This is a genomic window from Enterobacter sp. ENT02, from assembly GCF_019219165.1.
Classification (GTDB): Bacteria; Pseudomonadota; Gammaproteobacteria; order Enterobacterales; family Enterobacteriaceae; genus Enterobacter; species Enterobacter mori.
The window spans coordinates 400,359-457,686 of sequence record NZ_JAHUWD010000003.1 but is presented as its reverse complement, the minus strand read 5'-3'; the positions used below and the strand labels follow the sequence as shown (position 1 = coordinate 457,686).

Below are 57,328 nucleotides of genomic sequence, written 5' to 3'. Positions count from 1 at the left end.
TCGCGCCGTGGCGATTGCCTATGCCCGCGAAGGTGCCGACGTCGCCATTAACTATCTGCCCGAAGAGGAGCAGGACGCCGCTGAGGTGATTGCGCTGATCGAAGCCGAGGGACGGAAAGCCGTCGCGCTTCCCGGCGACGTGCGTGACGAGACCTTTTGCCAGAACCTGGTGGAAGAGGCGGTAGCAAAACTTGGCGGGCTGGATATTCTCGTCAATAACGCCGGTCGCCAGCAGTATCGCGAGAAGCTGGAAGAACTCACTACCGAAGATTTTGACGCCACCTTCAAAACCAACGTTTACGCGCCCTTCTGGATCACCAAAGCGGCGCTGCGTCACCTGAAAGCGCCAGCGTCGATTATCAATACCTCCTCCGTGCAAGCGGTACAGCCGAGCGCCGTGCTGCTCGATTACGCGCAGACGAAAGCCTGTCTGGCGGTATTTACCAAGGCCTTAGCGAAACAGCTGGGACCTAAAGGGATTCGCGTCAACGCCGTTGCGCCGGGGCCTTACTGGACGGTTCTTCAGTCGAGCGGCGGGCAGCCGATGGAGAAAGTGAAACACTTTGGCGAGAGTTCCCCGCTGGGACGTCCGGGTCAGCCCGTTGAAATCGCGCCGCTGTACGTGACGTTAGCCTCTGACGAATGTTCGTTTACCTCCGGGCAAGTGTGGTGCTCGGACGGGGGCGACGGGACTATCTAAAAATAAAAAGGCTGCGTGAGCAGCCTTTTCTTCGTCTACGGGGTGACGATGTTGAACCAGAAATCAAAGCTATCCATATAGCTCAGCAGCTCATCAAGCTTCGCCTGATTGCCCGTCACAGTTACATCCCCTTTCTCCTGCGCCTGTTTCAGCGTAGTCTCCTTGAGGATGATTTTGTTCAGCGTATCGCGGCTGAGTGTTATTGAGGCATCCGCCTCTTTTGCAACCGTATTCGCGCTGTGATTCAGCACGCCGTTCTCAAGCTCCAGCTTGTACTGACCGCCATCTTTACCCAGGTCAACGTTGAACACCGCTTTTGCATTCGCCGCTCTCATACCATTGATGTGCACCCCGAGGAAGTCAAAGAACATCTCAGGGGACATGGCGCGAACCGTATCCGGGCTGGCGGTGTTCGGCGTCGGCAATTTCTGTACGCCGTTACGAAGTTCCTGCGCGCCGGTCAGATAGAAGTTACGCCACGGGCCCGACTCCGCCTGATACCCCAGCTGTTCGAGCGCGTCCGCTTCCAGATTACGCGCCGCTTTGTTTGATGGATCGGCAAACACAACCTTGCTTACCACCTGCGCGACCCAGCGGTAGTTACCCTGCGCATAATCGGCTTTGGCTTTTTCAAGGATGGCGCTGGCACCGCCCATATAGTGAACATATTTTTTCGCGGCATCGACGGGCGGGAGTTCGTCGAGCGTTGCCGGATTACCGTTGAACCAGCCGAGGTAAAACACATAGGTCGCTTTCACGTCATGGCTTACCGAGCCGTAATAGCCGCGGCCCGACCAGGATTTGGCTAACCCGTCCGGCAGCGCAAAATTGGCCGCGATTTCATCACGCGTCAGCCCTTTGTTCGCCAGTCTCAGCGTCTGGTCATTGATATACCGGTACATATCGCGCTGGCTTTTCATCAGCTTCACCACGTTGTCGTTGCCCCACGTCGGCCAGTGGTGCTGCGCCATGATGATTTCAGCCTTATCACCCCAACGCTCAATGGCGCTGTTGATGTATTTCGACCAGGCCAGCGGGTCGCGGATCTTCGCCCCGCGTAATGAGTAGGTGTTATGCAGCGTGTGGGTCACATCTTCCGCCGCCTCAATCATCTTCTTCTCTTCAACGTACCACAGCATTTCAGACGGCGCTTCTGACCCCGGCGCCATCATAAAGTCATACGTCAGACCATCGATAACCTCTTTCTGACCATCTTCGGTGATGTAATGAGTCGGCTCGATCAGCGTCACCGTCCCGGCAGACGTGGTCGTCCCGAGACCCGCGCCAACCTGGCCTTTTGCGTCCGGCTTCAGCAGGTTGCCGTACATGTAGCTGGCGCGGCGGCTCATCGCATTCCCGGCCATGATATTTTCAGAGACCGCTTCTTTCATAAAGCCCGCCGGGGCATAGACTTTCACTTTGCCCGATTTCACATCGGCTTCGTCAACCACGCCGCGCACGCCGCCATAGTGGTCAACGTGGCTATGGGTATAAATCACCGCCACCACCGGACGTTTACCGCGGTTTTTATAATAGAGATCCATCCCCACTTTGGCGGTTTCGGCAGAGACCAGCGGATCGATAACCGTGATCCCCTCTTTGCCTTCCATGATGGTCATGTTTGACAGGTCGAGGTTACGGATCTGGTAAACGCCGTCCGTCACTTCGAACAGGCCGCTGATGTTAATCAGCTGCGCCTGACGCCACAGGCTTGGGTTTACCGTATCCGGTGCTTTTTGCCCTTCTTTGATAAAAGCGTATTGCTGCGGGTTCCAGATAACATTGCCCTTTTCACCCTTAATAACATCCTGTGGCAGCGGAGCAATAAAGCCTTTATGGGCGTTGCTGAAATCGATTTTATCAAAAAATGGCAGCTGGCCATACAGCGCATCATTATTTGCTTTGGTATGGGTGGTAGCTTCTTTTGCCGTTGACTGCGCCATGGCAGGAGTGGCCACCAGCGAGGTGGATAACAGACCGGCAACGGTCATTGCGTTAACAAGAATTTTCAGTTTCATAAATCCCCTACACGTCATCATTACGTTCGGATATGTGTTTAGGAAATAAGGTTACCAGCCAATTATTTCTTTCCCCATTCAAATAACGTTTAAAAATAAACAAACTTAATCTGTTGTCGTCATTGCCTGGCAGGATAATGTTCACTCCATTTATTCACTCCAGGATAACCAATGAAGATAACGCCATTTTTTATCGTTATATTTAGCCTGAGCACCTTAACCGCCTGTCGCTCTGCTCCACCCGATAAAGTCGAACAGATTAACCACATGCAGGTTCCTTTAATTTTACCTGGCGAGAAACTACCCGCAGTACAAACGTCACATATTGCGTCGCTCTACCAGGAGAATAAAAAGCAAATTGATTCATTAACACGCAGCCTCAAATCACAGTATCTTCAGAATGCCTCGGCAAAAGATATCTTTAAAGAAGACAGTCCCGTCCAATCCGTCTACGCCTCCCTCACCAGGCTGGAACAGTTAGATATGGTGAACCAGCAATACCTGAAAGATAAAAATGAAGCTGGCCTGAGAAATATCAATCTCGTCCTGAAACCCTTAATAACGGGTTAAACGATAAAAAGCCCGGCTACAGGGTAGCCGGGCTTTTTTATCATCGAAAAGAACACAGGGACTAATCGTGTTGACCAAAGCGGTAGGTCAACCCCGCCGTAACGGAGCTAATATCGCTGCTGACGCCAATCTGGTTGGCATTACCCACGTTGCTGACCCACTGGTACTCCACGCGGCCAGCCCAGTTTTTATTGAATGCGTATTCCGTACCGACTGCCGCAAGCGGGCGAACACCGGTCTCAAAACGATTGTGACCACTTACATCAGATTCAGCACGGTAGCCCATCGCACCCGCACGGCCATAGATATCCCAATTGTTCGTCACGGCATAGCTGGCTTTTAAAGACATCTGCAGGCCCTGGGCTTTCATTTGTCCACCCGCGCTATGCTGGCCTTTTATCTGCATATTGCCCAGATAATCATAACCGCCTTCAACCGCAAGCCATGGCGTAATTTGGTAACCCGTATAGACACCGCCGCCGACATTATCGTGGTCGATATCAAAATGGTTAGCGCTGTTATTACTCTCGAGTGCTTTAGAGCCTGTATTGGTATCAAAATAATGTGACCAGCCAAATTTCGCCCCACTATACCAGGTGCCTGCATCTGCGGCGGCAAAAGCGGTCGTGGCGGTACATGCATTTACCAGAATTAAAGCTACCAATGTCTTTTTCATACGTATCCTGTTTGCTTCGTCAAAATTCATTTCGGTGAGCAAACAGTAAACAAAAACGAGAATGTCGTTAATTCGTTTTTAGTTTAATTTTAAACTGATATTAAAACGACTCCGGTAAATTTCTGATTTCAAGGAGATACCCACCTCTTTTGAACGAGATATATTCACCTTGCTTAAGGGCCGACAATACGTTGAGAATACTGCTGCGCGACAACAGCGTGCGGTCCTGGATATATTCGAGGATCGTCGTGCGCATTCGTGCTTCCTCAGGTAATAAGATCATCTCCTGAAGATGGTTGCGAATAACGGAATAAGTCCGTTGCTGCAGGACCTGGGCATCCCGATAAATTAAATAGGCTGTATGATAGGAGAGAAGTGCGGCCACCTCTTCCCACACGCCCTGCTCGCGGAAACGTTCCGCCGCACGTTCGGCATCCACCCGTAAAAGCGTCGACTCGGTTTCCACTCGCAGAATATGCCCCTGCGTCGGCTGGATCATTTCTGCAATACCGAAGAGATGGGATTCGTAAACCGTGACCAGCAGCAGGCCGTCGGACGCGCGCAGCAGGGACAATCCGCCCTCTAAAAAGAGATACATTTGCTGCCGACCTTTATGTTTCCACGTCACGCGCTTGCGCGGCACAACTTTCATTTTCTCCGCTATCGGCTCAAGGATCGCGGTCAGTCGTTCAATCGATTGTACAGGACGAACGGGCGGTAAAATATGCATGGCACAACCTTATAACATCGGGTAACTGCCAGTATAGACCCTATAATTTAAACAGTTACCGAATTAAAACTGATAGCTATAGTTTACGCTGGCAAACCAAAGATGGGGGTTATCATAGCTTCCCGCAAAGACAGCGGGTGATTTCACATGCGATGACTGCATGTGAAGATACTCGACGGCAACACCAATATTGCTGGCTGGCGTGATCTGATACTGCGCGCCTGTACCGAACCGCCATTCGTCGCCGGTCGGTAACGTCATCGCCACATCACTCTGGCTGTGGTACGGCGAGCTATCAAAGGCGACACCGGCATTCAACCGCCACTGTTCTGTTGGGCGATACTGCACGCCGAGCGCACCATGCCAGGTATCTTTCATGCGGCTGACGTTGTTAAGCGTCTGCCCGCTCACCGTGATTTGTGGCGCACCGAACTGGCTCCAGTCCTGCCAACCGAGATCGCCCATCACCGACCATTGCTGGTTAACATCGCGCACAACGCTGAGCATAATTTGCTGCGGCGCACTGACCTGTGCCGTCACCGGGAGCTCGTATGTGCCACTCGCTAAGCGTGCTTTGCCGTCGATACTGTAGTGATAGTCCGTCTTGCTGTTCCAGGTGATACCGGCTCGCGTCTGTTCGGTCAGCTGCATCAACAGCCCCAGGCGATAGCTCATCGCCCAGTCATGGTCATGCTGCTGGCGGTCGTCGTCATTCACATTGCGGGTCAATGAAAAATAGCCGTAGTTAACGTTGGCGGAAGCCCCTATTGAGAGGCGATCGTTAAGTTTGTACGCCACGGACGGACTGAGCGTCATGGCTACCATGGTGCTCTTTTTGATCAGCCGGTCGCCCGCCCAGTTACCGTAATCGATCCCCAGGCCATAATTGCCGTAAAGCCCAATACCGGCATAAAGATCGTCGGTCATTTTCTGGCTATAGAAGGCACTGGCATTGGGAACGGTTTTCATCACATCGCCGGGGCTTCTCTGCGCATCGTTATTCAGCTGGTAGTCGATGGAGCCGTCCATCACCTGTAACCCACCGGTGATAATACGATCGGGTAATCGCGTCATGCCTGCCGGGTTGGTCATTATTGTTGAAGCATCCTGCGCGCGCGCTGCCTGCCCTGCGCCAGCAAGTGCGGTATCTTCGGTGCCTGCTTCATAAAAATAGAGGGCACTAGCATGGGCGCAGGATGTTGCCAATAAGCCCGAGCACAGAAGGAGTCGTGTTTTCATCTGTCAGCCTGGTGAATAACGAATTTGCCGACAGGTATATCAACAGAAACAACAAGGGTAAAAAGAAAGGGTGTTTAATTTTAAATATTCCCGCACGCCTGTAGCAGAAAGTGAGCATGTGAATTTGGATGCCATGTCCGCAATTCGCGTTTTTTTCTACCCACTTTACCCACGCGCGCACGGCAATGAATGTATATCCAATGTTAAAAATATTAATATTAAGCACTAAATTATTTAACGGCATGTTCAATTATCCCTCCATCGCACGCGTAAATTCCGTCAAATGACGATTTTGACGATAATTTTAAATAGCCATTCCTCTCTCCCTGCCACTGCGCCAACACAACCAAGCAGCATATAAATCTATACATAAACTTAAATCTGGATATTTAAGTTTAAAAAAATCATTTAAACGATATTTACGTTTACCAAAACAACCAAGAATGGTCTTATATTCCAACCAAAGGCAAGGGGTGCGGTACGTTGTTCTGCAACACAGCGCTCAACCGCCTGGGAGACAAAAATGATGATGAAAACGGGAAATAAAAGCATGTTCAATAAAACAGTTATCGCAGTCGCTATGATGTTTTCGGGCGCGGCAATGGCAGCGGAAAGCACCGGCGTTGCGGGTGGCACAATCACCTTCAATGGTTCTGTATCCGATACAACCTGTGACGTGACCACCAACAATGGTTCCGATTTTACGGTGAACCTGGCGCCTATTTCACTGACCGATATGGGTACCAGTACCGGCGTTGTCAGCGCCAATAATAAAGACTTCACCATGAGTCTGAAAAATTGCACTGCCGCCGACACCGCAACCAAAACGCTGAAAATCACTTTCTCAAGCAGCAACCTGTCTGATGACGGTAAATACCTGAAGAACTACAGCGAAAGCGGCGCTGAAGGGGTCGGTATTACCCTGACCAAGGATGGCACCACCGCCGTTCCGTTCGACACCGCGTTCAACACCGGTCTGACTTCTGATGATGTTTCCGGTACCGACGGCGTTACGCTGACCATGCACGCGAATTACTACAACTTCGGCGGTTCTGCCGTGACGACCGGTAAAGTCGTTACCGACGCAACTTACTCCTTTAGCTACGATTAATAGCCCAACCGGGGAGCAATCCCCGGTTTTTAATGACCATGAAAAAACATATTTTCTTTCTCTTCGTTGCGTTCGCTTCACACGCGGCTCAGGCCAGCGTGGTAATAAACCAGACGCGCGTGATTTATTCCAGCGAAGCAAAATTCGTTACCGTGCAATTAGTGAATGAGAGCGATAAAACTCACCTGGTACAGTCCTGGCTTGATCAAGGTGACGCTTCAGCTGCCCCGGAAAAGATTAAAGTTCCCTTTTCCGTCATGCCGCCGGTTGTCAAAATGGATGGCCACAGTGGTCAAACGCTGAAAATCGCCGCGACTAACACCTCCTCTCTGCCCTCAGACAGAGAAAGCGTATTTTGGTTAAACGTGCTGGATGTTCCGCCAACGCCGGAAGGCAGCAACGATAATTATCTCCAGGTGGCGATTCGCAATCGCATTAAGCTGTTTTATCGCCCCGCTTCGTTGCAGGAACTGGACAATAAAATTGTCGAAAAGGTCACTATTTCCACCTCAGGAAGTCAAACCTGTCTCAAAAACGGTTCCCCTTACTATTTAACCATTCCACAGGTTGTGACCTGGCAGGGCGGAAAATTGAAGCAGAATCGAGACGATAATTTGCTGAGCGATACCGCTTTTATTCCGCCTTACGGTTGCGCACTGGTTTCCAACAAAATCCAGGCCGGTTCTCAGTATCGTATTACATGGCTTGATGATTACGGCGCCAAAAGATTCAGCACCCTTCACTGATTATTTTTATGGCTATGCCTGGTTCAATTCTGATGAAGAACAGATCCCTGTTTCGTAAAAGCCTGTTGGTTCACTCCGTCAGCCTCGCCTTATGTTCCTTTGGGGCGAGCGGTGAGACATTTAATAGCAGCCTGCTGGTCGGTAATTCAGCCGATATGGACTGGAGCAATTCAAAACTGGTCATGACACCGGGCGCGTACGATCTCGACGTATATGTGAATAACGCCTGGCGCGGGAAATTCGACATGACGATTGCCAATGACGGTAAAGGGACGGTGCTTGTTCCGAAAGATGATGTGCCACTACTGGGTATTCGCGATCTCGACGATCTCGTCGCGAATAAATCAAACGGGCAAATCGACATCAGTACCCTGCTACACGGCGGAAAAAGCACGCTGACGCCAGGAGAATTGCGTCTGGATTTAGAAGTCCCCCAGGCCTTTGTGGTGACCGAAAAGCAGAACTGGGTGGCCCCACAAAAATGGGACCAGGGGATTAATGGGGTATTTACCAACTACAACCTCAACTATTACAACTTTTATGGCCTGCGTGAAGGGTATACCAACAGCGATAATATCTATTTATCGCTAAACAGCGGTTTGAATATGTCTGGCTGGCATCTCCTCGATAACTCGACGTGGATGCGCTACAGCAATATGGGTAAAGGGTATTGGATTAACACCACACGCTATCTTGAAAAACCGATTGTCGGTATTGAGGCATTAATGCGCGTGGGGCGTACCTACACCACGTCCGATTATTTTGACACGATTCGTTTTCGCGGCCTGACGCTGAATAAAAGCCGTCAGATGCTGCCGGACAGCGAACGGGTGTATATGCCGGTCATCAGCGGAATTGCCACCAGTTCGGCCGTGGTCAGCGTTTACCAGGATGGACATATCATTCATCAGATTACCGTCCCTGCCGGGCCCTTTGCGATCCGCGATTTAATGCCCACCGGCTCGCGTGGGGATCTCTCTGTTGAGGTAAAGAACAGCGGCGGAACGATAGAGCGCTTTGCGGTTCCCTTTTCGTCTATCCCGGACATGCTGCGTCCCGGTACCAGCGACTACCAGTTTAACGTCGGTGAGGTGGACATGCGCGGCATCAATGACCACAGCCAGTTTGCGCAGTTCAGCTACTCTCGCGGTATTAATAACTATGTGACGGCCACCGCCGGGAGCATCTGGAGCGCGGACTATTTCTCCTTTCTGCTCGGCGGTGCTCTTTCTGTTCCCTATGCGGGATCGCTATCAGCGTCGCTTGAACAAGCGCAGTATCGCTTGCCGGGCGATAATCGACGCCGGGGAGAAAAATACGCGCTCTCATGGAGTAAATCCTTCCCGACGCAAACTAACCTGACGCTGGCATCGTATTACTATCGCACGCAGGATTACGCATCGTTCAACGATTATGTGTTGGCGAAGTCTAATATTCAGGATTATGGCGGCACCGGCACGTCAACCATCAACAGCAAGCAGGCGTTTAGCGCCAACCTCAACCAGCCGCTGGGCGATGGGTTTGGTCGACTTTCCCTGACGGCGTACTGGCGCGATTACTGGCGCGGCCAAAAGACCAGCCGCCAGTATAATCTGACCTGGAGCAACGCGTATAACAGCGTGAATTATGCGGTATCACTGCGCCGCTCTGAAGTCACTCAGTCGTACTACAACTATGAAACAGATTACGAAGGTGATGTTGTTACGTCGCTGCGCACCCGTGGGAAGACGGAAAATAATCTTTATTTCTCCGTCAATGTTCCGATGTCACTCTTCGGCAGTCCGGGAAGTGTTGCTTCGCATGCGACGGTTCAGCAGGGGAAATACGCTTCATCAGATATAAGCATGAGCGGCAGCGCCCAGGATGTCGATTACAGCCTTATGCTGGCGCATGACAGTGAGGGTAATTCCCGCTCCGCCGATCTCTATACCAACTGGAAAAACAGCGTCACCAGCCTGAACAGCGGGCTGACGCTTTCGCGCGAGTATCGTCAGGCCAGCCTCGGCGCAAGCGGCAATATTCTCGCGTGGCGCGGTGGGGTCATCACCTCACCAAACAATGGCCGAAACTTTGTCATTCTTGAGGCCCCTGGCGTCGAAAACGCCGTGGTCAATGGGGATACCTCTACGCGCACGAATCGCAACGGTATTGCCCTTATCGCCAGCGCAACGCCTTACCGGCTGAATAACTTCCATCTGGAACAGGATGGTTCAAAAAGCAGCGACGTCGATTTACAGGGGAATTTACTCAATATTGCCCCTTACGAAGGCAGCATAACGTATCTGAAGTACAAGACCGATACGCGCAAGGTTTATACCTTCGACGTGCTGGACAGCGAGGGCAATCAACTCCCCTTCGGCGCATTGGTTTCAGATAGCCATCATCAGGAACTGGGTTACGTCGCCCAGGGGAGCCAAATCTTTGTGAAGTCTGACGCACAGCCAGAGGCAATTCGCATTAATACCAGTAAAGGCAAAATCAAAAAATCCTGTGTTATTACGCAGCCGACAGAGCATGCCGTCAATATCTGCCGGTAATCGACCACGAGTATGAAATCGATCATGAGAAAATCTTTATTTTTCATCTTTGCCGTATTCAGCCTGATAACGATCCCTGGCTTTTCAGCCCAGGCGGCACCACAGGCCCGAGGCGTGACGGGGGATACCTGCCGTAATAGCGGCATTATATTTAAAAGCGTGGCGGAAGCGGATAAATCGCTTAATTTATCGTCTGCATTTATCACCTCGACGGTGGTTGAAAAGACATATACCACCAGCTGGTCGGGGAGTATGACCTGTACCTATGGCAACGTGGGTATTGGGGGAGTATTTCAGGATCACCTCTACTATTTCACTGGGTTTAATAACAACCCGGTGTATTTGAATTTTAACAGTGCTGATGGTGAAAACAGTTACTGGATTAAGGTGACCTCTGAAATAACCGGCAGCAGTAAAGTCACGGTGAGCGGTATTGTGGGGATACACTCGCTCTCCTACCAGACGCAATATACCTTGCGAGCAGAGTTACTTTCCTCGGCGCCTGTTGGGGTGTCGACCTATACCAAAACCACCACCAGCGGTGCGCTGAGCGTCATTCCTGCCGTGATGAGTGGTACCGGCTCGGGATCCGACTCGCCCCTGCTCTCCTCTAAAACGTATGCGACAAGGGCATGGAATAACATGATGTCAGATACCGCGCGCAAGAGCTGGGATACCGATTATTTCCTCGCGTACGAGAAAATGACCATTCAATTCGAGCCGAAAGAAACCACCTGCAATATGACGCGTGACATGACGGTAAAACTTCCGCCTGCGCCGCTGAAAGAACTTAAAACGTACGGCAGAACGAATGGGGCGGATTTCACCATTCCCATCAAATGCGGAAACCTTGCCGGCATAAAAACATCTACGCGGAATATTAAGGCCTGGCTTTCCAGTAATGATGTGATCACTACGGACGGCAGTTCGCAAACGATGGTAAATGATGAAACAACCGCGGGCGGGGTCGGTATTGCTATTCGTAGTCGATCTTTTATGGGGGATTTCGAAGAGGTCAAACTCTCCAGCAGCACAAGCATGGGAAATGCCACTCAGATCCTTGATATTGTTAAGGACGATGACATTCAGGATACGCAATACATTCTTCTGCATGCTTACTACAGAGTGTATGACACCTCGGCCTTATCGACCGGCACGGTGGTCGCAACCGCACAAATCATGTTCGGCTATGACTAATTCACTTACGTAGATAATGACTTTCTTTTTTAAGACCTCTGCCAATTAAACGCCATGAAAATATCTGTTCAAACCGTGCTTAACTTATTACATAACATTATTCATCCGGTCTCTGCCGATCTGGTTAATCATTTACAACGCACGGCCATCATCACCTGGTATTTAAGCCAGCGCATTGGGCTGGATAAAACCGGGATCGGCAACGCTTTTCTGGCTGGCATGCTGCACGACATTGGTACGCTGAGTAAAGACCGTGAACACCTTTCTCCCGGCAGCGAAGGGTTTCTTGATGGGCACGAACAGCTGGCGGGTTCAATGACGGCGGGGATCCGTTTCCTGCAACCCGTCACGCCGATCCTTGAGAACCATCATACCGCATGGTCTTCCTCGGGATCGGACGATCTTCCTGTGGTACATCATTTGGTTAATATGGCGGATACCTTTGAGCTCTATTTACGCGGGATTGACGGGGATTTTATTACCCAACGCGAAAGGGTCATTTCGGATTTCTTTGCCCACCCCATTCAGTGGCCCGCCCCTCTGGAGCAGGCGCTGCGAGAATCTACCCGTCAGGATGGCTTTTGGTTTCGCCTCGGCAATCCTTCGCTTTCCCAGGTGTTGAACGCCATCAGCCCGCTGCACGACCACATGCTCGACCATCATGATTTTCTCGAAGTGTGCCAGCTCATCTCAAAAATCGTCGATAAGTACAGCAGCTTCACCCGCACCCATAGCGCCAGCGTAGCGCATGTTGCGGCCCGCCTGGCTGAACTCTACGGTTATGATGTCGATATGCAAGAAAAGATCTGTATTGCAGGCTATCTGCATGATATCGGCAAGCTCTTTACGCCGCTCCATATCCTGGAAAAGCATGGCAAACTCGAATCCTTTGAGTACGCCACGATGAAGCAGCACAGCTACAAAACGCTGGTGATGCTGCATCCTATCTCTGAACTGGGGGATATTATCCGTTGGGCCGCCAACCATCACGAGCGGCTGGATGGCAGTGGATATCCGTTCAGGTTAGGCGCCGCCTCACTTGATATTCCGTCTCGCATCCTTGCGGTGGCGGATGTGTTTACTGCCATGACGGAAAACCGTCCCTACAGACAAGGGATGGAGAGCGCTAAGGCGATGGCTATACTCCACGAAGAAGCAAGAAATTACAGACTGGACAGGGACATCGTAACATTGCTGGACCATAATATTGGCAGTGTAAAAGCGCTTGTCGCGATGTGTTAACGCCAAAGAACAGCTAATGAAATATTTGATTGCCAGCAAAGTTATTTACGATACAGAGAGCGGGGAATTCACTCTTCCCGGGGCAGAGCGCCTTGAGGCTCAAAAACTGACGAATACGGCCAACCGTATTCTGTCGCTGCTTATTGCTTCGCCGGGCACAGTGCTTGAGCGTCAATATCTGCTGGAACACGTTTGGGAATCCGCAGGGCATACCGGGTCTAGCTCTTCGCTCAACCAATATATTAGTATTTTACGCAAGACGTTAACCTCACTGACCGATATTGAAGAGTCGATCATCGTTGTCCCAAAAGTCGGGTTTTACTTTTCCGCCGATATTGACGTACAGCTTCTGGATGAGCCCTGTGCACCAGCGCCCGGGAATGATAACGTTGCGGCAAAGAAGAAAATACCGTCGTTGCCGCTTAAATACAGCATCCCGGCGCTTCTTATTTTGGCGCTGATTGCGGCCAATTTATGGGTCTGGAGTCAGCCAAAAGCCAATGAACGCTATTCCAGAGTCAATGAGATAGGCAAGCTCGAAAAATGTACCCTCACCACCTATGAACATCTTTCTGCCGATGAACGGCATCGGTTACATGAGGTATTGCTGTCGGCACAGCCACAGCTTGCAGAAAAATGTGCAAACCATTTAGCACTGTTAACGGTAAACGTTCAGCCCAGCGTGTTTTATGGCAGCAGCGGACGCATTTTTTACTCTTTTTGTCCTTTAGATCCTGAAAACGAAACGCTAGCGTACTGTGAAAATCACTACGCCTTTAACTGGAAAATGAAATGAAGATTGCGCTAACGCTTTCTGCGACTGTCCTGATCCTGACAGGTGCGCTTATCTGGGGAATGGTTAACCGCACCTCGGCGTATATCGACGATAGGTGCTTTGCCAATTTTACCTATACCGATAACACAAATGAAAAGGCTTTCAATTTCAAAGGAAACATATTCTTTGAATTTTCAAAGAACAAAACCGGACAATTTAATTTATCCGGTGACGTTTCCTATCAGGGACAAAACTACACGTTCTCGCGCTATGTAAAGTTTAACTATGTCAATATTAAAAATAACGCCTACAGAATAAAAATAATTTCGCACGAACCCATGGCGCATGACAATGTCCCGGCAGCCATCTCGCCTCTTGCCATTAAGATATTATTTCTTACCGGCGAATATTCTATGTATCTGCACAAGCATGATAATAACTTTATTACGATTGGAAATTCACTTTCACCGTTGATGAATTGCGTTATACAGTCCTGACGTTTTGGTAAGAACCCGATGTTATGAAGAAGAATAATTGTGTCAGCTGTGCAAAATGTGGGTTTGCTGAGGTATGCCAGTCGTATCTTTTCGACCATCAGGAACCCATGTTTATTAAAGATTTCGCGCGTAAAAAACATATTGCTAAAAATGAATTTATCTACCAGCACGGAACGACAGTAAAAGCATTGTATGCGCTCAGGCGTGGGGTGGCGAAGATTTATGATGCTCAGCAAACGCTTCAGGGAATTGTCTTCCCCGGTCAGGTTATCGGGGCAGAGGAGCTCTTTAGCGAGCATTATCAGTACAGCGTGCAGGCGGCCACCGAGGTAGAAATTTGTGAGTTACAAAATACCCATTTCTATCACCTGAGCCAGATAACCAGCAGCTTCACCCATTTTATCATTGCTATCCTCTCCCGCTCCGCGAGGGAAAAACAGCAGTTTATCAGCGTCCTGGTGAATCATGACGGCGTGCAAAAAGTGCGTGGATTTATTCAACTTATGGTGGATATCAACAGGGAGTATGGCTTCGAGCATAACGTTCTTGAACTGCCGCTCAGCAAAAAAGAGCTGGCGCAGCTGCTCGGCATTTCTCAATCAACCCTGTCTCGCGCATTCGATACGCTGGCGGCGCAGCGTAAACTGTCGATCAATAAAAAAGAGATTGTCGTGCTTGATGGACCGGATGATGAAGCAGGGACTGGAGCGGGCGAAGGGAATCGAACCCTCGTATAGAGCTTGGGAAGCTCTCGTTCTACCATTGAACTACGCCCGCTTTGAGGTGCGTAAGGCATTATAGACCTTACGCTTTTTCATACAAGTGTCAGCATCACCAAGTGGCGATTAAATGACCACTTAGCACTTCGGTTTGCTGCCCTGCGCCGGGAGATAACGCTGCGGATCGATAGCCGTCGCCTTATAGCGGATCTGGAAATGCAGCTTCACCGAGTCCGTCCCGGTATTGCCCATGGTGGCTATCTTCTGCCCCGCCTTCACGTTTTGTCCGTTATTGACCAGCATCGTGTCGTTATGCGCATAAGCGGTGATGTAATCTTCGCCGTGCTTAATCATGATCAAATTCCCGTATCCACGCAGCTGGTTGCCGACGTAGACCACCTTCCCGGCGCCGGAGGCGTAGACCGGCGTGCCGCGCGCAGCAGCAATATCAATGCCTTTGTTACCGCCCTCAGAAAGTGAATAAGGTACCACAACTTTACCGCTGGCGGGCCAAATCCAGCAGCGCTGCCCGACCGGCGGCCAGGAAGACTTCGGCACCTGGTACGACGGCGTCACTTTGGCCGTTTTGCCTTTTGATGAGGATTTTTTGGCTGAAGAGGAGCCGCCATTGACCTTCAGTTTCTGCCCCACCTCAATGGTATAGGGGGGAGAGATGTTATTCAGACGCGCGAGATCCTTGACGCTGGTTCCCGTTGCACGTGAAATGCGATACAGGGTATCCCCGCGCTTAACGGTATAGACTGCACCGGAATAGCTGCCCATATCCGACGATTTGCTTCCCGAGCATCCCGCCAGAAGTAGCGTCAGCGTCAGGCAAAAAATGGCAGTAATGGGGTTTCTCATCAGGCTTCCTGCAAACAAAACAGATCCTCGGTCAGCGTAAATGGCGCACTATGATAGCAGCCAAAACGAACAGGGGTCATGCCCTTTTCCGCTCCGGGTGCCAAACCGTTCGTATAAGAATGCCGTATAATGATCCGGCTGATGGTGCTGAACCACTCGGCATTCTGGCACTGGAGCATCAATGAGTATTCAAGAACACGTTATTTTGGTAAATGACCAGGGAAAGGTGATTGGCACTCAGGAAAAATATGCCGCGCACACCTCGCATACCCCGCTGCATCTGGCCTTCTCCTCCTGGCTTTTTAATGCCCGCGGCGAATGTCTGGTTACCCGACGCGCCTTAAGCAAAAAAGCCTGGCCCGGCGTCTGGACCAACTCGGTCTGCGGCCACCCTCAGTCAGGCGAAGAGATGGAACAGGCAATAATCCGCCGCTGCCGCTTTGAAGTGGGCGCAGAACTGGCCGATATCACCGCCGTCGCCCCTGATTTTCGCTATCGGGAAGCCGACCCGTCCGGGATCGTGGAAAATGAAATTTGCCCGGTATTCGCTGCCCGCATCACCAATGACGTGACGATAAACGAAGATGAAGTGATGGACTATCAGTGGGTTGAGCTGGACACATTATTCCGCGCGCTGGACGCGACGCCCTGGGCCTTTAGCCCGTGGATGATCATGGAAGCGACAACCGCCCGCGAAAAACTCAAAGCCTTCGCGGCGCAATAAAAAAGCCCCTTTCGGGGCTTTTTTTACATCTTAACGTCTTATTTCACCGGGCGCATCGCCGGGAACAGGATCACGTCACGGATGGTATGGCTGTTGGTGAACAGCATCACCATACGGTCGATACCAATCCCCAGACCCGCCGTTGGTGGCAGGCCGTGCTCCAGCGCGGTCACGTAGTCTTCGTCGAAGAACATCGCTTCGTCGTCGCCTGCCGCTTTCGCATCGACCTGGTCCTGGAAACGCTGCGCCTGATCTTCTGCATCGTTCAGCTCGCTAAAGCCGTTGCCGATTTCGCGGCCACCGATGAAGAATTCGAAGCGATCGGTGATTTCCGGGTTCACGTCATTACGACGCGCCAGCGGAGAGACTTCTGCCGGGTATTCGGTGATGAAGGTCGGCTGAATAAGGTGCGCTTCGGCCACTTCTTCGAAGATCTCGGTCACGATACGGCCCAGACCCCAGCTCTTCTCAACCTTGATACCGATGCTTTCCGCGATGGCTTTCGCTGAGTCGAAGTTATCCAGATCGGCCATCTCGGTTTCCGGACGGTATTTCTTGATCGCTTCGCGCATGGTCAGCTTGACGAACGGTTTGCCGAAGTCGAAGACTTCTTCACCGTAAGGCACTTCGGTGGTGCCCAGAATGTCCTGCGCCAGAGTACGGAACAGGGATTCGGTCAGCTCAATCAGATCTTTGTAATCCGCATACGCCATATAGAGTTCCATCATGGTGAACTCTGGGTTATGACGCACGGAGATGCCTTCGTTACGGAAGTTACGGTTGATTTCGAACACGCGGTCGAAGCCACCGACCACCAGACGCTTCAGGTACAGTTCCGGCGCGATACGCAGGTACATGTCCAGGTCCAGGGCGTTGTGATGGGTGATGAACGGACGCGCAGACGCACCGCCAGGGATCACCTGCATCATCGGGGTTTCTACTTCCATAAAATCGCGGTTGACCATGAACTGGCGGATACCGGCCATGATCTGAGAGCGAATTTTGAAGGTCTTGCGGGATTCATCGTTAGAGATGAGGTCCAGATAACGCTGACGGTAGCGCGCTTCCTGATCCTGAAGGCCGTGGAATTTGTCCGGCAGCGGGCGCAGGGCTTTGGTCAGCAGACGCAGCTCGGTGCAGTGGATAGAGAGTTCACCGGTCTTGGTTTTGAACAGCTTACCTTTCGCGCCCAGGATATCTCCCAGGTCCCACTTCTTGAACTGCTCGTTGTAGATGCCTTCCGGCAGGTCGTCACGGGAAACGTACAGCTGAATACGGCCGCCAACGTCCTGCAGCGTCACGAAGGACGCTTTACCCATAATACGACGGGTCATCATACGGCCAGCCACAGACACTTCGATGTTCAGCGCTTCCAGCTCTTCGTTCTCTTTACCGTCGAAGTCTGCGTGCAGTTGGTCTGAGGTGTGGTCACGACGAAAATCGTTCGGGAACGGCACGCCCTGCTCGCGCAGCGCTGCCAGCTTCTCGCGGCGGGTTTTCAGTTCGTTGTTAAGATCGACTACCGCGTCAGCGCCCTGTGCTTGTTGTTCAGACATGTTGGTTCCTCATAACCCTGCTTTCAAACTTGCTTCGATAAATTGATCCAGGCTGCCGTCCAGCACCGCCTGCGTGTTACGGGTTTCAACCCCGGTACGCAGGTCTTTGATGCGGGAGTCATCAAGGACGTAAGAACGGATCTGGCTGCCCCAGCCGATGTCGGACTTGTTGTCTTCCATCGCCTGTTTCTCAGCATTTTTCTTCTGCATTTCCAGCTCATAAAGCTTCGCTTTCATCTGCTTCATGGCCTGGTCTTTGTTCTTATGCTGGGAACGGTCATTCTGGCACTGCGTTACCGTGTTGGTTGGAATGTGGGTAATACGCACCGCCGATTCCGTACGGTTAACGTGCTGACCACCCGCACCGGATGCGCGGTAAACGTCAATACGCAGATCGGCCGGGTTGATTTCGATATCGATATCGTCTTTCACTTCCGGGTAAACAAACGCGGAGCTGAAGGAGGTATGACGGCGTCCGCCAGAGTCGAACGGGCTCTTACGTACCAGGCGATGAACGCCGGTTTCAGTACGCAGCCAGCCGTAGGCGTAATCACCAATAATCTTAATGGTGATGGATTTCAGACCCGCGACTTCACCTTCAGATTCTTCGATAATTTCGGTTTTGAAACCGCGCGCTTCTGCCCAACGCAAATACATACGCGCCAGCATGCTCGCCCAATCCTGCGCTTCTGTACCGCCAGAACCGGCCTGAATATCGAGATAGCAGTCGGCGCTGTCGTATTCGCCGGAGAACATACGACGGAATTCGAGCTGTGCCAGCTTCTCTTCCAGAACGTCAAGTTCTGCCACGGCTTCGTTAAAGGTTTCTTCGTCGTCGGCTTCTACAGCCAGTTCCAACAGACCAGAGACATCTTCCAGCCCCTGAGACATTTGGTCCAGGGTATCGACAATCGCTTCGAGAGAGGAACGCTCTTTACCCAGCGCCTGCGCGCGTTCAGGTTCGTTCCAGACGTCCGGCTGTTCCAGCTCGGCGTTTACTTCTTCAAGACGCTCTTTCTTGGCATCGTAGTCAAAGATACCCCCTAAGAACGTCAGAGCGCTCCGTGAGGTCCTGAATGCGGTTTTTTACCGGATTAATTTCAAACATGGTCTGTTTTCTTTTATGGGCTTGTCAAAATGCGGTGATAAGAGCGGGATTGTACCGAATCCACGCCCTTTTTTGTAGCTTTACTGACGCTAAATTGGCCAGATATTGTCGATGATGATCTGAAGGGAGCGGTTACCACGAAACTCGTTGATATCAAGCTTATAGGCCAGCTCAACCTCCCGCACGCCGTTGTCCGGCCAAATGGAGGTGTCAACGTTGAAGGCGATGCCGTCCAGCAGCGGTCCACCAGCGGCTGGCTCGACCATCACTTTGAGGTGGCGTTCGCCAACAATTCGCTGTTGCAGCAGGCGGAAACGGCCATCGAACAGCGGTTCCGGGAACATCTGCCCCCACGGCCCCGCGTCACGCAGCATCTGGGCCACCTCCATGGTCATTTCAGCCGGTGAAAGCTCGCCGTCGGAGACCACTTCGCCCTGTAACAGTGCAGGGTCAATCCAGTCTGTCACCAGCTCGCCAAACAGCCGCTGAAACTCGTCGAACTTCGCCTCTTCCAGCGACAGGCCTGCCGCCATCGCGTGACCGCCAAACTTGATCATCAGACCCGGGTAAAGCGTATCCAGACGCTCCAGCGCATCGCGCATGTGCAGCCCCTGAATTGAACGACCGGAGCCTTTCAGCGTGCCGTCGCCCGCAGGGGCAAACGCAATCACCGGACGGTGGAAGCGCTCTTTGATGCGCGACGCCAGGATGCCGACCACGCCCTGATGCCACTCGGGATGGTACATCGCCAGGCCGCCCGGCAGCGTATCGCCGCTGCGTTCCAGCTTTTCACACAGGGTCAGCGCTTCGGCCTGCATCCCCTGCTCGATCTCTTTACGGGTCTGGTTCAGGGCGTCGAGCTCGTTCGCCAGCACGCGCGCCTCGCCGATGTTGTCGCACAGCAGCAGCGCGACGCCGACGGACATATCGTCCAGCCTTCCGGCGGCGTTAAGACGCGGCCCGAGGGCAAAGCCGAGATCGCTTGCCGCCAGCTTCAGCGGATCGCGGTTTGAAATTTCCAGCAGCGCCTTAATCCCCGGACGACACTTGCCCGCCCGGATGCGGCTTAAGCCCTGCCAGGTCAAAATACGGTTGTTGGTATCGAGAGGCACCACGTCCGCCACGGTACCCAGCGCCACCAGGTCGAGATATTCGGCCAGGTTAGGCACGGCAATCCCGCGCGACTCAAACCAGCCCTTATCGCGCAGCAGCGTTCGCAGCGCCAGCATCAGATAAAACGCCACGCCGACACCGGCCAGGGATTTCGACGGGAAATCGCAGTCGCGCAGATTGGGGTTAATGATGGCTTCGGCGGCAGGCAGGGTTTCCCCCGGCAGGTGGTGATCGGTAACCAGCACCGGGATCCCCAGCGCATGCGCATGATCGACACCCGCATGGGAGGAGATCCCGTTATCCACGGTCAGGATCATCTGCGCACCGCGCGCGTGAGCCTGATCGACCACTTCCGGGCTAAGACCGTAACCGTCTTCAAAGCGGTTTGGCACCAGATAGGTGACGTTATCGCAGCCCAGCGCGCGCAGGCTGAGCACGCTCAGTGCGGTACTGGTTGCACCGTCGGCATCGAAATCGCCCACCACCACAATCCGCGTCCCTTCCCGGAACGCGTTGTAGAGCATTTCAGTGGCCTTTTCGACGCCACTTAGCTGCTGCCAGGGCAGCATACCTTTGACGCTACGCTCAAGATCGTCCGCCGTTCGCACACCGCGGCTGGCATAGAGCCGCTTCAGCAGCGGCGAAAGATCGTCAGGTAAATCAGCCGTGTCAGCCGCTTCGCGGCGGCGCAGTTTTATCGGAGCTTTCACGCGGATTATTTACCCGCAGTCTGTTTCTGGTGCGCGTCGAGGAACTCTTTCATCTCTTTTGGTCCCTGATAGCCCGGCACCACGTAGCCGTTGCTCAGCACGATGGCTGGGGTACCGGTCACGCCAAACTGCACGCCCAGCGCATAATGATTTGCGATATCAATGTCGCAGGAAGCAGGCTTAACGCCTTTGCCGTTCATGGCATCATCAAAGGCCTTGTTGCGGTCTTTCGCACACCAGATAGCCTTCATGTCCTGCTCTGGCTGGCTCTGCACGCCTGCACGCGGGAAGGCCAGGTAACGCACGGTAATACCCAGCGCGTTGTAGTCTTTCATCTCTTCATGCAGCTTGTGGCAGTAGCCGCAGGTGATATCGGTGAAGACGGTAATCACGTGTTTTTCCTGCGCCGCTTTATAAACGATCATCTCTTTTTCAAGCGCATTCAGGTTTTTCATCAGCAGCTGGTTGGTCACGTTGACCGGCTGTGCGCCGCTCACGTCATACATCGGCCCCTGAATGATGTGCTTTCCGTCTTCGGTCACGTACAGCACACCGCTGTTGGTTAAGACGGTTTTCATTCCCGCAACGGGCGCGGGCTGAATGTCGCTGCTGATGACACCCAGTTTCGTCAGAGACTGTTTGATGGCGGCGTCGTCAGCATGAGCAAAACCGGTAAATGAGGCTGCCAGCAGGGTGAACAGCGCAAAAGACTTTTTCATATTTAATCCTGTAACAATTCGTCGGCACTCACGCGCGTGGGTGGTGCTGTTGGTGTAGCTGCCGCAGGCGTTCCGTCGCGACATGGGTATAAATCTGCGTCGTTGAGAGATCGCTGTGTCCCAACAGCATCTGCACCACGCGCAAATCAGCGCCGTGGTTTAGCAGATGCGTCGCAAAGGCATGACGCAAAACGTGCGGCGACAGCTTTTCGCTGTCAATGCCTGCCAGTGTGGCGTAATGCTTGATGCGATGCCAGAAGGTTTGTCGCGTCATCTGCTGCGCGCGCTGGCTGGGGAACAGCACATCGATAGAAACGCCATTCAGAAGCCACGGTCTGCCGTGCTCCAGATACGTCTCCAGCCAGTACACCGCCTCTTCACCCAGCGGGACGAGTCGTTCTTTGTTCCCTTTACCTATCACGCGAACCACGCCCTGACGCAGGCTGATATCGCTCATCGTCAGGCCAACCAGTTCCGAAACGCGCAAGCCGGTAGCATACAATAGTTCAAGCATCGCTTTATCGCGTAACTCCAGCGGCAGGTCAACAGCGGGTGATTGTAATAATCTCTCAACTTGCGCTTCGCTGAGATCTTTCGGCAGCCGCTGCGGAAGTTTAGGCGATGCCAGCAGCGCACTGGGATCGTCCGCCCGGATCTTCTCTCGGTAGAGATGCTGGAACAGACGACGCATTGAGCTAAGCAGGCGTGCGGAGCTGGTGGCCTTGTAGCCACCGTCCATCCGCTCACCCAGCAGCGCCTGCAGGTCATCGCGTTGGACACTCTCAAGCGTCAGTTCCCGGTGTGCCAGCCATTCCACCAGCATGGTGAGATCGCGCCGATAGGCACTGAGCGTGTTTTCGGCCAGGTTTTTCTCCAGCCACAGCGCATCGAGAAACTGTTCGATGAGTGCGAGATCCTTTTCCACATCAACCTCTTTGATTCTGCAATCCGGGCATTATGCCTGATTGCCATCGGTTTCTGGTACACTACGCGCAAAGTCAGAGTAAGAATTGAGAACGTTACGCGATGAATATTGGTCTTTTCTATGGTTCCAGCACCTGCTATACCGAAATGGCAGCGGAAAAAATTCGCGACATCATCGGCCCGGAACTGGTGACGTTGCATAACCTGAAAGATGACGCCGTCGCGCTGATGGAACAGTACGACGTGCTGATCCTCGGCATCCCGACCTGGGACTTTGGCGAGATACAGGAAGACTGGGAAGCCATCTGGGATCAGCTCGATTCGCTCAACCTCGACGGCAAAATCATTGCGATGTACGGCATGGGCGACCAGCTAGGCTATGGCGAGTGGTTCCTGGATGCGCTCGGCATGCTGCACGATAAACTGGCACCGAAAGGCGCGACGTTTATCGGCTACTGGCCAACAGAAGGCTATGAGTTCACCAGCAAAAAACCGATTATCGCGGATGGCCAGCTGTTTGTCGGGCTTGCCCTGGATGAAACCAACCAGTACGACCTCAGCGACGAACGCCTGGAAAACTGGTGCGAACAGATTCTGGGTGAAATGGCCGAGAAGTTCAGCTAACGCGAACTTAGTCCTGCGTCGGTTGTTGCAACATCATCCGGCGCAGATCTCGCCACTCCGCAGCATCCATACTGTCGGCAGCCAGCCACAGGTGCTGGCGACGACCACCTTCAGGCTGACGCAGTCTCAGCATCATGCCAACGCTGAGCACCCACGGTGTACCGACGATCTCCCACTCTTTCCCCTGCCAGCGCAGACGGGAATCCATCAGCAGTTTGATTTCACCCTGACGGGCGTTGATCCGGCGCTGGCTGCGCACGCTATCAAAAACCACAAACGACAGCAGCAATAACCACAGAGGCGTATAGCTTAGCGGCCACGGCATCAGTAGAACAAAGGCCGCAACCAGGCCGTGGAGCAGTAATGACATCCACTGCGAGCGCCATGAGACGCGAAGATCAGATTGCCACAGGACCACGTTCCCGATTCCGTGTTTGAATTAATTGCACCATCCGTTGCAACTCGGTGTCGGCGGGTTTGCCGTGATTCATCAGCCAGTTGAATAAATCCGGATCGTCAGACTCAAGAAGGCGAACAAACAGGCGCTTATCGTCATCGCTTAAGCTGTCATACTCATATTCAAAGAACGGCATGATGGAGATATCAAGTTCGCGCATGCCGCGACGGCACGCCCAGTGAATACGGGCCTTGTTGTTAATATCCATGTTCTGTTTCCTGCATTACGTTTGGCACAGTCGGTATCCCGTTAGGTATTCATTATTTCTTTCCGGGAACAGTTGCTAGTGTAACGTGTTTTTGGCCGTTTCTTTACTGGAATATTGCAATCGCCGAGCCGGATTCCAGAATAACCACTCTAAAGACAGTGAATTACATTATTTTGCGTGACGCTACGCATAACCGCACGATGGCACGAATGGCGTGCTGAAAGCGCTTGCAATGGCTGTAGTCTCTTTTACCATTAGGCATTATCAAAGCGTTAAGCAATTCAGGATATCACTATGGCATTTACTCCATTTACTCCTCGCCAGCCCGCCGCCTCTGCGCGTCTGCCGCTGACGCTGATGACTCTTGATGACTGGGCGCTGGCGACGCTTACCGGTGCCGACGCCGAAAAATACCTGCAGGGGCAGGTGACGGCAGACGTTGCGCAGCTGACTGAACACCAGCACCTGCTGGCAGCGCACTGCGATCCAAAAGGAAAAATGTGGAGCAATCTGCGCCTGTTCCGTCGCCAGGATGGGTTTGCCTTAATTGAACGCCGCAGCCTGCGTGATGCCCAGCTGACCGAACTGAAAAAATATGCGGTGTTTTCCAAAGTCACCATCGCGCCGGACGACGAGCATGTTTTGCTGGGTGTGGCAGGTTTCCAGGCGCGTGCAGCGCTCAACAATCTTTTCAGCGAACTGCCGGATGCGGAAAAACAGGTGGTCAGCGAAGGTGAAACCTCTATTTTGTGGTTTGAGCATCCTGCCGAGCGTTTCCTGCTGGTGACGGATGCTGCTACCGCTGAACGCGTGACCGAGGCCCTGCGCGGTGAAGCGCAGTTGAATAACAGCCAACAGTGGCTGGCGCTGAACATTGAAGCGGGTTTGCCCGTCATTGACGCGGTGAACAGCGCACAGTTTATTCCGCAGGCGACAAACATCCAGGCGTTGGGTGGCATCAGCTTTAAGAAAGGCTGTTACACCGGTCAGGAGATGGTGGCACGTGCAAAATTCCGCGGTGCCAACAAACGCGCCCTGTGGACACTGGCGGGCCGCGCCAGCCGCGTTCCGGAAGCAGGTGAAGATCTCGAGTTGAAAATGGGTGAAAACTGGCGCCGTACCGGCACGGTACTCGCCGCCGTTCAGCTGGATGATGGTCGTCTGCTGGTGCAGGTCGTCATGAATAACGATATGGAAGCCGACAGCGTATTCCGCGTGCGCGATGATGCCAATACGTTGAGCATTGAACCGCTGCCGTATTCACTGGATGAGTAAGCCTTTATACGGTTTTGATGTTCCCCCTCTCCCTGTGGGAGAGGGTCGGGGTGAGGGCATCAGGCCGCACGGAGCAAAAACTACACCTGCCCCACATACAAATAAATCGCCAGGAAATGGCACACGCTGCCGCCCAGCACAAAGCCGTGCCAGATAGCGTGGTTATACGGAATGCGCTTGCAGACGTAGAAAATCACGCCCAGCGAGTAGACCACACCGCCCACCGCCAGAAGCGTTACGCCCCCAACCGCCAGCTTAATCGCCAGTTGATATACCACAATCAGCGACAGCCAGCCCATCGTCAGATAGGTCACCAGCGACAGCACCTTAAAACGGTGTGCGATGGTCAGCTTAAACAGGATCCCCAGCAGCGCCAGGCTCCAGATAACAATCATCAGGCCACGCGACAGCGGCGAGTTCAATCCCACCAGCAAGAACGGCGTGTAGGTGCCTGCGATAAGAAGATAGATAGCGCAGTGGTCAAATTTTTTGAGCCAGATCTTAGCCCGGTGATGGGGAATAGCGTGATACAGCGTCGAGGCCAGGAAGAGCAGGATCATACTCCCGCCATACAAGCTGTAGCTGGTAATGGCCATCGCGCTGGCGTTGGTGTCCACCGCCTGCACCAGCAGTAATACTAAACCGACAATCCCAAAAACCAGGCCTATGCCGTGGCTTATGCTGTTGGCTACTTCCTCAGCCAGCGAATATCCCTGTGCGATTAATGGTCTGCTTACCATACTTAACTCCGGGAAAACAAAAGATGATTATTCATCGCCTGACTATGCTAACTGAGAATGATTCCAGTGAACACCTGTTAGCTAAAATAATTTCAACTATAAAAAATAACAATATAAATCATACATATACAACAATAACTCACCTAACATTTGTTCACATTTAAAATTAATTATTAAGAATCAAGGGTATAAAATTGAGTTATGCCGTCTGCCGGCATGTTATGATGAGAAAATGCTGTCTGAATGAGAGTTTTGCTGCCGTGAGTATGTTCACCCATTCCGCCATTGCCGGTCTCAACAATCTTGAGATGATGGTCTACAACTACGTCATTAAGAACCGTGACAAAGTGATGTACATGACCATCCGCGAACTGGCGGACGCGGCTGGCGTCTCCACCACTACTATCCTGCGCTTTTGCCGCAAGCTGAACTGCGACGGCTACTCTGAATTCCGCGTGCGCTTTAAGCTCTATTTAGAGCAAAATGAACCGCAGCAGGCCAATTTTGGTGCCAGTGAAATTATCAGCTTCTTTAAAAGCGTCAACAATGAAGAGTTTGATGCGTTATTAGATGACGCTGTAGATATTATTTTATCTTCAGAACGCATTATATTTGTCGGAGCGGGCACGTCCGGTTCACTGGCAAAATATGGCGCACGTTTTTTTTCAAATATCGGAAAATTCAGCAACCATATCGACGATCCTTATTTTCCCGTCACCAATGATATGGCAAAAAATGCGCTGGCTATCGTGCTCTCCGTCTCGGGTGAAACCGAGGAGATCCTGCGCTTTGCCAGCCAGTTCAGTCTGCACCATTGCAAGGTGCTCTCTATCACCAGTCACGAACACTCACGCCTGGCAAAGCTGGCGGACTTTAACCTCTCCTGGCATGTGCCTCAAACGCGTATTGCAGGCGTGTACGATATTACCACCCAAATTCCCGTCATCTATATTCTGGAATCGCTTGGGCGTAAGCTGGCGAAGAAATTAGCAGAATAAAACACCCTGTTTTTTTGATGTAACAAATCACATCGCGCTCAAATTGTTATATCGTGACATTTAATTTCGCTTTGCTAGACTCGATTTCAATGAGTCCTGAATTGAGAAATAGCAAAGATGAAAAAACTGACCTTACCGAAAGATTTTTTATGGGGCGGCGCGGTTGCGGCTCACCAGGTTGAAGGCGGCTGGAATAAAGGCGGCAAAGGGCCAAGCATTTGCGACGTCCTGACCGGCGGTGCACACGGCGTACCGCGTGAAATCACTCAGGAGGTGGTGCCTGGTAAATACTACCCAAACCACGACGCGGTAGATTTCCACGGCCACTACAAAGAAGACATCAAGCTGTTTGCCGAGATGGGCTTCAAGTGCTTCCGCACCTCCATCGCCTGGACACGTATTTTCCCGAAGGGTGATGAAACGCAGCCAAACGAAGAGGGACTGAAGTTCTACGACGACATGTTCGACGAGCTGCTGAAGTACAACATCGAGCCGGTCATCACCCTCTCCCACTTCGAAATGCCGCTGCACCTGGTGCAGGCGTACGGCGGCTGGACCAACCGCAAAGTGGTCGATTTCTTTGTGCGCTTCTCCGAGGTCGTGTTTGAGCGCTACAAAAATAAGGTCAAATACTGGATGACCTTCAACGAAATTAACAACCAGCGTAACTGGCGCGCGCCGCTGTTCGGCTACTGCTGCTCCGGCGTGGTCTATACCGAACACGACAATCCGGAAGAGACCATGTACCAGGTGCTGCACCACCAGTTCGTGGCCAGCGCGCTGGCGGTGAAAGCTGCCCGTCGCATCAACCCGGAGATGAAAGTCGGCTGCATGCTGGCGATGGTGGCCCTCTATCCGTTCTCCTGTAAACCAGAAGACGTGATGTTCGCCCAGGAATCCATGCGCGAGCGCTACGTCTTTACCGACGTCCAGTTGCGCGGCTATTACCCGTCCTACGTGCTGAACGAGTGGGAGCGCCGCGGTTTCTCCATCAAAATGGAAGCGGGAGACGAGCAGATCCTGCGTGATGGGACGTGCGACTACCTGGGATTCAGCTATTACATGACCAACGCGGTCAAAGCGGAAGGCGGCACCGGCGATGCGATTTCCGGTTTCGAAGGCAGCGTGCCGAATCCGCACGTCAAAGCTTCCGACTGGGGCTGGCAGATTGACCCGGTGGGTCTGCGCTATGCGCTGTGCGAACTGTACGAGCGCTATCAGAAGCCGCTGTTTATCGTGGAGAACGGTTTCGGCGCCTACGACAAAGTGGAAGAAGACGGCAGCATCAACGATGACTACCGCATCGACTACCTGCGCGCCCACGTGGAAGAGATGATGAAGGCCGTGACGTACGACGGCGTGGATCTGATGGGCTACACCCCGTGGGGCTGCATCGACTGCGTCTCCTTTACCACCGGTCAGTACAGCAAGCGCTATGGCTTTATCTACGTGAACAAGCACGACGACGGTACAGGTGACATGTCTCGCTCCCGTAAGAAGAGCTTCGACTGGTATAAAACCGTGATTGCCAGCAACGGCGAAACGCTGTAATTCATCGCCCTCTCCTCGCACAGGAGAGGGCAAACCTCTTATCTCCCAGACACTTCTTTACAGCTTAAGCGTTGCCAAAAAACCTGCGCCCTATAAGATAAGCCTCGTGAATATTTGAGGCAAAGATGATCAAACGACAACGCAACGCTATCCTGCTTGTTGCCCTGGCCTGTCTGGTGGTGCTGATATGCACCGCCCAGCGGATGGCCGGGATGCACGCGCTTGTCATGAACGTCACCGCCGTAAGCCAGCCTGTCCAGCAGGGGCAGGAGAGCATCGACGCACCGGTGACGCCCTGTGAACTCAGCGCTAAATCGCTGATGGCCGTTCCGCCAATACTGTTTGAAGGTGCTCTCTTTGCCGTCACCCTGCTTCTTGCGCTACTGGCCGCGAATCCGCCACGCCGCGAGCGGCTGTGGCCTCCCCGCGTTATCTCCCCGCCCCGATTACGGGTACATCTAAGACTCTGCGTCTTCCGTGAATGAGCATTCGCCTGACACATCAGGTTAATTCATCATTTACGGAGAAAATTTATGTTTACTGTATTCAGGCGACTGCTGGTCTGCCTGCTTTGGCTATGGCTGCCCCTCAGCCAGGCCGCCGACAGCGGCTGGCTGCGTGCCGCCGATAATCAACACGCCAGCGTCAGGCTGCGCGCGCAGCCTGACAATAATGGCGATATCCGCCTGCTGCTGGATGTCGCCCTTGAAAAAGGGTGGAAAACCTACTGGCGCTCGCCGGGAGAAGGGGGCGTTGCCCCTGCCATTCTATGGCATCAACCGGTTGATGCCACCTGGCGCTGGCCTACGCCCGAGCGTTTCGACGTTGCTGGCATCACCACGCAGGGTTATCACGGCGACGTGAGTTTTCCCATTACGGTGCGTGGCGAGTCGCCAAAAACCCTGAGCGGCGTGCTGACGCTGTCTACCTGCAGCAACGTCTGTATTCTCACCGACTACCCGTTCTCTCTGGATCTGACGACCAGCGCGGGCGGCGACTTTGATTACGATTACCGTCGGGCGATGGGCACGCTACCGCTCAGTAGCGGATTGACGTCAGCGATTAGCGCCAGCTACACCTCCGGCAAGCTGACCGTAACGGCACAACGTGACGCAGGCTGGCAGCTGCCCTCGCTGTTTATCGACAGCATGGACGATGTTGATTTCGGCAAGCCAACCTTTTCCGTGCGCAGCGGGTCTCTTGTCGCCACCATCCCGGTGACGGACAGCTGGGGCGACGCTGCACCTGACATCAGCGGCAAAACGCTGTCAGTCGTTCTCGCGGATAGCGGCCAGGCGCAGGCGTCCAGTCTGGATATCGGGAAAGGTACCCTCACGCCAGCGTTCTCGTTAGGCTGGGTGCTGCTGATGGCGCTGGCTGGCGGCCTGATCCTGAACGTCATGCCCTGCGTGCTGCCCGTTCTGGCCATGAAGCTCGGCACGCTGATGCAAACAGAACGTCAGGCGCGCGGCCAGATACGCAGGCAGTTTCTTGCCTCGGTAGGCGGGATCGTCATTTCGTTCCTTGCGCTGGCGCTAATGATGACGGTGCTGCGTTTAGGTAATCAGGCGCTCGGCTGGGGGATCCAGTTCCAGAACCCGTGGTTTATCGCTGCGATGGCGCTGGTGATGGTGCTGTTCAGTGCCAGCCTGCTGGGATTGTTTGAGATCCGCCTCCCCTCCTCTGCCAGCACCTTCCTTGCCACGCGCGGCGGCAACGGGCTCGCGGGCCATTTCTGGCAAGGCGCGTTTGCCACCCTGCTGGCAACGCCCTGCACCGCGCCGTTCCTGGGTACTGCCGTGTCGGTTGCGCTGGCGGCACCGCTCCCGCTGCTGTGGGGCATCTTCTTTGCGATGGGTGTCGGCATGAGCCTTCCCTGGCTGCTGGTGGCGGCCTGGCCGGGGCTGGCACAGAGGCTGCCGCGTCCAGGGCGCTGGATGAACGTGGTGCGAGTGATATTGGGATTGATGATGCTCGGCTCATCCCTGTGGCTGCTGAGCCTGCTGGTGGTGCATATCGGCACGCTGCCCGTCATCACGCTGGGTGTGACGCTGATCCTTATCCTGCTGCTGGTTACTGCCTGGCGCTACCGCTGGCAAACCGCGCTGCGTGCCGGTGCCTTTGCCCTGGTCGTTGCCGCCGCAGCGGCGTTTATAACCGCCCCCGGCGGGGAGCACGGCCGTCGCGATCGGGTGAACTGGCAGCCGCTGAGTGAAGAGGCGATTGCCCGCGCGCTGGCTGACAACAAGCGGGTGTTTGTTGACGTGACCGCCGACTGGTGCGTGACCTGTAAAGCCAATAAGTACAACGTTCTGCTGCGCGACGACGTGCAGGATGCGCTTTCCGCACCGGATATTGTCGCCCTGCGCGGAGACTGGAGCCGTCCTTCCGACAGCATTAGTCAGTTCTTAACCACGCGCGGCAGCGCCGCCGTGCCGTTTAACCAGATTTACGGGCCGGGATTACCGCAGGGCCACGTGCTGCCTGCGTTATTAAGCCGCGACGCGGTGCTTACCACCCTGTCCGATGCGAAAGGAAAATAACATGAGAACCTTTATTGCCTTGCTTATGCTGTCTTTATCCACGTTCAGCGTCGCCGCGCCGTCGGATGACGCGTCCAGTGACCAGTTGGCTAAACTGCTGTTCAACGACCCCAATAGCCCGCGTACCGGCGCGAAAGCGCCAAAGCTGATTATTGTCTCTTTCACTGACTACAACTGCCCTTACTGCAAGCAGTTCGACCCTAAGCTTGAGAAAATCGTGCATGACAACCCGAACGTGCAGCTCATCGTTAAGCTGTTACCGTTCAAGGGCCAAAGCTCGGTGAATGCGGCAAAAGCGGCGCTTTCGGTTTGGCAGCAACAGCCTGATAAATTCTGGGCGCTGCACCAGCGGTTGATGATGAAAAAAGGGTATCACGACGATGCCAGCATCGCGGCGGCTCAGACAAAGACCGGGACGGACAGCATTAAGACGGAGGATAAAACCATGGACTCTCTGAAAATGAACCTGATCCTGTCGCAGGTGTTGAATATTCAGGGCACCCCGGCGACCATCATTGGCGACCAGATGGTCGCGGGAGCCATTCCTTATGAGGATCTGGAGGCGCTGGTGAAAGAACAGCTGACGCAAGCTCGTGGCCAGTAAGCTCCCGCGCCTGGTGCGCGAACTCGCAATGTGGCTGCTGATCGGCGTTGCCGTGAGCCTGGCGGTAGATTATTTCCGCCAGCCCGAGCTGCCGCAGAATTTCGCCTCAGCCGCGCTGCAAACGCTCGACGGTAAGCCCGTCGACCTTATCGCCATGAGTGAGGAACGTCCGCTGCTGGTGTACGTCTGGGCTACCTGGTGTGGCGTATGCCGCTACACCACGCCATCCGTATCGTCACTTGCCGCAGAGGGCGGCAACGTGATGTCGGTTGCGCTGCGCTCCGGTGATAACGCCACGCTGGAGAGATGGCTGGCGAAGAAGAAGATGACGCTGCCGACGGTCAACGACGCCAGCGGAAGCCTGTCTCGCCAGTGGGACGTGCAGGTCACGCCCACGCTGGTGGTGATCTCTCACGGAGAGGTGAAGTCGATCACCACCGGCTGGACCAGCAGCTGGGGCATGCGGCTGCGGCTGTGGCTTGCGTCGTAGTTGTTACTTTCCGCCCGCCAGTTCCAGGAAGCTGCCGGTCACGTAGGAGGCTTTGTCGCTCAGCAGCCAGGTAATGGCCTGAGCGACTTCCTCCGGCTGGCCGCCGCGCTGCATGGGCAGCATGGATTTCACCCGATCCACGCGCCCCGGCTCGCCGCCGGAGGCGTGGATATCGGTATAGATCAGCCCGGGGCGTACGCAGTTGACGCGAATGCCCTGTGCTGCCACCTCCAGCGATAATCCCGTCGTCAGCGAGTCCACCGCCCCTTTGGAGGCGGCGTAATCCACATATTCCCCCGGTGCGCCCAGACGGGAGGCGGCGGAAGAGACGTTCACTATCGCGCCTCCTTTACCACCATGTTTGTGCGACATACGCTTTACCGCCTCGCGACAGCAGAGAAAATAACCCGTGACGTTGGTGGCCAGCACGCGGTTAATGCGCTCGGCTGAGAGGCTTTCGATGGTCGACTGCTCGAACAGAATACCCGCGTTGTTCACCAGCGCCGTTAGCGGCTCGCCTTCACGATCGATACTGTCAAACATCGCCATAACCTGCGCTTCATCACTGATATCCGCGCGCACGGCAAACGCTTTACCGCCTGCCTCAACAATCTGATTGATCACGTCCGTCGCGGCCTTGATGTTATGGTGAAAATTCACCGCCACGGTGTAGCCTTCACGTGCCAGCTGCAGCGCAGTGGCTTTACCGATGCCCCGGCTCGCGCCGGTGACGAGTGCAATTGCCATTCGCTTCTCCCAATAAAAAAGCCGGGTGGCGGCTTCGCCTTACCCGGCCTACGTTACTACATCAGCATTATTACTGGTATTCGCTCATCGGCACGCAGGAGCAGAACAGGTTACGGTCGCCGTAGACGTCATCGAGACGCTTCACGGTCGGCCAGTATTTGTTTGCCACGCCTGCCGGGAAGACCGCCAGCTCGCGGGAATAACCGTGGTTCCACTCTGCGACCATCTCGTGCTGGGTGTGCGGTGCGTTGACCAGCGGGTTATCTTCCAGCGTCCACTCACCGTCCTGCACGCGGTCGATCTCCATGCGGATCGCCAGCATCGCGTCGATAAAGCGGTCCAGCTCGGCTTTGCTCTCCGACTCCGTTGGCTCAACCATCAGCGTACCCGCCACCGGGAACGACATGGTTGGCGCATGGAAGCCGTAGTCGATCAGACGCTTGGCGATATCCAGTTCGCTAATGCCGGTCTGCTCTTTCAGCGGACGAATATCAAGGATGCACTCGTGCGCCACGCGACCGTCGCGGCCGGTGTAGAGCACCGGGAAGGCGGACTTCAGGCGAGTCGCAATATAGTTGGCGTTGAGGATTGCCACCTGACTCGCCTGCTTCAGTCCTTCCGCACCCATCATGCGGATATACATCCAGCTGATTGGCAGGATAGAGGCGCTGCCGAACGGTGCCGCTGAGACCGCGCCCTGACGGGTCAGCATGCCTTCAATCTGCACTACGCTGTGGCCTGGCACAAACGGTGCCAGATGCGCTTTCACGCCGATTGGGCCCATACCCGGGCCGCCGCCGCCGTGCGGAATGCAGAAGGTTTTGTGCAGGTTCAGGTGCGACACGTCCGCACCGATAAAGCCTGGAGAGGTAATGCCCACCTGCGCGTTCATGTTCGCGCCGTCGAGGTAAACCTGACCGCCGAACTGGTGCACCACTTCGCACACTTCACGGATGGTCTCTTCGTACACGCCGTGAGTGGACGGGTAGGTCACCATGATGCAGGAGAGCTTGTCACCCGCCTGCTCGGCTTTCGCACGAAGGTCAGCCAGATCGATGTTGCCGTTCTTATCGCACGCCACCACCACCACTTCCATGCCCGCCATCTGGGCAGAGGCCGGGTTGGTACCGTGCGCGGAGCTTGGGATAAGGCAGATATCGCGATGCCCTTCGCTGCGGCTTTCGTGATAGTGACGGATCGCCAGCAGGCCCGCGTACTCGCCCTGCGCGCCGGAGTTCGGCTGCATGCAGAGCGCGTCATAACCGGTCAGCTTCACCAGCCAGTCGGAAAGCTGGTTGATCATCATGTGATAACCTTCCGCCTGCTCTGGCGGGCAGAACGGGTGCAGCTCGGAGAATTCAGGCCAGGTGATTGGGATCATCTCTGCCGCGGCGTTCAGCTTCATGGTGCAGGATCCCAGCGGGATCATCGCCTGGTTCAGCGCCAGATCCTTGCGCTCCAGAGAGTGCATATAGCGCATCATCTCGGTTTCGCTGTGGTAGCGATTAAAGACCGGGTGCGTCAGGATCGCATCGTTACGCAGCATGCTTTCCTGAATGGAGCGGCTGTCGAGCGCCACGTCTTTGTCCAGCGTATCAACGTCCAGACCGTGCGCGTCACCCAGCAACACGTTGAACAGGTTCAGGATATCGTCGCGGGTGGTGCTTTCATCCAGCGTAATGCCGACGGCGTTGTGAATGTCGCTGCGCAGGTTGATCTCTGCTGCATCCGCGCGTGCCAGCACGGCCGCTTTGTCCACCACGTCCACGCACAGGGTGTCGAAGTAGTGAGCGTGGCGCAGCTTAAGGCCTTTCTGCTGCAGACCGCAGGCCAGAATATCGGCCAGGCGATGAATGCGGCTGGCAATACGCTTCAGGCCAGCCGGGCCGTGGAACACGGCGTACAGGCTGGCGATGTTGGCCAGCAGCACCTGGGAGGTACAGATGTTAGAGTTCGCTTTCTCGCGGCGGATATGCTGCTCGCGGGTCTGCATCGCCATGCGCAGCGCGGTGTTACCGGCAGCATCTTTTGAGACGCCGATAATACGGCCAGGCATGGAGCGTTTGAATTCATCTTTCGCGCCGAAGAACGCCGCATGCGGGCCGCCGTAGCCCATCGGCACGCCGAAGCGTTGCGCAGAACCGAAGACAATATCCGCGCCCTGTTTGCCCGGCGCCGTCAGCAGCACCAGCGCCATAAAATCGGCGGCAACGCTGACAACCACTTTGCGGGACTTCAGCTCGGCAATCAGCGCGCCGTAGTCGTGAACTTCACCCGTCGTACCTACCTGCTGCAGCAGCACGCCGAAGACGTCCTGGTGATCCAGCACTTTGTCAGCGTCGTCGACGATCACGTCAAAGCCGAAGGTTTCCGCACGGGTGCGCACCACGTCCAGCGTTTGCGGATGCACGTCCGCCGCCACGAAGAAGCGGTTAGCGTTTTTCAGCTTGCTCACGCGTTTTGCCATCGCCATTGCTTCGGCGGCGGCGGTCGCTTCATCCAGCAGCGAAGCGGAGGCGATATCCATACCGGTCAGATCCAGCGTCACCTGCTGGAAGTTCAGCAGCGCTTCCAGACGGCCCTGGGAGACTTCTGGCTGATAAGGGGTGTAAGCGGTGTACCAGCCCGGGTTTTCCAGCATGTTGCGCAGGATAACCGGCGGCAACTGCACGTTGGTGTAGCCCATGCCAATGTAAGACTTATAGCGCTTGTTCAGGCCTGCGATAGCCTTCAGCTCCGCCAGAGCGGCGAATTCCGTGGTGGCCTCCCCGACCTGAGGCGGCGTGGCAAGCTGGATGTCTTTTGGCACAATCTGGCCGATCAGTGCGTTTAATGAATCCGCGCCAACTGTCTTCAGCATCTCCTGCTGTTGCTGAGCATCCGGCCCAATGTGACGTTCAATGAAGGCGCCACGGTTTTCAAGCTGGCTTAAAGTCTGTGTCATGAGCGATGGTTCCTGAAACGTGCAGTGAATTTAAGTTCCCTCTCCCTCCGGGAGAGGGTTAGGGTGAGGGGAAGACTGGCACCCTCACCCCTGCCCTCTCCCGGAGGGAGAGGGGGATAAACAATTACTCGTCTTCTAACAGTGCTTCGTATGCGGTCGCATCCAGCAGCGCGGCAACCTGAGATTCGTCGCTGGCTTTGATCTTGAAGATCCAGCCGCCTTCATACGGCTCGCTGTTCACCAGCTCTGGCGAATCGCTCAGCGCGTCGTTAACGGCAACGATTTCACCGCTCACAGGAGCGTAGATGTCAGAAGCCGCTTTTACGGACTCCGCTACGGCGCAGTCGTCGCCCGCGCTAACGGTCGTGCCCACATCAGGCAGGTCAACAAACACCATGTCGCCCAGCAGCTCTTGCGCATGCTCGGTGATCCCTACGGTGTAAGTGCCGTCTGCCTCTTTGCGCAGCCACTCGTGTTCTTTGCTGTATTTCAGTTCTGCTGGCACATTGCTCATTGAAGTTCTCCTGATAAAAATGATTAGGCGACCGGCTTACCGGCGCGAACAAAAATCGGTTTGGTCACGTTGACCGGCATTTCGCGGTTGCGGATTTGCACTACCGCCGTTTCGCCAATGCCCGCCGGCACGCGTGCCAGTGCAATACTGTAGCCCAGCGTCGGGGAGAAGGTACCGCTGGTGATCACGCCTTCGCGATGATTGCCGTCGGCATCGGTGAAGCGCACCGGCAGTTCGCCGCGCAGCACGCCTTTTTCCGTCATCACCAGACCAACCAGCTGTTCAGTGCCCTTCTCGCGCTGCATCTCCAGCGCTTCACGGCCAATAAAGTCGCGGTCAGCCGGTTCCCACGCGATGGTCCAGCCCATATTGGCGGCCAGCGGAGAGACGCTTTCGTCCATCTCCTGACCGTAGAGGTTCATCCCCGCTTCCAGACGCAGCGTATCGCGCGCGCCCAGACCCGCAGGCTTCACGCCCGCTTCCACCAGCGCGCGCCAGAAATCAGCGGCCTTCTCGTTTGGCATCGCAATTTCGTAGCCCGCTTCACCGGTGTAGCCGGTGGTGGCGATAAACAGATCGCCCGCCTGCACGCCGAAGAACGGCTTCATGCCTTCGGTTGCTTTGCGCTGCTCGTCGGTAAACAGAGACGCGGCTTTCGCCTGCGCGTTAGGACCCTGCACGGCGATCAGCGACAGATCGTCACGGACGGTGATATCGATGGCATAAGGTTCGGCGTGTTGGGTGATCCAGGAGAGGTCTTTTTCGCGGGTGGAGGAGTTTACAACGAGGCGGAAGAAATCTTCAGTGAAGTAATAGACGATAAGGTCATCAATCACGCCGCCCGAGGCATTCAGCATGCCGGTGTAGAGCGCTTTGCCCGGCGTCTTCAGTTTAGCGACGTCGTTTGCCAGCAGATAACGCAAGAACTCCCGGGTGCGGCTACCGCGCAGATCGACAATCGTCATGTGTGACACGTCGAACATACCGGCATCGGTGCGCACCGCGTGGTGCTCATCAATCTGCGAGCCGTAGTGCAGCGGCATCATCCAGCCGTGGAAGTCCACCATGCGGGCGCCGCATAACACGTGTTGTTCGTACAAAGGAGTCTGTTGAGCCATCTTGTCCTCGTTGAAAAATTCACCGTGAAACCCGGTATCGGCCTCGTTCCCGAATGCCGACGCAAACGTTCTCTTTTACCTGAACTTACCACCGAACCCGGCGGTTAACCATAAGGTAAAACGGGCCATCACATTAGCTTATGACCAAAAAACGCTGAAAAGCCTACAGAGTTATTCACTGGAAAAATGCGATTAACCCCGCACAAAATTAACAATGATCTAACAGGATTTAGCACATGGTGATATTTCGTGCGGAAAAACGGGCCGAATTTCCGCACCGGAAAAAACGCGACATTAGTTAATCTAATGCGAAAAATGAGGTGGAATTAGATTATTTCAAACGAGGGAATTTCCCCGGCGCAGCGGCCGGGAAAATAAAGTGTGACGGGGATCTAAGTTAGCGCAGCCAGTCAGGGAGATCGTTAAGACCCATCGCCTGACGGAGAAGTTGAGGTTTGACACCAGGAAGCGTATCGGCCAGTTTAAGACCAATATCGCGCAGCAGTTTTTTCGCCGGATTCGCCCCGGCAAACAGCTCCCGGAAGCCCTGCATCCCCGCCAGCATCATCGCCGCACTGTGCTTGCGGCTGCGCTCATAGCGACGCAGGTAGAGATGCTGACCGATATCTTTCCCTTCGCGATGCAGGCGACGCAGTTCTTCTACCAGCTCCGCCGCGTCCATAAAGCCAAGATTAACGCCCTGCCCGGCCAGCGGATGAATGGTATGGGCCGCATCGCCCACCAGCGCCAGACGGTGCGCCGCAAACTGACGCGCGTAGCGGCCGGTTAACGGGAACACCTGACGCTCGCTTTCAAGCGTGCACAAGCCAAGGCGGTTATCAAACGCCATGCACAGCGCCTGGTTAAAGGCATCCGGCGTCGCCTCCTGCATCAGCTGCGCTTTTTCCGGCACCAGTGACCAGACGATAGAGCACAGGTGCGGATCGCTCAGCGGCAGGAACGCCAGAATGCCGTCGTTATGGAAAATCTGCCGCGCCACGCCGCCGTGCGGCTCTTCGGTGCGGATCGTTGCCACCATCGCATGATGGCGGTAATCCCAGAAGGTTAGCGGGATATCGGCTTTGTTGCGCAGCCAGGAGTTCGCACCGTCGGCACCGACCACCAGACGCGCGGTCAGCATGTCGCCGCTGTGTAAGGTGATAAACGCCTCGTTTTCACCCCATGCCACCTGCTGGATCTGCGCGGGCGCAACCAGCGTCACGTCGCTGCACTGCTGCGCTTTCTGCCACAGCGCGTGGTGGATCACCGCGTTTTCGATGATGTGACCCAGATGGCTATAGCCCATGCTTTCATCGTCAAAGGCTATATGACCAAAGCTGTCTTTATCCCACACTTCCATGCCGTGATAGCAGCTGGCGCGCTGCGCCACAATATCTGCCCAGACGCCAAGGTGCGTCAGCAATTTCTCGCTGGCGGCATTGATCGCCGAGACGCGGAGTTCCGGCGGGGCATCCTGCGCGACGGGCTGCGGCGCTTTTTGCTCCAGCACGGCCACGCGAAGGCCGCTGCCCTGTAAACCGCAGGCCAGCGCCAGCCCGACCATACCGCCGCCAACAATGGCGACATCAACATTTTGCACGGTGATAACTCCTTAACGCGCGACCCAACCCAGGGTCCGCTGCGCCAGCACGTCACGTGCCGGAATGAACAGTTCCATCGCCATCAGCCCGAGGTTGCGACCCGCAACCAGCGGTGCCCAGCGATTGGCAAACAGATGTACTAAACCATCGGTAACGCCGATTGTCGCCTCTTTATCGGCCTGGCGTCGCTTCTGGTAATGGCTAAGTACCGAATAAGCGCCACAATCTTTTTGCTCGCCCCATGCCAGCGCCAGCGATTCCGCCAGGCTCATGACATCACGCAGCCCAAGGTTAAATCCTTGTCCGGCAATCGGATGTAATGTCTGCGCGGCGTTGCCGACCAGCGCCACGCGGTGAGATACAGACTGTGATGCGGTGGTTAACGACAGCGGATAGACCGCACGTATCCCCGCATGGGTAATACGCCCGAGTCGCCAGCCGAAGGCTTTCTGCAGCTCGGTACAAAAACGTTCGTCGGACCAGGCCCGAACCTCTTCAGCTTTATCCTGCGGATGACACCAGACAAGCGAACAGCGCCCGTCCGACATCGGCAGCATCGCCAGCGGGCCGTGCTGCGTGAAGCGCTCAAACGCCCGGCCGTTGTGCTCTGCTGCGGTCGCGACGTTCGCAATGACCGCGACCTGCCCGTAAGGCTGCTGCCGCCACTCTACGCCGCACTGCGTGCCGAGCGCCGAACGCGAGCCGTCCGCCGCCACCAGAAGCTGACCGTCTAGAACGGTGCCATTATCGAGCGCTACGCTCACCGCGTCTTCGCTGCGGCTAAAACTGGCGACGCGTGCCGGACAGTGTAGCGTGACGCCAGGCGCACCCTGTAACAGACGGAACAGACGCAGGCCAACGTCGTGGAGTTCAACAACCTGACCCAGCGCGTCGATACGGTAATCATGGGCATCCAGCGTCACAAAACCGGCATGCCCGCGATCGCTCACGTGCACGGTGTTAATTGCCGTGGCGCAATCGGCAATCGCCTGCCAGATGCCAATGCGGGATAGCTGCTGGCAGGTACCCTGCGCCAGGGCAATGGCGCGGGAATCAAAACCCGGATGATTCTTTCCCTGCGGCGCAACGGCTTCAACCAGATGTACCGGGAGCTGGCCCTTCGTCAAATGCGAAATGGCTAACGCCAGCGTGGCGCCGGTCATCCCACCGCCCACGATGATCACGCTCATGCGCGTGCCGCTGCCATCAGCGCCTCAATATCATCGGCGTTCTTCACGACGGTTGCGGTCAGGTTTTCATTGCCGTTTTCGGTGATCACGATGTCGTCTTCGATGCGAATGCCGATCCCGCGGTATTGTTCCGGCACGTCAGCATCCGGCGCGATGTACAGACCCGGCTCAACGGTTAACACCATGCCTGGCTCCAGCACGCGTGAACGTTCAGGACCGTATGCGCCCACGTCATGAACATCCAGACCAAGCCAGTGGCTCAAGCCGTGCATAAAGTACGGACGATGGGCATTCTCGGTAATCAGCGTGTCGACGTCGCCCTTCAGAATGCCGAGTTTCACCAGACCCGTAATCATGATCCGCACCACTTCACCGGTGACATCCTGAATGGAGGTTCCCGGACGATATAACCTGAGCGCCGTTTCCAGGGATTCGAGCACGATGTCGTAAATTTCGCGCTGAGCAGGCGAGAATTTACCGTTCACCGGGAAGGTTCGGGTGATGTCGCCTGCGTAGCCCAGATACTCACACCCGGCGTCAATCAGCACCAGATCGCCGTCGCGGAGCGCGCTTTCGTTCTCGGTGTAGTGCAGAATGCAGCCGTTTTCCCCGCCGCCAACGATGGTGTTGTAGGAGGGATAACGCGCACCGTGGCGGTTAAATTCGTGGTGAATTTCGCCTTCAAGCTGATATTCAAACATGCCGGGACGGCACTTCTCCATGGCGCGAGTGTGCGCCAGGGCGCTGATTTCGCCCGCGCGGCGCAGTACGTTGAGCTCTTCCTCAGACTTAAACAGACGCATCTCATGCACGACCGGGCGCCAGTCTGTGAGGGTTGCGGGCGCTGACAGGTTCTGCCGCGAACCTTTACGCAGCTTATCCAGCGCGGTGAAGACAATCTCATCCGCATACGCATATTCGCCCTGGGCGTGATACAGCACGTCCAGACCGTTGAGCAGTTGGTAAAGCTGCTGGTTGATTTCGCTAAAGGCCAGCGCGCGGTCAACGCCCAGCTTCGCCGGGGCGGCCTCTTGCCCTAAGCGGCGGCCAAACCATATTTCGGCCGTCAGATCGCGCACGCGGTTGAAAATCACGCTGTGGTTGTGGGTGTCATTGCTCTTGATCAGCACCAGTACCGCTTCCGGCTCGTTAAACCCGGTGAAGTACCAAAAATCGCTGTTCTGGCGATAGGGGTATTCGCTGTCGGCACTGCGCGTCACTTCGGGCGCGGCAAAAATCAGGGCAGCACTTCCCGGCTGCATGCTGGCTAACAGCGCCTGACGACGGCGCAAATACTCTTGATTCGAGATAACCATGACACCCTCCTGTGCGTTATTTTTCTTAATGTAAGGTTGGCTTGCGGACTTCCGGCGCGGTCGGCTGTGAACGCGTAAAGGTGTCGTGGCACAGCAGCGCCGCCACGCGCACGTATTCGATGATCTCTTCGAGGGACATTTCCAGCTCTTCCTGGTCTTCGTCCTCATCGTAGCCGAGCTGTGCAATATTACGCAGATCGTCGATCGCTTCACCCGCTTCGCCGGTCACTTTATCGAGCTTCGGCTGAGACACGCCCAGGCCCAGCAGATAATGGTTTACCCAACCCGCGAGCGCATCCGCGCGATCGAAGACGCTGACGTCGTCCCCATCAGGCAGAAAAAGCTGAAAAAGGAAGCCATCGTCTTCCAGCGAATCACTGGTCGTTGCGTGCATTTTACGCAGCGCTTCTGCCAGTTCGTGACCAAACGCCAGCCCTTCGTTCGTGAGGTCGTGGATCAGCGGCTGCCATGAGCTGTCGCTGTTTCCGCCGCACAGCATGCCACTGATCAGACCGTGCATTTCGGCAGGGGTTAAACCCACTCCCTGCTGGTTCAGTAACTGGTTTAAATCCTTGTAACCAGGCATTTCGTTCTGTATAGACATGCGCATTCGTCATCATTGGGGGGATATTCATGATATGCTACCACTTTGGACCCTGGTGATACCAGAAAAGGGCTTGTATCTTCACATCAGGGTAGCTATAGTGTCGCCCCTTCGCAGCCCCCGGGGCAGTAAGCGAAGGCAGCGCAGTCAATCAGCAGGAAGGTGGCATGTCTGCACAACCCGTCGATCTCCAGATTTTTGGCCGTTCACTGCGAGTGAATTGTCCACCTGAACAAAGGGATGCTTTGAATCAGGCTGCGGACGATTTGAATCAGCGGTTGCAAGATCTAAAAGAACGCACTAGAGTCACAAATACTGAGCAGCTGGTTTTCATCGCCGCGTTGAACATCAGCTATGAACTGACTCAGGAAAAAGCGAAGACCCGCGACTACGCGGCAAGCATGGAGCAGCGCATTAAAATGCTCCAGCAGACCATAGAACAGGCATTGCTTGATCAAGGTCGCAATCCCGAAAGACCGGGACCAAAGTTTGAATAACACTTCTCAGTTGACTATGGTAGAGTAACTGTGAAGACAAAATTTCTCTGAGATGTTCGCAAGCGGGCCAGTCCCCTGAGCCGATATTTCATACCACAAGAATGTGGCGCTCCATGGTTGGTGAGCATGCTCGGTCCGTCCGAGAAGCCTTAAAACTATGACGACACATTCACCTTGAACCAAGGGTTCAAGGGTTACAGCCTGCGGCGGCATCTCGGAGATTCCCTCTCTTTTCTTCTACCGACTACCATGACTCAATTCCCTGAAGTTTCTGCTTCACGCCAGGATATCCGTCAGTTAATTCGTCAGCGCCGCCGTGCGTTAACCCCCGATCAGCAAGCGCATTTTGCCCAGCAGGCCGCCGCCCGTATGATGGCGTATCCCCCTGTCGTGATGGCGCACACCGTTGCGCTGTTTCTGTCATTTGACGGAGAGCTGGATACCCAGCCGCTGATAGAACAGCTCTGGCGCGCCGGGAAGAAGGTGTATCTGCCGGTGCTGCATCCGTTTAGCGACGGTAATCTGCTGTTTCTGCACTACCACCCGCACAGCGAGCTGGTGGTGAATCGCCTGAAAATCACCGAGCCGAAACTCGACGTCCGCGATGTGCTGCCGCTCTCTGAGCTGGACGTGCTGATCACGCCGCTGGTGGCGTTTGATGAACAGGGCCAGCGTTTAGGGATGGGCGGCGGTTTTTATGACAGAACGCTGCAAAACTGGCAGCAGTACGGGCTACAACCGGTGGGTTACGCGCATGATTGTCAGGGCGTGGAGGCGTTGCCGGTGGAGAAATGGGATGTGCCGTTACCGGCGGTGGTAACGCCCAGTAAAACCTGGACCTGGTAGAATAAAGCCGGGTGGCGCTTACGCTTACCCGGCCTACATAACCTCAACGTAGGTCGGGTAAGGCGCAGCCGCCACCCGACACCACAAACCGCCAATTAGTACAACAGACGCGCGCGAATCGTCCCCGGAATCGCCTTCATGCTTTGCAGCGCTTTCTCGGCCACATCGTCATCCGCTTCGATATCAATAACCACATAGCCCATCTGCGAGTTGGTCTGCAGATACTGCGCGGCAATGTTAACGCCCTGCTCGGCAAAGATCTGGTTGATGGCGGTCAGCACGCCTGGACGGTTTTCGTGGATGTGCAGCAGACGACGACCGCCGTGCAGCGGCAGAGACACTTCCGGGAAGTTCACGGCAGAGAGCGTAGAACCATTGTCGGAGTATTTGCTCAGCTTACCCGCTACTTCCAGACCGATATTCTCCTGCGCTTCCTGAGTCGAACCGCCGATGTGTGGCGTCAGAATAACGTTGTCGAACTCGCACAGCGGAGAGGTGAACGGATCGCTGTTGGTGGCGGGCTCCGTCGGGAACACGTCGATGGCCGCGCCCGCAAGATGCTTACGCTTCAGTGCATCTGCCAGTGCCGGGATATCGACAACCGTGCCGCGCGCGGCGTTGATCAGCAGTGAGCCCGGCTTCATCAGCGCCAGCTCTTCTGCGCCCATCATGTTTTTGGTGGAGGCATTTTCCGGCACGTGCAGGCTTACCACGTCGCTCATGTTCAGCAGGTCAGACAGATGTTGAACCTGGGTCGCATTGCCCAGCGGCAGCTTGCTTTCGATATCGTAGAAGAACACGTGCATACCCAGGGATTCCGCCAGAATACCGAGCTGCGTACCAATGTGGCCGTAGCCGATAATCCCCAGCTTTTTACCACGCGCTTCGAAAGAGCCGGACGCCAGTTTGTTCCACACGCCGCGGTGCGCCTTGGCGTTCGCTTCAGGAATGCCGCGGAGCAGCAGCAGCAGTTCGCCAATCACCAGCTCCGCCACGGAACGGGTGTTGGAGAACGGGGCGTTAAATACGGGAATACCGCGTTTGGCGGCAGCATTCAGGTCAACCTGGTTGGTACCGATGCAGAAGCAGCCGATAGCCACCAGCTTTTCCGCCGCGGCAATAACGTCTTCAGTCAGATGAGTACGGGATCGCAGGCCAATGAAGTGGGCATCACGGATGGACGCTTTCAGCTCTTCGGTATCGAGCGCGCCTTTGTGAAATTCGATGTTGGTGTAACCTGCCGCACGAAGGCTATCGATTGCTTTTTGATGCACGCCCTCGACCAGCAGGAATTTAATCTTGTCTTTCTCCAGTGATACCTTTGCCATTTACCCGACCCTGTTTTTGTCTGAACTGATGTTGTGCTGGATATGAATCCGCTGTAGCCAACATATCAAAAAAAACTATTGCAGCAATATGAACGTTTGCGTCGGCACTCTGAAGAAAAGTCATCCAGGGCAAAATGTCAGAGGAAAATGCTATGGAAATTTACAAACATGGCAGGATCGGCAAAAGAGGTTCAAAAACGTGATACAAGTCACCGAATTTAGCTTTTCAAAAATTTTTTAGCGGGGGGAGGACTCCCCCCGTCAGATCATTTTACGATGGTTTTCACGCCGTCAGCCGTGCCGATCAGCGCCACATCCGCGCCACGGTTGGCAAATAACCCTACGGTCACTACGCCTGGGATAGCGTTGATGGCATTTTCCAGTGCTACTGCGTCGAGGATTTCCAGACCGTGAACGTCGAGGATCACGTTACCGTTATCGGTGACTACGCCCTGACGATATTCCGGACGACCGCCCAGCTTCACCAACTGACGCGCAACCGCGCTACGGGCCATAGGGATCACTTCGACCGGCAGCGGGAAGTTCCCCAGGATGTCGACCTGCTTGGAGGCGTCCGCGATACAGATGAACTTGTCCGCTACAGAAGCGATGATCTTTTCACGCGTCAGCGCCGCGCCACCGCCCTTGATCATCTGCATATGGCCGTTGATCTCATCCGCGCCATCAACGTAAATGCCCAGACGATCCACTTCGTTGAGATCGAAAACGGTAATGCCGAGGCTTTTCAGCTTTTCCGTGGAAGCATCGGAGCTGGAAACCGCGCCCTCGATCTGCCCCTTCATCGTGCCCAGGGCATCGATAAAGTGTGCCGCCGTTGACCCCGTACCAACACCGACAATGGTACCCGGCTGTACGTACTGGAGAGCGGCCCATCCTACTGCTTTTTTCAGTTCATCCTGCGTCATGATCGTTTTGCCTGTGGTGTGAAAACTCAGGGCGCATTATAGAACACGTCGGATGGATTTCGTCTGCCACGAAGGGAAAATTGTGTCATAGTGCAGATTAAGCAAAATTAAGGAGTAAGCCAGAGCAATGAAACGTCCGGACTACAGAACACTACAGGCACTTGATGCGGTTATTCGTGAACGCGGTTTTGAGCGCGCGGCGCAGAAGTTGTGCATTACCCAGTCCGCCGTATCACAGCGTATCAAACAGCTTGAAAACATGTTCGGGCAACCCCTGCTGGTGCGTACCGTTCCGCCGCGTCCAACGGAGCAAGGGCAAAAGCTCCTCGCGCTGCTGCGTCAGGTTGAACTGCTGGAAGATGAATGGCTGGGTGATGAACAAACGGGTTCCACGCCGCTGCTGCTGTCGCTGGCGGTGAACGCCGACAGTCTGGCAACCTGGCTGCTGCCTGCCCTTGCGCCAGTCCTGGCCGACTCCCCTATTCGACTGAATTTACAGGTAGAAGATGAAACCCGTACACAGGAGCGCCTGCGTCGTGGTGAAGTGGTTGGAGCGGTCAGTATCCAGCCTCAGGCATTGCCAAGCTGTCTTGTCGATCAGCTAGGTGCGCTGGACTACCTGTTTGTTGGCTCAAAAGCCTTTGCCGAGCGCTATTTCCCGAATGGCGTCACCCGCGCCGCGCTGCTGAAAGCCCCTGCCGTGGCGTTCGACCATCTGGATGATATGCACCAGGCGTTCCTGCAGCAAAACTTCGACCTCCCGCCGGGCAGCGTGCCGTGCCATATCGTGAACTCGTCCGAAGCCTTTGTGCAGCTTGCGCGTCAGGGCACCACCTGCTGCATGATCCCGCACCTGCAGATTGAGAGAGAGTTGAAAAGCGGTGAGCTGATTGACCTGACACCGGGGCTGTATCAGCGCCGGATGCTCTACTGGCACCGCTTTGCGCCGGAAAGCCGTATGATGCGCAACGTCACCGACGCGCTGCTGGCGTTCGGGCATAAGGTGTTGAGACAGGACTAATCGCTTGAATTCCCTCTCCCTGTGGGAGAGGGTTAGGGTGAGGGCAAATTACTGCGCCTTAGCTGCCTCAGTTTGCTGAGTTTGAGTTGGCTCCAGCTGGAACACCACATCCACCTGATCGTCGAACTGAATGGTTGGCTGCTCATAGGTTTCCTGAGCAGAAACCGGGGCTGCATCAGCCTTCATCATGCGTACCATCGGGCTTGGCTGGTAGTTAGAGACGTGGTAACGCACGCTGTAAACCGGGCCGAGCTTGCTCTTAAAGCCAGAAGCCAGCTGCTCCGCCTGATGGATTGCATCATCAATCGCGGCTTTACGCGCTTCGTCCTTGTATTTCTCCGGTTGCGCAACGCCCAGCGAGACGGAACGAATTTCATTCAGCCCCGCTTTTAACGCGCCATCAAGCAGCGAGTTCAGCTTATCAAGCTGACGCACGGTCACTTCCACGGTACGTACGGCACGGTAGCCTTTGAGAATGCTTTTCCCGTTCTGGTAGTCGTAATCCGGTTGGGTACGCAGGTTAGCGGAACTAATATCTTTTTTACCTACGCCATTCTGCTCGAGGAAAGAGAGATATTGCGCAACACGATCGTCAGCCTGCTTTTTAGCGGAGGCGGCATCTTTCGCGGCCACGTTCACTTCAATTGCCAGGGTTGCAACATCCGGTACCGCGTCCACGCTTGCGGTGCCTGAAGTGACGATGTGCGGGCCATTTGGCAATTCATTTGCCTGCACCGACACCGCACCTAAACTCACTAATGCCGCCAGGGCCATCACTTTAAACTTCACTGTCATTCCTCCATGTTGCGAAGAGTGCCCTCACATCAGGGCGCATGCCAGCAAGCTTAGCGGGTCTTGTTCAGATGTCCATAAGACAAACGCTTAGTTGAACAATCCCTGTACATGATGAATGCCCTCTTTTGCCAGCTGGAAAGCAATAAACCACATCACCAGACCGACCAGCGTATTGATGATGCGCTGAGCTTTAGCGGTACGCAAACGCGGGGCCAACCATGCCGCCAGAATGGCGAGGCCGAAGAACCAGAGGAAGGAGGCGCTGACCGTACCGAGCGCAAACCAGCGCTTTGGCTCAACGTCCAGTTGTCCACCCAGGCTACCCAACACCACGAAAGTATCCAGATAAACATGCGGATTGAGCCAGGTCACCGCCAGCATGGTGACGATAATTTTCCAGCGGCCCTGCTTCATCACTTTGGCGCTCGCCAGCTCAAGGTTGCTGCTCATCGCCGTTTTCAGCGCACCGAATCCGTACCACAGCAGGAATGCCACGCCGCCCCAGGTCACCAGCGCCAGCAGCCATGGAGACTGCATCAATAGCGCGCTGCCACCAAAAATCCCGGCGCAGATCAGTAGTAAGTCACTGACAGCACACAGCAACGCGATCATCAGATGATACTGGCGGCGGATGCCCTGGTTCATCACGAACGCATTTTGGGGACCGAGAGGGAGGATCATGGCCGCACCTAGTGCAAGCCCTTGAAAGTAATACGATAACATGACGTAAATCTCGCAGAATTGTCTTTGGAGCAGACTATACTGTGAGAATGACATTAGAGGAAATTGATAATATTAATTGGGTATTAGCATGGCTAATAAAATAAAAGCCCGGTGGCGCTAGCGCTTACCGGGCCTACGGGAGACGTTATTCGGCTTCTTTTACTTTTTTGACGTTTACGTCCATCTGCGGGTACGGGAAGCTGATGCCGTTGGCGTCAAACTCGCGCTTAATGCGCTCCAGCACGTCCCAGTAGACGTTTTGCAGATCGCTGCTTTTGCTCCAGATACGCACCACGAAGTTAATGGATGACGCGCCCAGCTCGTTTAGGCGAACCGTCTGCTCTTTATCTTTCAGAATACGATCGTCTGAAGCAATGATATTGCTAATCAGCGATTTTACCTGATCGATGTCGGAGTCATAGGCCACGCTAATAATCAGCTCATTACGACGCACCGGTTCACGGGAGAAGTTAATGATGTTGCCCGCGATGATTTTCCCGTTCGGTACCACCACGATACGGCCATCGACGGTACGCAAGGTGGTTGAGAAAATCTGCACCTGCAGCACGGTTCCGGCAATGCCGCCAAGGTCAACGTATTCACCCGAGCGGAACGGACGGAAGGTGACCAGCAGAACGCCTGCCGCCAGGTTTGAAAGTGAGCCCTGCAGCGCCAGACCAATAGCCAGACCAGCCGCACCGAGCACGGCGATGACGGATGCCGTCTGCACACCCACGCGACCCAGCGCCGCAATCAGCGTAAAGGCGATGATGCCATAACGCACCAGTGCGGAGAGGAAATCAGCCACCGTGGCGTCAATGTGACGGGCCAGCATCACGCGGTTGACCGCGTTCGATACGATACGCGCCACGATCATCCCGACGATGATGATGGCAATCGCCGCGACGATGTTCACGGCATAGCTCAGCAGCAGTGCCTGGTTGCGCACCAGCCAGTTACCGGCGTGATTGATGCTGTCTACAACATCGAGTTGTTCCATTTATTCTTCCTTTTGTTAAACCAAAACACAAAATCCATCCCCCATGGAGACAGGCAGGTCAGTAAAGGGTAAACAAAAAGCGCAAATATTGCCAAACAGATCACAAAAGCAGATGTTGCAGCATGTTGAAAACGCGAAAAAAAAGGCCCGCATTTGCGGGCCTTCTGATGCTGTTAGCAGCTCAAATTACAGAACGTCGATCGCGTTCAGTTCTTTGAATGCCTGCTCCAGACGGGTCACCATGGACGTCTGTGCAGCGCGCAGCCATACGCGTGGATCGTAGTATTTCTTGTTCGGCTGGTCTTCGCCTTTCGGGTTGCCCAGCTGACCCTGCAGGTAAGCTTCGTTGGTTTTGTAGTACTGCAGGATACCGTCCCATGTTGCCCACTGGGTGTCGGTATCGATGTTCATTTTCACTACGCCGTAGCTTACGGAGTCTTTGATTTCCTGAGCAGAAGAACCGGAACCGCCGTGGAAGACGAAGTTCAGGCTGTTGTGCGGCAGGTTGTGTTTCTTGGAAACGTATTCCTGAGAATCACGCAGGATGGTTGGGGTCAGAACCACGTTACCTGGTTTGTAAACGCCGTGTACGTTACCGAAGGACGCTGCGATGGTGAAGCGTGGGCTGATTTTGCTCAGCTCGGTGTAAGCGTAATCAACGTCTTCTGGCTGGGTGTACAGTGCAGAAGCGTCCATGTGGCTGTTGTCCACGCCGTCTTCTTCACCACCAGTGCAACCCAGTTCGATTTCCAGGGTCATGTCCATTTTGGCCATGCGCGCCAGGTATTTGGAGCAGATTTCAATGTTTTCGTGCAGTGACTCTTCAGACAGGTCGATCATGTGAGAAGAGAACAGTGGCTTACCGGTTGCCGCGAAGTGTTTTTCACCCGCGTCCAGCAGACCGTCGATCCACGGCAGCAGTTTCTTCGCGCAGTGGTCAGTGTGCAGGATAACTGGAACACCGTAGTGTTCAGCCATCTGGTGTACGTGGTGCGCACCAGAAATAGCACCCAGGATTGCAGCACCCTGAGGAACATCAGTTTTCACGCCTTTACCTGCGATGAACGCTGCGCCACCGTTAGAGAACTGAACGATAACTGGAGCTTTAACTTTGGCTGCAGTTTCCAGTACGGCGTTGATGGAGTCGGTACCCACGCAGTTAACTGCTGGCAGAGCGAAGTTGTTTTCTTTAGCTACCTGGAACACTTTCTGTACGTCATCACCAGTGATAACGCCAGGTTTTACGAAATCAAAAATTTTAGACATGTTGCTTAGTCCTGTATCTTCGGCCGTTAGAAAAGGTGCGTGCTCTTATAAGCGCGCTGAAAATTGGGCAGGTTTCCCTGCCCTTGAATGGCTTACTTCTTAGCGCGCTCTTCGAGCATTGCTACTGCTGGCAGTACTTTGCCTTCCACGAATTCGAGGAATGCGCCGCCACCAGTGGAGATGTAGGAGATCTTGTCAGCGATACCGAACAGGTCGATTGCTGCCAGGGTGTCACCACCGCCTGCGATAGAGAACGCTTCGCTGTCTGCAATTGCGTTAGCAACGATCTCAGTACCTTTGCGGAAGTTCGGGAATTCGAACACGCCAACAGGACCGTTCCACAGGATAGTTTTTGCGTTTTTCAGGATTTCAGCCAGTTTCTGTGCAGAAACGTCGCCCAGGTCCAGAATCTGCTCTTCATCTTTGATGTCATTTACAGATTTCAGGGTCGCGGTTGCGGTTTCGGAGAACTCGGTCGCTACGCGAACGTCAGTTGGAACCGGGATGTCACAGGTGGTCAGCAGGCGTTTGGCTTCGTCAACCAGGTCTGCTTCGTACAGGGATTTACCCACGTTGTGGCCCTGGGCGGCAACGAAGGTGTTCGCGATACCACCGCCAACGATCAGCTGGTCAGCGATTTTAGACAGGGAATCCAGAACGGTCAGTTTGGTAGAAACTTTAGAACCACCAACGATAGCCACCATTGGACGAGCCGGTTCTTTCAGTGCTTTACCCAGCGCTTCCAGTTCGTCAGCCAGCAGAGGACCGGCACAGGCTACGTCCGCGAATTTACCGATACCGTGGGTTGACGCCTGCGCGCGGTGAGCCGTACCGAAGGCATCCATGACAAATACGTCACACAGTGCAGCGTATTTTTTAGACAGTGCTTCGTCGTCTTTCTTTTCGCCTTTGTTGAAGCGAACGTTTTCCAGAACAACCAGCTCACCGGCAGCCACTTCAACGCCGTCCAGGTAATCTTTCACCAGGCGAACCGGGCTTGACAGTTTGTCTTTCAGGTAATTAACAACCGGCAGCAGAGAGAACTCTTCGTTGTACTCGCCTTCAGTTGGACGACCCAGGTGGGAAGTGACCATCACTTTAGCGCCCTGCTTCAGAGCCAGTTCGATGGTTGGCAGAGATGCACGGATACGCGCGTCGCTGGTCACTTTGCCATCTTTAACCGGTACGTTCAGATCGGCACGGATGAAAACGCGTTTACCAGCCAGATCCAGATCGGTCATCTTAATTACAGACATGGTGAATCCTCTCGTTGATTCTTAAAGTTTTGCAGACGCACGATGCGTCTTACCTGAAACCTTGAGCGGCCATTGCTAACGTGGTGTCGAGCATTCGGTTAGCAAAGCCCCATTCGTTATCACACCAGACCAGCGTCTTGATAAGGTGTGCCCCACTGACGCGCGTTTGTGTGCCATCGACGATAGCGCTGTGCGGGTCGTGGTTAAAATCTACTGAGACCAACGGTAATTCCGTATAGTCAACTATACCATGAAATGCACCCTGTGCCGCTTTTTGCAGCAAAAGGTTGACTTCACAGGCTTTTACCGGTTTTTTCACCGTCACGCTGAGGTCGATTGCGGTCACGTTAATCGTCGGAACGCGCACGGCAATCGCTTCGAAACGGTCGTTAAACTGCGGGAAAATTCGGGTGATCCCTGCCGCCAGTTTCGTATCCACCGGGATGATTGACTGGCTCGCTGCGCGAGTGCGTCGTAAATCCGGATGGTAGGCGTCGATAACCTGCTGATCGTGCATGGCGGAGTGAATCGTGGTCACGGTGCCGGATTCAATGCCATACGCATCGTCTAACAGTTTGATGACCGGAATAATGCAGTTGGTGGTACAGGAGGCGTTGGAAACAATGCGGTGTTCGGCCTGCAGCTCATGCTGGTTAACGCCAAACACGACGGTCGTGTCGAGGTCGTTACTGCCGGGGTGAGAAAACAGGACTTTTTTTGCGCCTGCGGCCAGATGTGCTTCGCCATGTTCGCGGCTGCCGTAAACGCCGGTACAGTCAAGCACGATATCCACACCCAGTTCACGCCACGGTAGCCCGGCGATGCTGCTCTCATGCAGTACGCGGATGGCATCGTCGCCGACAAACAGCTGATCTCTTTCCTGGCGAACATCCCAGGCAAAGCGTCCGTGGCTGGTGTCATATTTCAACAAATGCGCCATGCCCGCAGCATCCGCCAGTTCGTTGATTGCTACCACGGTTATTTCCGCACGACGCCCGGATTCATATAAAGCACGAACCACGTTGCGCCCGATGCGACCGAAGCCATTAATCGCTACGCGTACGGTCATAGATCTCCTGCAAAGCTATCCCTGGGTTTGAGGTGGCTGAAAGAGTAATCCAGCGACGCCCGAAGGGGAATCCTTGCTGTCACAAACTGCGATTGATTGGTCAATTGTCGAACATTTAATCGACTGAAACGCTTCAGCAAGAATAAGCGAATTGGGGAATAAAAGGAATCTCTGTCCAGATGAATAAGCGGGCTATATGACTTGCATCACATTTTTGATGGAATAATTAACGACGAGATAAAAGCAAAACGGTAACCGAGAGGTTACCGTTTTTAGTGTTTGCACCCTCTCCCCGTGGGAGAGGGTCGGGGTGAGGGCATCAGCCCGCACCATACAAACAATTACAGCAGTTCTTTCGCCTTAGCGACAACGTTCTCAACGGTGAAGCCGAACTCTTCGAACAGCAGCTCTGCCGGAGCAGATTCACCGAAGGTGGTCATACCGACGATAGCGCCGTTCAGGCCAACGTATTTGAACCAGTAGTCAGCGATGCCCGCTTCCACTGCCACGCGAGCGGAAACCGCTTTAGGCAGCACGGATTCACGGTATGCAGCATCCTGCTTGTCGAACGCATCGGTAGACGGCATGGAAACCACGCGCGCTTTCACGCCTTCGGCAGTCAGTTTTTCCCAGGCTGCAACAGCCAGTTCAACTTCAGAACCGGTGGCGATGAAGATCAGCTCTGGCTGGCCCGCGCAATCTTTCAGCACGTAACCACCGCGAGCGATGTTCGCCAGCTGCTCAGGCGTACGCTCCTGCTGTGCCAGGTTCTGACGGGAGAGGATCAGCGCGGTTGGACCGTCCTGACGCTCAACGCCGTATTTCCACGCCACCGCGGATTCAACCTGGTCACATGGACGCCATGTGCTCATGTTCGGCGTCACGCGCAGGGAAGCCACCTGCTCTACCGGCTGGTGAGTTGGGCCATCTTCGCCCAGACCGATGGAGTCGTGGGTGTAGACCATCACCTGACGCTGTTTCATCAGCGCGGCCATACGCACGGCGTTACGTGCATATTCAACGAACATCAGGAAGGTAGAGGTGTACGGCAGGAAACCACCGTGCAGGGAGATACCGTTGGCGATCGCGGTCATACCGAATTCACGTACACCGTAATGGATGTAGTTACCGGCAGTGTCTTCGTTGATCGCTTTAGAACCGGACCAGATAGTCAGGTTAGAAGGCGCGAGGTCAGCGGAGCCACCGAGGAATTCTGGCAGCAGAGGTCCGAACGCTTCAATCGCATTCTGAGACGCTTTACGGCTCGCGATTTTAGACGGGTTCGCCTGCAGCTTAGCAATGAACTCGTTCGCTTTCGCGTCGAAGTCAGACGGCATGTCGCCTTTCATGCGACGGGTGAACTCAGCTGCTTCCTGAGGGAAGGCCTTCGCATAGGCAGCGAACTTCTCGTTCCAGGCCGCTTCTTTCGCCTGGCCCACTTCTTTTGCATCCCACTGAGCGTAGATCTCAGATGGGATTTCGAATGCAGGGTGTTTCCAGCCCAGTGCTTCACGGGTCAGTGCGATTTCCGCGTCGCCCAGCGGTGCACCGTGGGAGTCGTGAGTACCCGCTTTGTTCGGCGAACCGAAGCCAATGATGGTTTTGCACATCAGCAGGGACGGTTTGTCCGTCACAGCGCGCGCTTCTTCTACTGCACGTTTAATCGAGTCAGCATCGTGGCCATCAACGCCACGCACAACGTGCCAGCCGTAGGCTTCGAAGCGTGCTGCAGTGTCGTCAGTGAACCAGCCTTCAACGTGACCGTCGATGGAGATACCGTTGTCGTCATAGAACGCAACCAGTTTGCCCAGCTTCAGGGTACCTGCCAGGGAGCACACTTCGTGAGAAATGCCTTCCATCATGCAGCCGTCGCCCATGAACGCGTAGGTGAAGTGGTCAACGATGTCGTGACCAGGACGGTTGAACTGCGCCGCCAGCGTCTTCTCAGCAATCGCCATACCGACTGCGTTAGCAATACCCTGACCCAGCGGGCCGGTGGTGGTTTCTACGCCCGCGGTGTAACCCACTTCCGGGTGACCTGGCGTTTTGGAGTGCAGCTGACGGAAGTTTTTCAGCTCTTCGATTGGCAGATCGTAGCCGGTGAGGTGCAGCAGGCTATAGATCAGCATAGAGCCGTGGCCGTTGGACAGCACGAAGCGGTCGCGGTCAGCCCATGACGGGTTCTGCGGGTTGTGGTTCAGGAAGTCACGCCACAGGACTTCGGCGATATCAGCCATACCCATAGGAGCCCCTGGGTGGCCAGATTTGGCTTTCTGTACTGCATCCATGCTCAGCGCACGAATAGCATTAGCAAGCTCTTTACGTGAGGACATTTTAACTCCAGATCGGACTGTTAAAGGCCATGCCCTTGACGACAGCGCGTTTTGGGCTACGCCGGAAAAAAGTGCCAACAATGTAACCCAAGCCGCAAGTCATGTACATGGAGCATTCTTTTGCTCGTTAAGAAATCTCTGGATCATGCTCGCATGTTGCGCAATCTCCTCGCCCGCCCCTGTCGATATTCCTTATACTTAGCCCGACACCGGCTTCGCTGACGGTGCACTTTTCGGATTTTATTCAGATTAACGAGTACGGAAGCAATCTCATGAAAATGCGTGCAATAGTGCTGGCCCTGGGTACGACGCTCCTGCTGAGCGGCTGTCAGAATATGGATTCTAACGGTCTGATGACCTCAGGCGCAGAAGCCTTTCAGGCCTATTCCCTGAGCGACGCGCAGGTAAAAGCGCTGAGCGATCAGGCGTGTAAAGATATGGACGGAAAAGCCACGCTTGCGCCGGCTAACAGTACCTACACGCAGCGTCTGAATAAGATTGCATCCGCGCTGGGCGACAACATCAACGGCCAGCCGGTGAACTACAAGGTTTACATGGCGAAAGACGTGAACGCCTTCGCCATGGCGAACGGCTGTATTCGCGTCTATAGCGGGCTGATGGACATGATGACCGACAACGAAGTGGAAGCGGTTATCGGCCACGAAATGGGCCACGTTGCGCTCGGCCACGTGAAGAAAGGGATGCAGGTTGCGTTAGGTACCAATGCCGTTCGTGCGGCGGCGGCCTCAGCGGGCGGTATCGTTGGCAGCCTGTCGCAGTCACAGCTTGGCGACGTCGGTGAAAAGCTGGTTAACTCCCAGTTCTCCCAGCGTCAGGAGTCCGAAGCGGATGATTACTCCTACGATCTGTTGCGCAAACGCGGGATTAATCCATCAGGTTTAGCCACCAGCTTCGAAAAACTGGCCAAGCTGGAGGCGGGTCGCCAAAGCTCTATGTTTGACGATCACCCGGCCTCGGAAGAACGTGCACAACATATTCGCGACCGTATGGCCGCAGACGGAATTAAATAATTTTACCGGGAGGCATATTTGCCTCCCTTTTATTTCGCATGAATTGCCAATTTAAAAGCACGTATCGGTAACTCGCCAGCAAGCCCCGCCACATCTGCATTTAGACCCTGAAACGTCTGGTCACATATTTATTGCAATCGTTAATATTTCCGGTAATTATCAACCACGCAATCATTCAAATTAATATATCCAGACAGAGACGTTCCCTCCGTGAAAAAAGAATTATCATTAGTTGCGTTAAGTTTATTCGCCGCATTACCTGCCGCAGCAAGCCAGCAATCCGACAGCCAGGGTTTTATTGACGACAGCCATCTGGATCTGTTTTTACGTAATGCCTATATCAGCCGCGATTACCATCAGGGCCAGCAGGATAAAGCCGAATGGGGCCAGGGCATCATTGCCACCTTTGCATCCGGCTATACCGAAGGGCTGGTGGGCTTCGGCGTGGACGGTATCGCCCAGTATGGCGTGCGTCTGGACGGTGGCCGCGGCAAGAGCGGCGCGGGCGGCATCGACTTCTTTAAGCAGGAAGACGACGGCCGGGCAAAATCCGATCTGGCAAAGTTTGGCGCGACGGCCAAAATGCGCATCTCCAATACCGTGCTGAGCTACGGGAACCAGCGTCCTGAGCTGCCAATCATTACATCCGACAGCTCCCGCCTGCTGTTTGAAAGCTACACCGGCACCCTGCTGACCTCGAAAGAGATCGACGGTCTGGAAGTGAACGCCGGTTACTTCACCGACGAGCAGCGTAAAAGCGATGACCGCCACGACAGCGGGCTGAAGAGCCTGACCTTCGGCGGCGCAAGCTACCAGTTCAACGACCAGTTCAGCGGCGCGCTGTACGCCTCTCATAATGAAGAGGTGATGAATAAGCAGTATCTGGGCATGAACTTCAAACAGCCGTTCAGCACCGGACAGCAGCTGGTGCTTGATTTCAACGGCTACAATTCGCGACTGGATCAGCGCTACGCGGACAGCCTCGACACGGGCCGCAGCAACACCATCTGGAGCCTGGCGGCGAGCTACATCTGGGATATTCATACCTTCAAGGTGGCGTACCAGCAGAGCAGCGGCAGCACCGGCTACAACTACGGCGGCTATCGCGACCAGGGCGGCGTGGGGGACGGCGGCAACACCATCTGGCTGGCGAACTCCTACTGGTCTGATTTCAACGGTGAAGACGAGCGCTCATGGCAGGCCTCTTACGGTCTGGACTTCGCCGGCCTCGGCCTGCC

Annotated in this window: 54 protein-coding genes, 1 tRNA gene and 1 other RNA gene (2 of these 56 only partly in view); 25 read left to right on the top strand and 31 right to left on the bottom strand. The window is 54.6% G+C overall.

What is annotated here, in order from left to right; genetic code table 11:
* A protein-coding gene (locus tag KW829_RS13185; RefSeq protein WP_218308383.1) for an SDR family oxidoreductase crosses the window boundary here: on the top strand, positions 1-700 show its 3' portion. The gene continues 185 nt to the left of window position 1, outside the view; only the last 700 of its 885 coding nucleotides appear in the window; the start codon falls outside the window, past its left edge; it ends in the stop codon at positions 698-700.
* A 35-nt stretch (positions 701-735) separates the two neighbouring features.
* Here the strand turns inward: KW829_RS13185 and KW829_RS13180 are convergent, their stop codons facing one another.
* A complete protein-coding gene (locus KW829_RS13180) occupies positions 736-2,718 on the bottom strand; it encodes an alkyl/aryl-sulfatase (RefSeq protein WP_218308382.1) in 1,983 nt (660 codons plus the stop codon).
* A gap of 171 nt (positions 2,719-2,889) precedes the next feature.
* Here KW829_RS13180 and KW829_RS13175 point away from each other — a divergent pair, with 171 nt between their 5' ends.
* Positions 2,890-3,288: a hypothetical protein gene (locus KW829_RS13175; protein WP_218308381.1), complete on the top strand. Its 399-nt coding sequence runs from the start codon at positions 2,890-2,892 to the stop codon at positions 3,286-3,288.
* 61 nt (positions 3,289-3,349) lie between these two features.
* Here KW829_RS13175 and KW829_RS13170 read toward each other — a convergent pair whose 3' ends face one another.
* The 3 genes from KW829_RS13170 to KW829_RS13160 all read right to left on the bottom strand — a co-directional run bounded on the left by KW829_RS13170 (position 3,350) and on the right by KW829_RS13160 (position 5,933).
* Positions 3,350-3,964 (bottom strand): outer membrane beta-barrel protein, encoded by a 615-nt coding sequence (locus tag KW829_RS13170; protein WP_010435259.1) that lies wholly within the window; start codon positions 3,962-3,964, stop codon positions 3,350-3,352.
* Positions 3,965-4,064: 100 nt separating this feature from the next.
* The gene (locus KW829_RS13165) at positions 4,065-4,694 is read right to left on the bottom strand and encodes a winged helix-turn-helix transcriptional regulator (protein WP_218308380.1); all 630 of its coding nucleotides are present in this window, start codon (positions 4,692-4,694) and stop codon (positions 4,065-4,067) included.
* 63 nt (positions 4,695-4,757) lie between these two features.
* On the bottom strand, positions 4,758-5,933 hold the full coding sequence (locus tag KW829_RS13160) for an OmpP1/FadL family transporter (protein WP_172701762.1): 1,176 nt from the start codon (positions 5,931-5,933) through the stop codon (positions 4,758-4,760).
* Positions 5,934-6,483: 550 nt separating this feature from the next.
* Between KW829_RS13160 and KW829_RS13155 the strand changes: the two genes are divergently transcribed.
* The 8 genes from KW829_RS13155 (at position 6,484) to KW829_RS13120 (ending at position 14,775) form a co-directional block, all read left to right on the top strand.
* A complete protein-coding gene (locus KW829_RS13155) occupies positions 6,484-7,044 on the top strand; it encodes a fimbrial protein (protein WP_029485186.1) in 561 nt (186 codons plus the stop codon).
* Between the two features lie 38 nt (positions 7,045-7,082).
* Positions 7,083-7,790 (top strand): molecular chaperone, encoded by a 708-nt coding sequence (locus KW829_RS13150; protein WP_256350598.1) that lies wholly within the window; start codon positions 7,083-7,085, stop codon positions 7,788-7,790.
* Positions 7,791-7,822: 32 nt separating this feature from the next.
* Positions 7,823-10,327 carry a fimbria/pilus outer membrane usher protein gene (locus KW829_RS13145; protein WP_256350597.1) on the top strand — a complete coding sequence of 835 codons (2,505 nt, stop codon included), beginning with the start codon at positions 7,823-7,825 and terminating at the stop codon, positions 10,325-10,327.
* 12 nt (positions 10,328-10,339) lie between these two features.
* Complete coding sequence (locus KW829_RS13140) at positions 10,340-11,524, top strand: fimbrial protein (RefSeq protein WP_218308378.1); 1,185 nt, start codon at positions 10,340-10,342, stop codon at positions 11,522-11,524.
* A 54-nt stretch (positions 11,525-11,578) separates the two neighbouring features.
* Positions 11,579-12,766 carry an HD-GYP domain-containing protein gene (locus KW829_RS13135; RefSeq protein ID WP_218308377.1) on the top strand — a complete coding sequence of 396 codons (1,188 nt, stop codon included), beginning with the start codon at positions 11,579-11,581 and terminating at the stop codon, positions 12,764-12,766.
* Between the two features lie 16 nt (positions 12,767-12,782).
* Positions 12,783-13,562: a winged helix-turn-helix domain-containing protein gene (locus KW829_RS13130; protein WP_218308376.1), complete on the top strand. Its 780-nt coding sequence runs from the start codon at positions 12,783-12,785 to the stop codon at positions 13,560-13,562.
* The gene (locus KW829_RS13125; RefSeq protein WP_218308375.1) at positions 13,559-14,038 is read left to right on the top strand and encodes a hypothetical protein; all 480 of its coding nucleotides are present in this window, start codon (positions 13,559-13,561) and stop codon (positions 14,036-14,038) included. The genes KW829_RS13130 and KW829_RS13125 overlap by 4 nt, the downstream gene beginning before the upstream one ends.
* A gap of 107 nt (positions 14,039-14,145) precedes the next feature.
* Positions 14,146-14,775: a Crp/Fnr family transcriptional regulator gene (locus KW829_RS13120; protein ID WP_218308374.1), complete on the top strand. Its 630-nt coding sequence runs from the start codon at positions 14,146-14,148 to the stop codon at positions 14,773-14,775.
* On the opposite strand, the gene KW829_RS13115 is transcribed toward KW829_RS13120, so the two are convergent.
* Both KW829_RS13115 and actS read right to left on the bottom strand, forming a co-directional pair.
* Positions 14,742-14,815 (bottom strand) — tRNA-Gly (locus KW829_RS13115). The genes KW829_RS13120 and KW829_RS13115 overlap by 34 nt on opposite strands.
* A gap of 80 nt (positions 14,816-14,895) precedes the next feature.
* A complete protein-coding gene (gene actS, locus KW829_RS13110; RefSeq protein ID WP_218308373.1) occupies positions 14,896-15,621 on the bottom strand; it encodes an amidase activator ActS in 726 nt (241 codons plus the stop codon).
* Positions 15,622-15,802: 181 nt separating this feature from the next.
* On the opposite strand from actS, the gene idi reads away from it, so the two are divergent.
* Positions 15,803-16,345, top strand: a complete 543-nt coding sequence (gene idi / locus KW829_RS13105; protein WP_218308372.1) for an isopentenyl-diphosphate Delta-isomerase — start codon at positions 15,803-15,805, stop codon at positions 16,343-16,345.
* A gap of 38 nt (positions 16,346-16,383) precedes the next feature.
* Here idi and lysS read toward each other — a convergent pair whose 3' ends face one another.
* The 5 genes from lysS to xerD all read right to left on the bottom strand — a co-directional run bounded on the left by lysS (position 16,384) and on the right by xerD (position 22,476).
* Complete coding sequence (gene lysS / locus KW829_RS13100; RefSeq protein ID WP_010435299.1) at positions 16,384-17,901, bottom strand: lysine--tRNA ligase; 1,518 nt, start codon at positions 17,899-17,901, stop codon at positions 16,384-16,386.
* Between the two features lie 9 nt (positions 17,902-17,910).
* A protein-coding gene (gene prfB, locus KW829_RS13095) for a peptide chain release factor 2 (RefSeq protein ID WP_108416304.1) occupies positions 17,911-19,009 on the bottom strand; the annotation gives its coding sequence in 2 pieces (ribosomal slippage) (positions 17,911-18,933 and positions 18,935-19,009; 1,098 coding nt in all).
* An 89-nt stretch (positions 19,010-19,098) separates the two neighbouring features.
* Complete coding sequence (gene recJ / locus KW829_RS13090; protein WP_010435310.1) at positions 19,099-20,832, bottom strand: single-stranded-DNA-specific exonuclease RecJ; 1,734 nt, start codon at positions 20,830-20,832, stop codon at positions 19,099-19,101.
* 5 nt (positions 20,833-20,837) lie between these two features.
* Complete coding sequence (gene dsbC, locus KW829_RS13085; protein WP_214605860.1) at positions 20,838-21,551, bottom strand: bifunctional protein-disulfide isomerase/oxidoreductase DsbC; 714 nt, start codon at positions 21,549-21,551, stop codon at positions 20,838-20,840.
* 28 nt (positions 21,552-21,579) lie between these two features.
* Complete coding sequence (xerD, locus tag KW829_RS13080; RefSeq protein WP_218308371.1) at positions 21,580-22,476, bottom strand: site-specific tyrosine recombinase XerD; 897 nt, start codon at positions 22,474-22,476, stop codon at positions 21,580-21,582.
* Between the two features lie 101 nt (positions 22,477-22,577).
* Here xerD and fldB point away from each other — a divergent pair, with 101 nt between their 5' ends.
* Positions 22,578-23,099 (top strand): flavodoxin FldB, encoded by a 522-nt coding sequence (fldB, locus tag KW829_RS13075; RefSeq protein ID WP_042716099.1) that lies wholly within the window; start codon positions 22,578-22,580, stop codon positions 23,097-23,099.
* Positions 23,100-23,106: 7 nt separating this feature from the next.
* Here fldB and KW829_RS13070 read toward each other — a convergent pair whose 3' ends face one another.
* Both KW829_RS13070 and sdhE read right to left on the bottom strand, forming a co-directional pair.
* Positions 23,107-23,517, bottom strand: coding sequence for a protein YgfX (locus tag KW829_RS13070; RefSeq protein WP_218308370.1), 411 nt, complete (start codon positions 23,515-23,517; stop codon positions 23,107-23,109).
* Positions 23,498-23,764 carry an FAD assembly factor SdhE gene (gene sdhE, locus KW829_RS13065; RefSeq protein ID WP_010435322.1) on the bottom strand — a complete coding sequence of 89 codons (267 nt, stop codon included), beginning with the start codon at positions 23,762-23,764 and terminating at the stop codon, positions 23,498-23,500. The genes KW829_RS13070 and sdhE overlap by 20 nt, the downstream gene beginning before the upstream one ends.
* Before the next feature lie 294 nt (positions 23,765-24,058).
* Between sdhE and ygfZ the strand changes: the two genes are divergently transcribed.
* Entirely contained in the window at positions 24,059-25,039 is a 981-nt protein-coding gene (gene ygfZ, locus KW829_RS13060) for a tRNA-modifying protein YgfZ (RefSeq protein ID WP_214605859.1), read from the top strand.
* Positions 25,040-25,119: 80 nt separating this feature from the next.
* Here ygfZ and KW829_RS13055 read toward each other — a convergent pair whose 3' ends face one another.
* Entirely contained in the window at positions 25,120-25,779 is a 660-nt protein-coding gene (locus KW829_RS13055; RefSeq protein ID WP_218308369.1) for a hemolysin III family protein, read from the bottom strand.
* Between the two features lie 266 nt (positions 25,780-26,045).
* Between KW829_RS13055 and KW829_RS13050 the strand changes: the two genes are divergently transcribed.
* The 6 genes from KW829_RS13050 to KW829_RS13025 all read left to right on the top strand — a co-directional run bounded on the left by KW829_RS13050 (position 26,046) and on the right by KW829_RS13025 (position 31,965).
* A complete protein-coding gene (locus tag KW829_RS13050; protein WP_218308484.1) occupies positions 26,046-26,777 on the top strand; it encodes a MurR/RpiR family transcriptional regulator in 732 nt (243 codons plus the stop codon).
* A gap of 117 nt (positions 26,778-26,894) precedes the next feature.
* Positions 26,895-28,328, top strand: a complete 1,434-nt coding sequence (gene bglA, locus KW829_RS13045) for a 6-phospho-beta-glucosidase BglA (protein ID WP_089600032.1) — start codon at positions 26,895-26,897, stop codon at positions 28,326-28,328.
* A gap of 125 nt (positions 28,329-28,453) precedes the next feature.
* Positions 28,454-28,813: a hypothetical protein gene (locus KW829_RS13040; protein WP_010435334.1), complete on the top strand. Its 360-nt coding sequence runs from the start codon at positions 28,454-28,456 to the stop codon at positions 28,811-28,813.
* A gap of 48 nt (positions 28,814-28,861) precedes the next feature.
* Entirely contained in the window at positions 28,862-30,871 is a 2,010-nt protein-coding gene (locus tag KW829_RS13035; protein ID WP_218308368.1) for a protein-disulfide reductase DsbD, read from the top strand.
* A gap of 1 nt (position 30,872) precedes the next feature.
* Entirely contained in the window at positions 30,873-31,475 is a 603-nt protein-coding gene (locus KW829_RS13030) for a DsbA family protein (RefSeq protein WP_218308367.1), read from the top strand.
* A complete protein-coding gene (locus tag KW829_RS13025) occupies positions 31,465-31,965 on the top strand; it encodes a protein disulfide oxidoreductase (RefSeq protein ID WP_218308366.1) in 501 nt (166 codons plus the stop codon). Before KW829_RS13030 ends, KW829_RS13025 begins: the two co-directional genes overlap by 11 nt.
* Positions 31,966-31,968: 3 nt before the next feature.
* On the opposite strand, the gene KW829_RS13020 is transcribed toward KW829_RS13025, so the two are convergent.
* The 8 genes from KW829_RS13020 to KW829_RS12985 form a co-directional block, all read right to left on the bottom strand.
* Positions 31,969-32,712, bottom strand: coding sequence for an SDR family oxidoreductase (locus KW829_RS13020; protein ID WP_089600025.1), 744 nt, complete (start codon positions 32,710-32,712; stop codon positions 31,969-31,971).
* Between the two features lie 70 nt (positions 32,713-32,782).
* Positions 32,783-35,656, bottom strand: coding sequence for an aminomethyl-transferring glycine dehydrogenase (gcvP, locus tag KW829_RS13015; RefSeq protein WP_218308365.1), 2,874 nt, complete (start codon positions 35,654-35,656; stop codon positions 32,783-32,785).
* A 124-nt stretch (positions 35,657-35,780) separates the two neighbouring features.
* The gene (gcvH, locus tag KW829_RS13010; RefSeq protein WP_008499718.1) at positions 35,781-36,170 is read right to left on the bottom strand and encodes a glycine cleavage system protein GcvH; all 390 of its coding nucleotides are present in this window, start codon (positions 36,168-36,170) and stop codon (positions 35,781-35,783) included.
* A 23-nt stretch (positions 36,171-36,193) separates the two neighbouring features.
* Positions 36,194-37,288, bottom strand: a complete 1,095-nt coding sequence (gcvT, locus tag KW829_RS13005; protein WP_218308364.1) for a glycine cleavage system aminomethyltransferase GcvT — start codon at positions 37,286-37,288, stop codon at positions 36,194-36,196.
* A 397-nt stretch (positions 37,289-37,685) separates the two neighbouring features.
* Complete coding sequence (gene ubiI, locus KW829_RS13000) at positions 37,686-38,888, bottom strand: FAD-dependent 2-octaprenylphenol hydroxylase (protein WP_218308363.1); 1,203 nt, start codon at positions 38,886-38,888, stop codon at positions 37,686-37,688.
* Positions 38,889-38,900: 12 nt separating this feature from the next.
* Positions 38,901-40,079, bottom strand: a complete 1,179-nt coding sequence (gene ubiH, locus KW829_RS12995) for a 2-octaprenyl-6-methoxyphenyl hydroxylase (protein WP_218308362.1) — start codon at positions 40,077-40,079, stop codon at positions 38,901-38,903.
* Positions 40,076-41,389 (bottom strand): Xaa-Pro aminopeptidase, encoded by a 1,314-nt coding sequence (pepP, locus tag KW829_RS12990; protein ID WP_089600034.1) that lies wholly within the window; start codon positions 41,387-41,389, stop codon positions 40,076-40,078. Before pepP ends, ubiH begins: the two co-directional genes overlap by 4 nt.
* Positions 41,390-41,420: 31 nt before the next feature.
* Positions 41,421-41,999, bottom strand: coding sequence for a YecA family protein (locus KW829_RS12985; RefSeq protein WP_010435353.1), 579 nt, complete (start codon positions 41,997-41,999; stop codon positions 41,421-41,423).
* A gap of 167 nt (positions 42,000-42,166) precedes the next feature.
* On the opposite strand from KW829_RS12985, the gene zapA reads away from it, so the two are divergent.
* The 3 genes from zapA to KW829_RS12970 all read left to right on the top strand — a co-directional run bounded on the left by zapA (position 42,167) and on the right by KW829_RS12970 (position 43,342).
* Positions 42,167-42,496 (top strand): cell division protein ZapA, encoded by a 330-nt coding sequence (gene zapA / locus KW829_RS12980; protein WP_006811891.1) that lies wholly within the window; start codon positions 42,167-42,169, stop codon positions 42,494-42,496.
* Positions 42,497-42,537: 41 nt separating this feature from the next.
* A non-coding RNA gene (ssrS, locus tag KW829_RS12975) (6S RNA) lies at positions 42,538-42,721 on the top strand.
* 24 nt (positions 42,722-42,745) lie between these two features.
* Positions 42,746-43,342 carry a 5-formyltetrahydrofolate cyclo-ligase gene (locus tag KW829_RS12970; protein WP_218308361.1) on the top strand — a complete coding sequence of 199 codons (597 nt, stop codon included), beginning with the start codon at positions 42,746-42,748 and terminating at the stop codon, positions 43,340-43,342.
* A 95-nt stretch (positions 43,343-43,437) separates the two neighbouring features.
* On the opposite strand, the gene serA is transcribed toward KW829_RS12970, so the two are convergent.
* A complete protein-coding gene (serA, locus tag KW829_RS12965) occupies positions 43,438-44,670 on the bottom strand; it encodes a phosphoglycerate dehydrogenase (protein ID WP_089600009.1) in 1,233 nt (410 codons plus the stop codon).
* 266 nt (positions 44,671-44,936) lie between these two features.
* Positions 44,937-45,596: a ribose-5-phosphate isomerase RpiA gene (gene rpiA, locus KW829_RS12960; protein WP_010435366.1), complete on the bottom strand. Its 660-nt coding sequence runs from the start codon at positions 45,594-45,596 to the stop codon at positions 44,937-44,939.
* Positions 45,597-45,723: 127 nt separating this feature from the next.
* Here rpiA and argP point away from each other — a divergent pair, with 127 nt between their 5' ends.
* Positions 45,724-46,617: a DNA-binding transcriptional regulator ArgP gene (gene argP, locus KW829_RS12955; RefSeq protein ID WP_006178395.1), complete on the top strand. Its 894-nt coding sequence runs from the start codon at positions 45,724-45,726 to the stop codon at positions 46,615-46,617.
* Between the two features lie 48 nt (positions 46,618-46,665).
* On the opposite strand, the gene KW829_RS12950 is transcribed toward argP, so the two are convergent.
* The 7 genes from KW829_RS12950 to tkt form a co-directional block, all read right to left on the bottom strand.
* The gene (locus KW829_RS12950) at positions 46,666-47,406 is read right to left on the bottom strand and encodes an oxidative stress defense protein (protein WP_042715527.1); all 741 of its coding nucleotides are present in this window, start codon (positions 47,404-47,406) and stop codon (positions 46,666-46,668) included.
* Positions 47,407-47,499: 93 nt separating this feature from the next.
* Complete coding sequence (argO, locus tag KW829_RS12945) at positions 47,500-48,135, bottom strand: arginine exporter ArgO (RefSeq protein WP_218308360.1); 636 nt, start codon at positions 48,133-48,135, stop codon at positions 47,500-47,502.
* Positions 48,136-48,280: 145 nt separating this feature from the next.
* Positions 48,281-49,135, bottom strand: coding sequence for a small-conductance mechanosensitive channel MscS (locus KW829_RS12940; protein WP_010435377.1), 855 nt, complete (start codon positions 49,133-49,135; stop codon positions 48,281-48,283).
* A gap of 186 nt (positions 49,136-49,321) precedes the next feature.
* On the bottom strand, positions 49,322-50,401 hold the full coding sequence (fbaA, locus tag KW829_RS12935; protein WP_042715531.1) for a class II fructose-bisphosphate aldolase: 1,080 nt from the start codon (positions 50,399-50,401) through the stop codon (positions 49,322-49,324).
* Between the two features lie 92 nt (positions 50,402-50,493).
* The gene (pgk, locus tag KW829_RS12930; protein ID WP_010435381.1) at positions 50,494-51,657 is read right to left on the bottom strand and encodes a phosphoglycerate kinase; all 1,164 of its coding nucleotides are present in this window, start codon (positions 51,655-51,657) and stop codon (positions 50,494-50,496) included.
* Positions 51,658-51,706: 49 nt separating this feature from the next.
* A complete protein-coding gene (gene epd / locus KW829_RS12925; protein ID WP_218308359.1) occupies positions 51,707-52,726 on the bottom strand; it encodes an erythrose-4-phosphate dehydrogenase in 1,020 nt (339 codons plus the stop codon).
* Positions 52,727-53,067: 341 nt separating this feature from the next.
* The gene (tkt, locus tag KW829_RS12920; RefSeq protein ID WP_010435385.1) at positions 53,068-55,059 is read right to left on the bottom strand and encodes a transketolase; all 1,992 of its coding nucleotides are present in this window, start codon (positions 55,057-55,059) and stop codon (positions 53,068-53,070) included.
* Positions 55,060-55,331: 272 nt separating this feature from the next.
* On the opposite strand from tkt, the gene KW829_RS12915 reads away from it, so the two are divergent.
* Both KW829_RS12915 and KW829_RS12910 read left to right on the top strand, forming a co-directional pair.
* A complete protein-coding gene (locus KW829_RS12915; RefSeq protein WP_010435388.1) occupies positions 55,332-56,090 on the top strand; it encodes a M48 family metallopeptidase in 759 nt (252 codons plus the stop codon).
* A 210-nt stretch (positions 56,091-56,300) separates the two neighbouring features.
* Positions 56,301-57,328, top strand: the 5' portion of a protein-coding gene (locus KW829_RS12910; RefSeq protein WP_089600003.1) for an OprD family outer membrane porin. The gene runs 241 nt beyond the window's last position; the window shows 1,028 of its 1,269 coding nt (coding positions 1-1,028); the start codon lies at positions 56,301-56,303; its stop codon lies beyond the right edge, outside the window.

What these genes read in the sequence shown, in the direction of transcription:
- KW829_RS13125 (WP_218308375.1), top strand. Translation starts at nt 13,559, where the DNA reads ATGAAGATTGCGCTAACGCTTTCTGCGACTGTCCTGATCCTGACAGGT.
- actS (WP_218308373.1), bottom strand. Translation starts at nt 15,621, where the DNA reads ATGAGAAACCCCATTACTGCCATTTTTTGCCTGACGCTGACGCTACTT.
- KW829_RS13140 (WP_218308378.1), top strand. Translation starts at nt 10,340, where the DNA reads ATGAAATCGATCATGAGAAAATCTTTATTTTTCATCTTTGCCGTATTC.
- ubiH (WP_218308362.1), bottom strand. Translation starts at nt 40,079, where the DNA reads ATGAGCGTGATCATCGTGGGCGGTGGGATGACCGGCGCCACGCTGGCG.
- pgk (WP_010435381.1), bottom strand. Translation starts at nt 51,657, where the DNA reads ATGTCTGTAATTAAGATGACCGATCTGGATCTGGCTGGTAAACGCGTT.
- KW829_RS13135 (WP_218308377.1), top strand. Translation starts at nt 11,579, where the DNA reads ATGAAAATATCTGTTCAAACCGTGCTTAACTTATTACATAACATTATT.
- KW829_RS13170 (WP_010435259.1), bottom strand. Translation starts at nt 3,964, where the DNA reads ATGAAAAAGACATTGGTAGCTTTAATTCTGGTAAATGCATGTACCGCC.
- gcvP (WP_218308365.1), bottom strand. Translation starts at nt 35,656, where the DNA reads ATGACACAGACTTTAAGCCAGCTTGAAAACCGTGGCGCCTTCATTGAA.
- KW829_RS13145 (WP_256350597.1), top strand. Translation starts at nt 7,823, where the DNA reads ATGAAGAACAGATCCCTGTTTCGTAAAAGCCTGTTGGTTCACTCCGTC.
- fldB (WP_042716099.1), top strand. Translation starts at nt 22,578, where the DNA reads ATGAATATTGGTCTTTTCTATGGTTCCAGCACCTGCTATACCGAAATG.
- idi (WP_218308372.1), top strand. Translation starts at nt 15,803, where the DNA reads ATGAGTATTCAAGAACACGTTATTTTGGTAAATGACCAGGGAAAGGTG.
- KW829_RS12970 (WP_218308361.1), top strand. Translation starts at nt 42,746, where the DNA reads ATGACTCAATTCCCTGAAGTTTCTGCTTCACGCCAGGATATCCGTCAG.
- KW829_RS12915 (WP_010435388.1), top strand. Translation starts at nt 55,332, where the DNA reads ATGAAAATGCGTGCAATAGTGCTGGCCCTGGGTACGACGCTCCTGCTG.
- KW829_RS13155 (WP_029485186.1), top strand. Translation starts at nt 6,484, where the DNA reads ATGTTCAATAAAACAGTTATCGCAGTCGCTATGATGTTTTCGGGCGCG.
- KW829_RS13120 (WP_218308374.1), top strand. Translation starts at nt 14,146, where the DNA reads ATGTTTATTAAAGATTTCGCGCGTAAAAAACATATTGCTAAAAATGAA.
- KW829_RS12940 (WP_010435377.1), bottom strand. Translation starts at nt 49,135, where the DNA reads ATGGAACAACTCGATGTTGTAGACAGCATCAATCACGCCGGTAACTGG.
- bglA (WP_089600032.1), top strand. Translation starts at nt 26,895, where the DNA reads ATGAAAAAACTGACCTTACCGAAAGATTTTTTATGGGGCGGCGCGGTT.
- KW829_RS13150 (WP_256350598.1), top strand. Translation starts at nt 7,083, where the DNA reads ATGAAAAAACATATTTTCTTTCTCTTCGTTGCGTTCGCTTCACACGCG.
- KW829_RS13020 (WP_089600025.1), bottom strand. Translation starts at nt 32,712, where the DNA reads ATGGCAATTGCACTCGTCACCGGCGCGAGCCGGGGCATCGGTAAAGCC.
- serA (WP_089600009.1), bottom strand. Translation starts at nt 44,670, where the DNA reads ATGGCAAAGGTATCACTGGAGAAAGACAAGATTAAATTCCTGCTGGTC.
- KW829_RS13175 (WP_218308381.1), top strand. Translation starts at nt 2,890, where the DNA reads ATGAAGATAACGCCATTTTTTATCGTTATATTTAGCCTGAGCACCTTA.
- KW829_RS13130 (WP_218308376.1), top strand. Translation starts at nt 12,783, where the DNA reads ATGAAATATTTGATTGCCAGCAAAGTTATTTACGATACAGAGAGCGGG.
- ygfZ (WP_214605859.1), top strand. Translation starts at nt 24,059, where the DNA reads ATGGCATTTACTCCATTTACTCCTCGCCAGCCCGCCGCCTCTGCGCGT.
- sdhE (WP_010435322.1), bottom strand. Translation starts at nt 23,764, where the DNA reads ATGGATATTAACAACAAGGCCCGTATTCACTGGGCGTGCCGTCGCGGC.
- dsbC (WP_214605860.1), bottom strand. Translation starts at nt 21,551, where the DNA reads ATGAAAAAGTCTTTTGCGCTGTTCACCCTGCTGGCAGCCTCATTTACC.
- KW829_RS13160 (WP_172701762.1), bottom strand. Translation starts at nt 5,933, where the DNA reads ATGAAAACACGACTCCTTCTGTGCTCGGGCTTATTGGCAACATCCTGC.
- lysS (WP_010435299.1), bottom strand. Translation starts at nt 17,901, where the DNA reads ATGTCTGAACAACAAGCACAGGGCGCTGACGCGGTAGTCGATCTTAAC.
- gcvT (WP_218308364.1), bottom strand. Translation starts at nt 37,288, where the DNA reads ATGGCTCAACAGACTCCTTTGTACGAACAACACGTGTTATGCGGCGCC.
- KW829_RS13165 (WP_218308380.1), bottom strand. Translation starts at nt 4,694, where the DNA reads ATGCATATTTTACCGCCCGTTCGTCCTGTACAATCGATTGAACGACTG.
- zapA (WP_006811891.1), top strand. Translation starts at nt 42,167, where the DNA reads ATGTCTGCACAACCCGTCGATCTCCAGATTTTTGGCCGTTCACTGCGA.
- argO (WP_218308360.1), bottom strand. Translation starts at nt 48,135, where the DNA reads ATGTTATCGTATTACTTTCAAGGGCTTGCACTAGGTGCGGCCATGATC.
- argP (WP_006178395.1), top strand. Translation starts at nt 45,724, where the DNA reads ATGAAACGTCCGGACTACAGAACACTACAGGCACTTGATGCGGTTATT.
- rpiA (WP_010435366.1), bottom strand. Translation starts at nt 45,596, where the DNA reads ATGACGCAGGATGAACTGAAAAAAGCAGTAGGATGGGCCGCTCTCCAG.
- fbaA (WP_042715531.1), bottom strand. Translation starts at nt 50,401, where the DNA reads ATGTCTAAAATTTTTGATTTCGTAAAACCTGGCGTTATCACTGGTGAT.
- KW829_RS12985 (WP_010435353.1), bottom strand. Translation starts at nt 41,999, where the DNA reads ATGTCTATACAGAACGAAATGCCTGGTTACAAGGATTTAAACCAGTTA.
- gcvH (WP_008499718.1), bottom strand. Translation starts at nt 36,170, where the DNA reads ATGAGCAATGTGCCAGCAGAACTGAAATACAGCAAAGAACACGAGTGG.
- KW829_RS13040 (WP_010435334.1), top strand. Translation starts at nt 28,454, where the DNA reads ATGATCAAACGACAACGCAACGCTATCCTGCTTGTTGCCCTGGCCTGT.
- KW829_RS13050 (WP_218308484.1), top strand. Translation starts at nt 26,046, where the DNA reads ATGTTCACCCATTCCGCCATTGCCGGTCTCAACAATCTTGAGATGATG.
- KW829_RS13180 (WP_218308382.1), bottom strand. Translation starts at nt 2,718, where the DNA reads ATGAAACTGAAAATTCTTGTTAACGCAATGACCGTTGCCGGTCTGTTA.
- tkt (WP_010435385.1), bottom strand. Translation starts at nt 55,059, where the DNA reads ATGTCCTCACGTAAAGAGCTTGCTAATGCTATTCGTGCGCTGAGCATG.
- KW829_RS13035 (WP_218308368.1), top strand. Translation starts at nt 28,862, where the DNA reads ATGTTTACTGTATTCAGGCGACTGCTGGTCTGCCTGCTTTGGCTATGG.
- epd (WP_218308359.1), bottom strand. Translation starts at nt 52,726, where the DNA reads ATGACCGTACGCGTAGCGATTAATGGCTTCGGTCGCATCGGGCGCAAC.
- KW829_RS13055 (WP_218308369.1), bottom strand. Translation starts at nt 25,779, where the DNA reads ATGGTAAGCAGACCATTAATCGCACAGGGATATTCGCTGGCTGAGGAA.
- KW829_RS13030 (WP_218308367.1), top strand. Translation starts at nt 30,873, where the DNA reads ATGAGAACCTTTATTGCCTTGCTTATGCTGTCTTTATCCACGTTCAGC.